This window comes from Desulfofundulus thermocisternus DSM 10259 (assembly GCF_000686645.1).
Lineage (GTDB): Bacteria > Bacillota > Desulfotomaculia > Desulfotomaculales > Desulfovirgulaceae > Desulfofundulus > Desulfofundulus australicus.
The window spans coordinates 1-57,671 of record NZ_JMLG01000008.1; the positions used below are offsets into that span (position 1 = coordinate 1).

53 protein-coding genes and 3 riboswitches (1 of these 56 running past the window's edge) are annotated in these 57,671 nt (G+C 53.5%); of the genes, 32 read left to right on the forward strand and 21 right to left on the reverse strand.

Going from position 1 to position 57,671, the window contains the following annotated elements:
* The 4 genes from BR83_RS0108085 to BR83_RS0108100 form a co-directional block, all read left to right on the forward strand.
* Window positions 1-380 (forward strand): electron transfer flavoprotein subunit alpha/FixB family protein (locus BR83_RS0108085; protein ID WP_027356667.1); only part of this gene is annotated, 380 nt, incomplete at its 5' end.
* 15 nt (window positions 381-395) lie between these two features.
* A complete protein-coding gene (locus tag BR83_RS0108090) occupies window positions 396-1,688 on the forward strand; it encodes an acetyl-CoA C-acetyltransferase (protein WP_027356668.1) in 1,293 nt (430 codons plus the stop codon).
* 64 nt (window positions 1,689-1,752) lie between these two features.
* The gene (locus BR83_RS0108095) at window positions 1,753-2,610 is read left to right on the forward strand and encodes a 3-hydroxybutyryl-CoA dehydrogenase (RefSeq protein ID WP_027356669.1); all 858 of its coding nucleotides are present in this window, start codon (window positions 1,753-1,755) and stop codon (window positions 2,608-2,610) included.
* 42 nt (window positions 2,611-2,652) lie between these two features.
* Complete coding sequence (locus BR83_RS0108100; protein ID WP_027356670.1) at window positions 2,653-3,435, forward strand: enoyl-CoA hydratase-related protein; 783 nt, start codon at window positions 2,653-2,655, stop codon at window positions 3,433-3,435.
* Between the two features lie 456 nt (window positions 3,436-3,891).
* On the opposite strand, the gene BR83_RS16395 is transcribed toward BR83_RS0108100, so the two are convergent.
* Complete coding sequence (locus BR83_RS16395) at window positions 3,892-4,695, reverse strand: LexA family protein (protein WP_162164754.1); 804 nt, start codon at window positions 4,693-4,695, stop codon at window positions 3,892-3,894.
* 184 nt (window positions 4,696-4,879) lie between these two features.
* Here BR83_RS16395 and BR83_RS0108115 point away from each other — a divergent pair, with 184 nt between their 5' ends.
* The 4 genes from BR83_RS0108115 (at window position 4,880) to BR83_RS15370 (ending at window position 7,011) form a co-directional block, all read left to right on the forward strand.
* Window positions 4,880-5,116 carry a helix-turn-helix domain-containing protein gene (locus tag BR83_RS0108115; RefSeq protein ID WP_157832986.1) on the forward strand — a complete coding sequence of 79 codons (237 nt, stop codon included), beginning with the start codon at window positions 4,880-4,882 and terminating at the stop codon, window positions 5,114-5,116.
* Window positions 5,117-5,194: 78 nt separating this feature from the next.
* Complete coding sequence (locus BR83_RS0108120; protein WP_027356674.1) at window positions 5,195-5,380, forward strand: aspartyl-phosphate phosphatase Spo0E family protein; 186 nt, start codon at window positions 5,195-5,197, stop codon at window positions 5,378-5,380.
* 219 nt (window positions 5,381-5,599) lie between these two features.
* Window positions 5,600-6,232 (forward strand): CBS and ACT domain-containing protein, encoded by a 633-nt coding sequence (locus BR83_RS0108125; RefSeq protein WP_027356675.1) that lies wholly within the window; start codon window positions 5,600-5,602, stop codon window positions 6,230-6,232.
* A 140-nt stretch (window positions 6,233-6,372) separates the two neighbouring features.
* Entirely contained in the window at window positions 6,373-7,011 is a 639-nt protein-coding gene (locus BR83_RS15370; RefSeq protein ID WP_034634773.1) for a TrkA C-terminal domain-containing protein, read from the forward strand.
* Window positions 7,012-7,082: 71 nt separating this feature from the next.
* On the opposite strand, the gene BR83_RS0108135 is transcribed toward BR83_RS15370, so the two are convergent.
* A complete protein-coding gene (locus BR83_RS0108135) occupies window positions 7,083-9,029 on the reverse strand; it encodes an acetate--CoA ligase (RefSeq protein WP_027356676.1) in 1,947 nt (648 codons plus the stop codon).
* Window positions 9,030-9,257: 228 nt separating this feature from the next.
* Window positions 9,258-9,411, forward strand: a riboswitch (FMN riboswitch).
* Between the two features lie 124 nt (window positions 9,412-9,535).
* On the opposite strand from BR83_RS0108135, the gene ribD reads away from it, so the two are divergent.
* From ribD to BR83_RS0108160, 5 genes are all read left to right on the forward strand, one after another.
* Window positions 9,536-10,627 (forward strand): bifunctional diaminohydroxyphosphoribosylaminopyrimidine deaminase/5-amino-6-(5-phosphoribosylamino)uracil reductase RibD, encoded by a 1,092-nt coding sequence (gene ribD / locus BR83_RS0108140; protein WP_034634793.1) that lies wholly within the window; start codon window positions 9,536-9,538, stop codon window positions 10,625-10,627.
* Window positions 10,627-11,292, forward strand: coding sequence for a riboflavin synthase (locus BR83_RS0108145; RefSeq protein WP_027356678.1), 666 nt, complete (start codon window positions 10,627-10,629; stop codon window positions 11,290-11,292). The genes ribD and BR83_RS0108145 overlap by 1 nt, the downstream gene beginning before the upstream one ends.
* Window positions 11,293-11,309: 17 nt before the next feature.
* Complete coding sequence (locus BR83_RS0108150) at window positions 11,310-12,527, forward strand: bifunctional 3,4-dihydroxy-2-butanone-4-phosphate synthase/GTP cyclohydrolase II (RefSeq protein WP_027356679.1); 1,218 nt, start codon at window positions 11,310-11,312, stop codon at window positions 12,525-12,527.
* Between the two features lie 77 nt (window positions 12,528-12,604).
* Window positions 12,605-13,072, forward strand: coding sequence for a 6,7-dimethyl-8-ribityllumazine synthase (ribH, locus tag BR83_RS0108155; protein WP_027356680.1), 468 nt, complete (start codon window positions 12,605-12,607; stop codon window positions 13,070-13,072).
* A gap of 18 nt (window positions 13,073-13,090) precedes the next feature.
* On the forward strand, window positions 13,091-14,134 hold the full coding sequence (locus BR83_RS0108160; RefSeq protein WP_027356681.1) for a nicotinate phosphoribosyltransferase: 1,044 nt from the start codon (window positions 13,091-13,093) through the stop codon (window positions 14,132-14,134).
* A 50-nt stretch (window positions 14,135-14,184) separates the two neighbouring features.
* Here BR83_RS0108160 and rpmB read toward each other — a convergent pair whose 3' ends face one another.
* Window positions 14,185-14,376 carry a 50S ribosomal protein L28 gene (gene rpmB / locus BR83_RS0108165; RefSeq protein WP_027356682.1) on the reverse strand — a complete coding sequence of 64 codons (192 nt, stop codon included), beginning with the start codon at window positions 14,374-14,376 and terminating at the stop codon, window positions 14,185-14,187.
* Between the two features lie 186 nt (window positions 14,377-14,562).
* Between rpmB and recG the strand changes: the two genes are divergently transcribed.
* Together recG and BR83_RS0108175 are read left to right on the forward strand one after the other, a co-directional pair.
* The gene (gene recG, locus BR83_RS0108170) at window positions 14,563-16,635 is read left to right on the forward strand and encodes an ATP-dependent DNA helicase RecG (protein ID WP_027356683.1); all 2,073 of its coding nucleotides are present in this window, start codon (window positions 14,563-14,565) and stop codon (window positions 16,633-16,635) included.
* A 207-nt stretch (window positions 16,636-16,842) separates the two neighbouring features.
* Complete coding sequence (locus BR83_RS0108175) at window positions 16,843-17,100, forward strand: alpha/beta-type small acid-soluble spore protein (RefSeq protein ID WP_027356684.1); 258 nt, start codon at window positions 16,843-16,845, stop codon at window positions 17,098-17,100.
* Window positions 17,101-17,216: 116 nt separating this feature from the next.
* On the opposite strand, the gene gpr is transcribed toward BR83_RS0108175, so the two are convergent.
* A complete protein-coding gene (gene gpr / locus BR83_RS0108180) occupies window positions 17,217-18,191 on the reverse strand; it encodes a GPR endopeptidase (RefSeq protein ID WP_027356685.1) in 975 nt (324 codons plus the stop codon).
* A gap of 151 nt (window positions 18,192-18,342) precedes the next feature.
* Here gpr and rsmD point away from each other — a divergent pair, with 151 nt between their 5' ends.
* From rsmD to BR83_RS15375, 3 genes are read left to right on the forward strand one after another with little or no spacing between them, the layout of a single operon-like run.
* On the forward strand, window positions 18,343-18,909 hold the full coding sequence (gene rsmD, locus BR83_RS0108185) for a 16S rRNA (guanine(966)-N(2))-methyltransferase RsmD (RefSeq protein ID WP_027356686.1): 567 nt from the start codon (window positions 18,343-18,345) through the stop codon (window positions 18,907-18,909).
* A gap of 3 nt (window positions 18,910-18,912) precedes the next feature.
* Complete coding sequence (coaD, locus tag BR83_RS0108190) at window positions 18,913-19,416, forward strand: pantetheine-phosphate adenylyltransferase (protein ID WP_027356687.1); 504 nt, start codon at window positions 18,913-18,915, stop codon at window positions 19,414-19,416.
* 2 nt (window positions 19,417-19,418) lie between these two features.
* Complete coding sequence (locus BR83_RS15375) at window positions 19,419-19,901, forward strand: ATPase (protein WP_034634777.1); 483 nt, start codon at window positions 19,419-19,421, stop codon at window positions 19,899-19,901.
* Here BR83_RS15375 and BR83_RS0108200 read toward each other — a convergent pair.
* The 7 genes from BR83_RS0108200 to ylbJ form a co-directional block, all read right to left on the reverse strand.
* Window positions 19,898-20,950, reverse strand: a complete 1,053-nt coding sequence (locus BR83_RS0108200) for a phosphotransacetylase family protein (RefSeq protein WP_027356688.1) — start codon at window positions 20,948-20,950, stop codon at window positions 19,898-19,900. The genes BR83_RS15375 and BR83_RS0108200 overlap by 4 nt on opposite strands.
* Before the next feature lie 10 nt (window positions 20,951-20,960).
* The gene (gene acs, locus BR83_RS0108205; RefSeq protein ID WP_027356689.1) at window positions 20,961-23,063 is read right to left on the reverse strand and encodes an acetate--CoA ligase alpha subunit; all 2,103 of its coding nucleotides are present in this window, start codon (window positions 23,061-23,063) and stop codon (window positions 20,961-20,963) included.
* A gap of 87 nt (window positions 23,064-23,150) precedes the next feature.
* Complete coding sequence (gene otsB / locus BR83_RS0108215) at window positions 23,151-23,948, reverse strand: trehalose-phosphatase (RefSeq protein WP_051618036.1); 798 nt, start codon at window positions 23,946-23,948, stop codon at window positions 23,151-23,153.
* A 19-nt stretch (window positions 23,949-23,967) separates the two neighbouring features.
* On the reverse strand, window positions 23,968-25,431 hold the full coding sequence (locus BR83_RS15380; RefSeq protein WP_034634779.1) for an alpha,alpha-trehalose-phosphate synthase (UDP-forming): 1,464 nt from the start codon (window positions 25,429-25,431) through the stop codon (window positions 23,968-23,970).
* Window positions 25,432-25,445: 14 nt separating this feature from the next.
* The gene (locus BR83_RS0108225) at window positions 25,446-27,623 is read right to left on the reverse strand and encodes an amylo-alpha-1,6-glucosidase (RefSeq protein WP_027356691.1); all 2,178 of its coding nucleotides are present in this window, start codon (window positions 27,621-27,623) and stop codon (window positions 25,446-25,448) included.
* Window positions 27,624-27,634: 11 nt separating this feature from the next.
* Window positions 27,635-28,840: a glycosyltransferase family 4 protein gene (locus tag BR83_RS0108230; RefSeq protein ID WP_027356692.1), complete on the reverse strand. Its 1,206-nt coding sequence runs from the start codon at window positions 28,838-28,840 to the stop codon at window positions 27,635-27,637.
* 161 nt (window positions 28,841-29,001) lie between these two features.
* Window positions 29,002-30,237 (reverse strand): sporulation integral membrane protein YlbJ, encoded by a 1,236-nt coding sequence (gene ylbJ / locus BR83_RS0108235; RefSeq protein ID WP_027356693.1) that lies wholly within the window; start codon window positions 30,235-30,237, stop codon window positions 29,002-29,004.
* 216 nt (window positions 30,238-30,453) lie between these two features.
* On the opposite strand from ylbJ, the gene BR83_RS0108240 reads away from it, so the two are divergent.
* Window positions 30,454-30,831 (forward strand): ATP-binding protein, encoded by a 378-nt coding sequence (locus tag BR83_RS0108240; RefSeq protein ID WP_027356694.1) that lies wholly within the window; start codon window positions 30,454-30,456, stop codon window positions 30,829-30,831.
* 148 nt (window positions 30,832-30,979) lie between these two features.
* Here the strand turns inward: BR83_RS0108240 and BR83_RS0108245 are convergent, their stop codons facing one another.
* Window positions 30,980-31,174, reverse strand: coding sequence for a hypothetical protein (locus BR83_RS0108245; RefSeq protein WP_027356695.1), 195 nt, complete (start codon window positions 31,172-31,174; stop codon window positions 30,980-30,982).
* An 83-nt stretch (window positions 31,175-31,257) separates the two neighbouring features.
* Here BR83_RS0108245 and BR83_RS0108250 point away from each other — a divergent pair, with 83 nt between their 5' ends.
* Together BR83_RS0108250 and BR83_RS0108255 are read left to right on the forward strand one after the other, a co-directional pair.
* On the forward strand, window positions 31,258-31,995 hold the full coding sequence (locus BR83_RS0108250) for a metallophosphoesterase (protein WP_027356696.1): 738 nt from the start codon (window positions 31,258-31,260) through the stop codon (window positions 31,993-31,995).
* A 155-nt stretch (window positions 31,996-32,150) separates the two neighbouring features.
* The gene (locus BR83_RS0108255) at window positions 32,151-32,474 is read left to right on the forward strand and encodes a hypothetical protein (RefSeq protein ID WP_027356697.1); all 324 of its coding nucleotides are present in this window, start codon (window positions 32,151-32,153) and stop codon (window positions 32,472-32,474) included.
* 97 nt (window positions 32,475-32,571) lie between these two features.
* On the opposite strand, the gene BR83_RS0108260 is transcribed toward BR83_RS0108255, so the two are convergent.
* A complete protein-coding gene (locus tag BR83_RS0108260; protein WP_027356698.1) occupies window positions 32,572-33,759 on the reverse strand; it encodes a pyridoxal phosphate-dependent aminotransferase in 1,188 nt (395 codons plus the stop codon).
* 391 nt (window positions 33,760-34,150) lie between these two features.
* Here BR83_RS0108260 and BR83_RS0108265 point away from each other — a divergent pair, with 391 nt between their 5' ends.
* Window positions 34,151-34,789, forward strand: coding sequence for an HAD family hydrolase (locus tag BR83_RS0108265; RefSeq protein WP_027356699.1), 639 nt, complete (start codon window positions 34,151-34,153; stop codon window positions 34,787-34,789).
* Window positions 34,790-34,869: 80 nt separating this feature from the next.
* Here BR83_RS0108265 and BR83_RS16695 read toward each other — a convergent pair whose 3' ends face one another.
* From BR83_RS16695 to BR83_RS15395, 4 genes are all read right to left on the reverse strand, one after another.
* Window positions 34,870-35,124: a glutaredoxin family protein gene (locus BR83_RS16695; RefSeq protein ID WP_073167480.1), complete on the reverse strand. Its 255-nt coding sequence runs from the start codon at window positions 35,122-35,124 to the stop codon at window positions 34,870-34,872.
* Between the two features lie 30 nt (window positions 35,125-35,154).
* Window positions 35,155-35,628 (reverse strand): RrF2 family transcriptional regulator, encoded by a 474-nt coding sequence (locus BR83_RS15385; RefSeq protein WP_084327111.1) that lies wholly within the window; start codon window positions 35,626-35,628, stop codon window positions 35,155-35,157.
* Between the two features lie 802 nt (window positions 35,629-36,430).
* Window positions 36,431-37,063 carry a manganese catalase family protein gene (locus BR83_RS15390; RefSeq protein ID WP_051618037.1) on the reverse strand — a complete coding sequence of 211 codons (633 nt, stop codon included), beginning with the start codon at window positions 37,061-37,063 and terminating at the stop codon, window positions 36,431-36,433.
* Window positions 37,063-37,317 (reverse strand): hypothetical protein, encoded by a 255-nt coding sequence (locus BR83_RS15395; protein WP_051618040.1) that lies wholly within the window; start codon window positions 37,315-37,317, stop codon window positions 37,063-37,065. The genes BR83_RS15390 and BR83_RS15395 overlap by 1 nt, the downstream gene beginning before the upstream one ends.
* Before the next feature lie 101 nt (window positions 37,318-37,418).
* On the opposite strand from BR83_RS15395, the gene adhE reads away from it, so the two are divergent.
* Window positions 37,419-40,127, forward strand: coding sequence for a bifunctional acetaldehyde-CoA/alcohol dehydrogenase (gene adhE, locus BR83_RS15400; protein WP_034634781.1), 2,709 nt, complete (start codon window positions 37,419-37,421; stop codon window positions 40,125-40,127).
* A gap of 13 nt (window positions 40,128-40,140) precedes the next feature.
* Here adhE and BR83_RS0108290 read toward each other — a convergent pair whose 3' ends face one another.
* Entirely contained in the window at window positions 40,141-40,980 is an 840-nt protein-coding gene (locus BR83_RS0108290) for an SDH family Clp fold serine proteinase (protein ID WP_027356700.1), read from the reverse strand.
* A 219-nt stretch (window positions 40,981-41,199) separates the two neighbouring features.
* Between BR83_RS0108290 and lspA the strand changes: the two genes are divergently transcribed.
* Together lspA and BR83_RS0108300 are read left to right on the forward strand one after the other, a co-directional pair.
* The gene (gene lspA, locus BR83_RS0108295) at window positions 41,200-41,655 is read left to right on the forward strand and encodes a signal peptidase II (RefSeq protein ID WP_027356701.1); all 456 of its coding nucleotides are present in this window, start codon (window positions 41,200-41,202) and stop codon (window positions 41,653-41,655) included.
* Window positions 41,642-42,562 carry an RluA family pseudouridine synthase gene (locus tag BR83_RS0108300; RefSeq protein WP_027356702.1) on the forward strand — a complete coding sequence of 307 codons (921 nt, stop codon included), beginning with the start codon at window positions 41,642-41,644 and terminating at the stop codon, window positions 42,560-42,562. The genes lspA and BR83_RS0108300 overlap by 14 nt, the downstream gene beginning before the upstream one ends.
* Here the strand turns inward: BR83_RS0108300 and BR83_RS0108305 are convergent.
* The 3 genes from BR83_RS0108305 to BR83_RS0108315 all read right to left on the reverse strand — a co-directional run bounded on the left by BR83_RS0108305 (window position 42,559) and on the right by BR83_RS0108315 (window position 45,399).
* Entirely contained in the window at window positions 42,559-43,014 is a 456-nt protein-coding gene (locus BR83_RS0108305) for a DUF441 domain-containing protein (protein ID WP_027356703.1), read from the reverse strand. The genes BR83_RS0108300 and BR83_RS0108305 overlap by 4 nt on opposite strands.
* 125 nt (window positions 43,015-43,139) lie before the next feature.
* Window positions 43,140-43,937, reverse strand: a complete 798-nt coding sequence (comA, locus tag BR83_RS0108310; protein ID WP_027356704.1) for a phosphosulfolactate synthase — start codon at window positions 43,935-43,937, stop codon at window positions 43,140-43,142.
* A gap of 160 nt (window positions 43,938-44,097) precedes the next feature.
* On the reverse strand, window positions 44,098-45,399 hold the full coding sequence (locus BR83_RS0108315) for an MFS transporter (protein ID WP_027356705.1): 1,302 nt from the start codon (window positions 45,397-45,399) through the stop codon (window positions 44,098-44,100).
* 112 nt (window positions 45,400-45,511) lie between these two features.
* On the opposite strand from BR83_RS0108315, the gene BR83_RS0108320 reads away from it, so the two are divergent.
* The 7 genes from BR83_RS0108320 to BR83_RS15415 all read left to right on the forward strand — a co-directional run.
* Entirely contained in the window at window positions 45,512-45,787 is a 276-nt protein-coding gene (locus BR83_RS0108320) for a YqhV family protein (protein WP_027356706.1), read from the forward strand.
* Window positions 45,788-45,964: 177 nt separating this feature from the next.
* Window positions 45,965-46,218, forward strand: a riboswitch (cobalamin riboswitch).
* A 137-nt stretch (window positions 46,219-46,355) separates the two neighbouring features.
* Window positions 46,356-46,630: riboswitch (cobalamin riboswitch) on the forward strand.
* 216 nt (window positions 46,631-46,846) lie between these two features.
* A complete protein-coding gene (locus tag BR83_RS0108335; protein ID WP_027356707.1) occupies window positions 46,847-47,596 on the forward strand; it encodes a DUF2162 domain-containing protein in 750 nt (249 codons plus the stop codon).
* Window positions 47,596-48,285 carry a MotA/TolQ/ExbB proton channel family protein gene (locus BR83_RS15410; RefSeq protein ID WP_051618041.1) on the forward strand — a complete coding sequence of 230 codons (690 nt, stop codon included), beginning with the start codon at window positions 47,596-47,598 and terminating at the stop codon, window positions 48,283-48,285. The genes BR83_RS0108335 and BR83_RS15410 overlap by 1 nt, the downstream gene beginning before the upstream one ends.
* Window positions 48,236-48,583 (forward strand): DUF2149 domain-containing protein, encoded by a 348-nt coding sequence (locus BR83_RS0108345; RefSeq protein ID WP_169736935.1) that lies wholly within the window; start codon window positions 48,236-48,238, stop codon window positions 48,581-48,583. Before BR83_RS15410 ends, BR83_RS0108345 begins: the two co-directional genes overlap by 50 nt.
* 19 nt (window positions 48,584-48,602) lie before the next feature.
* The gene (locus tag BR83_RS0108350) at window positions 48,603-53,324 is read left to right on the forward strand and encodes a cobaltochelatase subunit CobN (RefSeq protein WP_027356709.1); all 4,722 of its coding nucleotides are present in this window, start codon (window positions 48,603-48,605) and stop codon (window positions 53,322-53,324) included.
* Between the two features lie 207 nt (window positions 53,325-53,531).
* Entirely contained in the window at window positions 53,532-55,148 is a 1,617-nt protein-coding gene (locus tag BR83_RS0108355) for an S-layer homology domain-containing protein (RefSeq protein WP_027356710.1), read from the forward strand.
* Between the two features lie 118 nt (window positions 55,149-55,266).
* Window positions 55,267-57,671, forward strand: partial view of an S-layer homology domain-containing protein gene (locus tag BR83_RS15415; RefSeq protein ID WP_034634785.1) — the 5' portion only. It continues 427 nt past the right edge of the window; 2,405 of the gene's 2,832 nt are visible here — the first part of the coding sequence; the start codon lies at window positions 55,267-55,269; its stop codon lies off the right edge, out of view.

A 57,671-nucleotide genomic window follows, 5' to 3' on the forward strand; every position in this document is an offset into this window, starting at 1 on the left:
TCACGGAAGCGGACATCATCGTATCCGGCGGCCGGGGCATGAAAGCGGCGGAGAACTTCCGCATACTGGAAGAACTGGCGGACGTGCTGGGTGCGGCGGTGGGAGCCTCCCGGGCGGCGGTGGATGCCGGTTATGCGCCGCACAGCATGCAGGTGGGCCAGACGGGCAAAACCGTATCCCCGCAGCTGTACATTGCCTGCGGCATTTCGGGAGCCATCCAGCACCTGGCGGGGATGAGCTCCTCGAAGGTGATTGTGGCCATCAACAAGGACCCGGAAGCCAACATCTTCAAGGTGGCCGATTACGGCATTGTGGGCGACCTCTTCGAGGTGGTGCCCCTGCTGACGCAGGAGTTCAAAAAACTCCTCGGCAAGGAGTAAATGAGGAGGGGAACGATGAAGGAAGTAGTAATTGTCAGCGGGGTACGTACGGCCATCGGCGCCTTTGGCGGTTCCTTAAAAGATGTGCCGGTGGTCAAGCTGGGCAGCCTGGTTATTAAAGAGGCCTTAAAAAGAGCCGGATTGAGACCTGTTTCCAGCCAGGAACTTTTAGATTACGGTCCCGATGCCCTGAAGGGTGAGCCGGTGACGGATCTGGAACGCAGTTACTATGATTGGGATGATACTCTGCAGGAAGTTCAGGTTGACGAAGTGATTATGGGGCACGTGCTCCAGGGCGGCAACGGCCAGAATACCGCCCGCCAGGCTGCCATTTATGCCGGTATTCCCAAGGAATCCACCGCCTTTACGGTAAATAAAGTTTGCGGCTCGGGCCTGAAGGCCATTGCCCTGGGCGCCCAGGCCATCATGGCCGGTGAGGCGGAGGTAGTGGTGGCCGGTGGCATGGAGAACATGAGCCAGGCGCCTTACATCCTGCCCCGGGCCCGCTGGGGGTACCGGATGGATGTCGGTGCCAGAGGTGAATGCATTGACCTGATGGTTTACGACGGGCTGTGGGAAATTTTCTACGGCTACCACATGGGTAATACGGCGGAAAACATCGCCGCCAAATACGGTATCACCCGCCGGGAGCAGGATGAACTGGGCCTGCTCAGCCACCAGCGGGCCAGGGCCGCCATCAAGGAAGGGCTCTTCAAGCAAGAAATTGTACCCGTACCCATACCCCAGAAGAAAGGCGAACCGGTGCTTTTTGACACCGACGAGCGGCCCATGGATACCAGTATGGAAAAGATGGCCAAATTGCGCCCGGTCTTCCGGCCCGATGGAACAGTAACCGCGGGCAACGCCTCGGGCATAAACGACGCGGCGGCGGCGGTGGTGCTCATGTCCCGGGAAAAAGCGGAGGAACTGGGCTTAAAGCCGTGGGTGGCCATTAAATCCTTTGCCTCCGGCGGTGTGGACCCGGCCTACATGGGCACCGGGCCGGTTCCGGCCGTCAGAAAAGCCCTGAAAAAGGCCGGACTGACCATCGAGGATATAGACGTGGTGGAACTGAATGAAGCCTTTGCCGCCCAGGCCCTGGCCTGTATGAGGGAACTCGGGCTCAGCCTGGAAAAAACCAACCCGCTGGGCAGCGGTATTTCCCTGGGGCACCCCATAGGCTGCACCGGGGCCAGGCTGGTGGTTACCATTATGCACGAAATGAAGAGGAGAAATCTCGGCACCGGCCTGGTCACCATGTGCATAGGTGGTGGTCAGGGAATGGCCATGGTTCTGGAAAATATTTAAACAAGTACCTGTTTAGATAGTAGACTGGCTGTAAAAAACCTATCATCGGGGAGGTTTAAGGCTTATGGATGTGCAAAAAGTAATGGTTGTCGGAGCCGGCCAGATGGGGTCGGGTATTGCCCAGGTGGCGGCGGCAGTGGCCGGCTGCCAGGTTATCTTGAATGACATTAAGGATGAATTTGTCCGGCGGGGGCTGAGCAATATTGAGAAGAACCTGAGCCGGGATGTGAGCAAGGGAAGGCTGCAGGAAGACCAGAAGGCGGAGATCCTGGCGCGCATAACACCTTCCACCAGCCTGGCCGATGCTAAGGACGTGGACCTGGTTATTGAAGCGGCAATAGAAAATATGGAAGTGAAGTCCAGCATTTTCAAACAGCTGGATGAAATCTGTCCCCCCCATACCATCCTGGCCACCAATACTTCGTCTTTGCCCATAACCCAGATTGCCGCGGCAACAAAGAGGCCGGAGAAGGTTATCGGCATGCACTTTATGAACCCGGTACCGGTAATGAAGCTGGTGGAAGTTATCCGCGGGCTGGCTACCTCCGATGAAACCTTTAATGTGGTCAAGACCATGAGTGAGCGCATGGGCAAGGTGCCCGTGGAAGTCAACGATGCTCCGGGTTTTGTATCCAACCGGGTGCTCCTGCCCATGATCAACGAAGCTATTTACTGTGTTTACGAAGGCATAGCCACTCCCGAAGCGGTGGACCAGGTCATGAAGCTGGGTATGAACCACCCCATGGGACCCCTGGCCCTGGCAGACCTTATTGGTCTGGATACCTGCCTGTACATCATGGAAGTGCTGCACAGGGAGCTGGGCGACAGCAAGTACCGTCCCTGCCCGCTGCTGAAAAAATACGTGGCTGCCGGCTGGCTGGGCCGCAAGACCGGCCGGGGATTCTACGTATATAACCAGTAACTTCCCGGCCCGGGAGTCAAACCTACGAAGGGAGGCAGGAGAATGTCCTGGAACAATATCCTGGTGGACAAAGATGGCCCGCTGGCCATACTTACCATCAACCGGCCGCAGGTATTGAACGCGCTAAATGCCGAAACGCTTAAGGAAATCGAGGGTGCTGTGGACGAACTGGCAGAAGATGAGGCCATCCGGGTAATTATTATCACCGGGGCGGGAGAAAAGGCTTTTGTAGCCGGGGCCGATATCGCTTTCATGAGCAAGCTCACCCCCCTGGAGGCCAGGAATTTTGCCCGGTTGGGGCAGAGGGTGCTGAGCAAAATTGAGAACCTGCCCAAGCCGGTAATTGCTGCCATTAACGGGTACGCCCTGGGGGGTGGCTGCGAGCTGGCCATGGCCTGTGATATCCGGGTGGCCTCGGAGAAGGCCAAATTCGGGCAACCGGAGGTCAACCTGGGCCTGATTGCCGGTTTCGGCGGAACCCAGCGTTTAACCAGGCTGGTCAATCCCGGCCTGGCCAAGGAGATTTTGTTTACGGCGGATATGCTTGACGCCGAAACCGCCCGGCGTATCGGCCTGGTGAACCATGTGGTTCCGGCGGAAGAACTGCTTAACTTCTGCCGGGGAATGGCCGAGCGTATTGCTGCCCGGGGGCCGGTAGCCGTGCGGCTAACCAAGGAAGCCGTGAATGAAGGGCTGGAAATGGATCTGGAGAAGGCCCTGGCCCACGAGGCCGATCTGTTCGGGCTGGTATTTGCCACGGCTGACCGGGAGGAAGGTATTGCGGCCTTTTTAAACAAGCGCAAGCCGCAATTTCAGGGACGTTAAGGTTGGGTAAATAAGCATCCCGGATAATTGTTTTAAATTAAATGGGAAAAGTGAAAATGCAGGCTGGAAAGTAACAGCCTGTATTTTTTTACATATTCACCCCTGTTTTAGAGGTGTAGTATTCTATTCCGGGAATATAGTATAATTTAAAATAATCAGGTGCGGGCAGCAATGGTGGAGGGAGGCTGGAGTTCATGGACATAACCTGGCTTTTCCTTGTACTCTGTCCCTACATGCTTTTATATTTTTACCTGTGGGACTTTACTACCTGGAATCATAGAAAAATAGTTATCTTCTGGGTACTCGGGTTGGTAATTCTGGTTGGTGCATATTCCTTAATTAATTATTTGAATCCTGTTCATCCTGCATTTCCCGGACTTTTTTAATTAGTTTCTTAAAAGCAATTTTGTTAAGTAAAATATCAGTTTCAGCCAGGATAATGAAGGTATTAATGCTTTATTTGTCATTACTGTCTCCGGTGATATTTCCCTGCTCGTTTTCCATTAGTTTGCCAAAGGATTCAAGCAATCGTTTAGCTTTTTCGGGGCTAATGCCGTATTTTACGGCAACTTCCCTCACCTGCAACCAGTCGTCATTCTGGCTCGCATAAGCTCCCTCTGCCAGGGCCGGCGGCTTTTTCTGAATTAACACCACCAGGCCATGAACCCTTTTTTCCCCGGGGCGGAGATAAATATCTTCATACCGGGGGTTGGCCGCCTTTAATTTCCACCGGCCGTCTTCGGAAAGAACATACCTTATTCCCAGCTCATCGTTATTTAACTGCACGACAGCTAGTTGACCGGATTCTGCAGCGTCGGCCTTTTTACAAATAGCGATATCTCCCGGTATAATTCCGGCTCCCCTCATGCTATCATCTTTTACTATAAAGGCAAAATCAGCTTCCAGTTCCCTGTCAATATTAATGTAGCCGGCGATATCCTTTTCATTAAATGCTGCCCGTATGGTTTCAAAAAGGGGTACCTGCTTGATGGGCAGGAAGTCGGCCAGTGGTTTTTGAATGAGCGTTCTGATGGCTTCCATTGAGCTTATATTTTCTCCAAGAAAAAAAGAAAGGGGCTTGCCTAAAATCACTGAGATACGTTTAAGATCATCTATGGAAATCCGCCTTTTCCCTTTCTCATAAAGATTGATGGCCGTTTTGGTAAAGCCCAGTTTTTCACCCAGCTGTTCCTGGGTGAGTCCCCGGTCTTCACGGGCCTTTTTTATTCTCCTGCCTATTTCCTCGTAATAATTTTTCATAATGCCACCCGGGTTTTCAAAGTTTACAACCTGTTGCATATTATTCCCTGGAATTTCGGAAAAACCTCTTGACAGCATGTTGTCATTGTGATAACTTTAGAAAAAATAGCGTGAACCGGCATTTTCTATAAGGAATTTTCCCCTGGTGTTAACGAAATGATAACATTATATACGGGGTGATAACGTGGTTGGGCGTAGAAGCAAGATGGGCGAAGTTGAAGCCAGGTTTGGCCAGCCGGTGGCAAGTCTAATTAAGCATTATTATTATGAAAAGGGGTATACCCTGGACCAGCTGGCCCGCCTGTTCGGTGTGGGCAGGGCAACGGTTTCGGTCTGGATGTTGAAGCTGGGCCTTCCTACAAGGGATTGGAAATTACCCGACCCCGGCAAAATAAAGCACGATACGTATCACAATAAATAAAAATGGTTGCCGGGCAGGTATTTAACAGAATCAGGTAATTAGTTGCGGCTCTTTATTTAAATTTGAGGGGGGAAGGGCTTGGATTTAAATCTTGATTTAAATCTTAAGAATCAGATTGAATACCTGCGGCGGAGATTAAATGGGATGAGCAGGGAGGACAGGGAGGAGATTCTTCTTTTGAGCCAGCACCTGGATAGATTGATTGTACAATACCAGCGATTAGTATTTTCTCTAAAGAAAGGAAATAAATATTCAGAATATTAGATTCGCGGCATAAATCAAGTCAGAAATTGTCCCCCGTTACCTGTGCCACTGCCGATTGACGGCGGCGGCAGCCGGGAAAGTCTGGAATTTGGGGTCAGATGGGCTAGAAAAGTAAGAATGTGTACCAGCTTTTGTTATTTTTATCGTTGCTTTCCCCCGGGGTAGTGCTATAATTATTCTATAATAACTTATGGAAAGGTTACAGACGGGGGGTTTTATATGTTTGTACGGGACTATATGAGCACCTCTCCTATCTGCATTAATTCGGGCACTCCCATCCTGGAAGCGCTGAATATTATGAGGAAGAACAGGATCAGGCACCTGCCAGTGGTGGACAAGGGTCAGCTTGTTGGTCTGGTTACCGAACGAGATTTGCTTACCGTTTCTCCCTCCCCCGCGACCACCCTGAGTGTTTTTGAGATGAATTACCTGTTATCTAAAATGGTAGTTAAGGAGGTTATGAAAACCAGCCCCATTACTATAGGGCCCGATTGTTCTATTGAAGAAGCGTCTTTGATTATGCGGGAACATAAAATTGGAAGCCTGCCCGTAGTGGAGGAGGACAGGCTGGTGGGTATCATTACCCAGACTGATATTCTGGACGCTCTAATCCGGATCTTTGGCCTGCGCAAGGCAGGAACCCGCCTGGTGCTGGAAGCCAGCGATCGCATTGGTGCCCTGGCCGATATTCTGGCCATTGTAAGGGAGCACCAGATCAATGTTATTGGTGTGGCCTGCCGGGAAAAAGAAGAACAGCGGGTTCAGATCATGCTTCGCCTGAGTACTGTAGAACCCCAATCTCTGATTAATGATTTACAGAAGCAAGGTTATGAGGTAAAATCTGTTAGCTAGTTGTTCGGGGAGAAATTCTGGTTTTGGAGAAGTCCGGCTCCCTGGGGGAGCCGGATTAATTTTGATTAATTTTTTGCTACCGTTGCATTATAATTTTAGTTGGGCATTACTATATTCAAACGGTAAAGGAGAAGATCCTTATGGAATCCGCTGGCTCTCATGTCTTATCCCGTTATGCCACCATAGCCATTGATATTGCCACCCGTATTGCCAGGGGTGAATATCGTGAGGGGCAAAAAATTTTCGGCCGTTCCACGCTGGCTGGCAAGTACAACGTTTCTCCGGAAACCATCCGCCGTGCTTTAACCCTCCTGCAGGATACGGGAATTGTGCAGGTTTCCCCGGGAGTGGGGGTGGTGGTAAAGTCTCAAAAGGCGGCCGAGGCTTTCCTGGCGGAGTGCGGGCAGCGTCAGATCCTGAGGGATATGCAGGAACGGCTGCACCGCCTCTTACGGGAAAGGGATCGGATTAACAACGAGATTGAAAAGTTGATGAATGAGCTGCTGGATTATACATTCAAGATGGCAGGTAACCTGCAGCGGATAGAAGAAATCCGGGTGCTGCCCACATCGCCCCTGGTAGGTAAATCCCTGGCCGAGGCGAAGTTCCGGGCCCAAACAGGGTCCACCGTGCTGGCCATTTATCGTGGAGGTGAGGAGATCCTCTCACCCCAGGCCGATACGGTAATAAAGGCTGATGATATATTGATTGTTCTGGCCCCGCCGGAGTTAAAAGACCAGGTTTACCACCTTGTTAACGGTACGGCGGTAAAACAATAAAATAGACCCCTTCCGCAAGCGGTAAGGGGTCTTGAATTTTAAGAACTGATTAATTTACTATGTTTAAACACTTAAACCTGCTGCATTTTCTTAATGGCTTCACGGATTTCGTCAACGGATGCTTCTTCTTCAATGGTTGAGAGGTCGCCCAGTTCTTTCCCCGTCCAGAGGGACCTCATAACCCGGCGCATAATTTTACCACTGCGGGTCTTGGGTAAAGAGTTTACAAACTGGATATCCCTGATGATGACAATGGGTCCCATGGTTTTACGCACATGGGCTATTAATTCTTTCTTAATTTCTTCGCCGGGCTGGTAGCCCTGCTTTAAGACCACGAAGGCGCAGGCCACTTCTCCTTTGAGTTCATCGGGTACTCCCGAGACACCTGCTTCTACCACTGCCGGGTGGGAAATAAGGGCGTTTTCAATTTCAATGGTACCAATCCTGTGGGCGGCGATTTTGATTACCTCATCGGAGCGACCGGCAAACCAGATGTACCCATCCTCGTCCATAGAAGCGGCGTCCCCGCAATAATACCGGCCCTGGGTAAAGGGCAGTCGCTCCCAGTATTCCTTCTGGTAACCCTCTTCATTGTTCCAGAGGGTGGAGGTCAGTCCCGGGAAGGGTCTTAAGATGGTAACAATCCCTTTTTCACCGGGAGCGGCGGGCTTTCCATCCTTATCATCAACAATTTCCGCAATGATGCCGGGTACGGGGATACCTGCCGAGCCCGGTTTTATAGGAATCATACCCAGCCCGTACGGGTTGGCGAAGATGGGGCCGGAAGTCTCGGTCTGCCACATATGGTCCATAACGGGGATTTTATTTTCAAAAACCTGTTCCTGCAGCCAGCTCCAGGCAGCGGGGTTCAGGACTTCTCCCGCGCAGAATACCCGGCTGACCGTGGAAAGATCGTGTTTTTTGGCGTGTTCAATACCCAGCTTCATCAGGCCCCGTACCCCGGTGGGGGATGTCCACACGGCCGTAACTTTATTCCGTTCGATGATATCCCACCACATATCCGGGCGCGGGTAGTCGGGAGTTCCTTCGTAAAGAACGCTGGTAGCGCCCACCAGGAGAGGACCGTAGACGTTATAACTGTGCCCCACAATCCATCCGATGTCCGAGGTGCAGAACCAGACGTCTTCTTCCTGCAAAGCGTAAATCCACTTGGCCATGGAGTAAATATAAACCTGATAACCGCCATGTTTCTGCACGGTAACCTTGGGTTTGGCGGTGGTGCCGGATGTGGGAAGCAGGAAGAGGGGTTCGTTTGCTTCCATCAATTCTACTTCTGCACTCTGGCCTTCACCGAGAGCCAGAAACTCATCCCAGAAAATGTCGCGCCCGGCCTTCATCGGTGGTGATTGTGCCTTATTTTTCTGTAAAACCACTACTTTTTGGATCAGGTCTTCGGGACACATGGCCAGGGCTTCGTCAATTATGCCCTTAAGGGGAACTGGTTTGCCCCGCCGCAGGCCCTCGTCCTGGGTAAGGAGATACCTGGCACCGGTGATCTGCAGGCGATCGGCCACTGCCCCGGCAGAAAATCCAGCAAAGATAACCACGTGGATGGCTCCAATACGGGCACAGGCCAGCATGGCGGTAACCGATTCGATGCCGGTGGGCATGTAGATGGCTACCCGGTCGCCTTTTTTCACCCCCAGGCCTCTTAACGCTGCAGCATACTGTTTTACCAGGGAAAGAAGCTGGCCGTAGGTTATTACCCTTACTTCGCCGGTTTCCCCTGACTCGGCAATAAATGCAGCCCGGCCTGCCTTCCCTCTTTTGACCTTATAGTCCACGCAGTTGTAACAAATATTGGTCAGCCCACCGGAGAACCACTGAAAGGTGGGGTAATTCCAGGTGAACACCTTGTCCCACTTTTTGAACCAGTAAATATCATGAGCTGCTTTATTGGCAGCTTCTGCCCAGAAACCTTCCGGATCACTGGCTGCCCAGTCGATAAAAGCTTTTACCTGCGGGGGAACCATTCCGGTACCCATTTTTCCCGCCATTCGCATTACCTCCCCTTAGCGATACGAACTTTGTTTATTCTTAGTATAAATTGATAATAAGGTAAAGATTAAGAATATTCCGGCGTGATGTATTTTTTTGAGTGTGAGTGGATTTATAGCCAGAGCGAATGGATCGAGCCGCGTCGTTTATCCGTTTATCCGGCCAATATTGACACCGGCAGCAAACAGGCCTATAATAGCCTTAGAGTTCTAAAAATTAAAGAGTTAAAAAGCCTTCGGGGATGGGTGAAATTCCCTACCGGCGGTATGGAGGGCGGATGACCTTCCGAGCCCGCGAGCCCTGCACCATCACGCATGTTGCAGGGTTGATCTGGTGAAAGGCCAGAGCCGACAGTAAAAGTCTGGATGGGAGAAGGCATAGTGATTCTGCTTTTCCAGAGAAAAGCAGGAAAGTCTCTTTTTATGCCTGTTAGCCCTGAAGGTTATCACCGGATCAGGGCTTTTCTATTTTCTTTTACAGGGTGAGGACATTGGACGTACATTACATGCGAATGGCCCTGGACCTGGCCAAAAAGGCAATGGGCAGAACCAGCCCCAACCCCATGGTGGGAGCTGTGCTGGTAAAAGATGGTCAGGTGGTTGGCCGGGGTTATCATGCCCGGGCCGGGACTCCCCATGCTGAAATTCACGCCTTAAGGGAAGCCGGTGAGCGGGCGGAAGGGGCAACCCTGTATGTTACTCTGGAACCTTGCTGCCACCAGGGACGCACGGGTCCCTGTACCGAGGCCATTCTGGCTGCCGGTGTTAAGCGGGTGGTAACCGCCATGGTCGACCCCAACCCCCTTGTGGCCGGCCGGGGGGTGGAAAGGCTGCGCCAGGCCGGGGTCGAGGTAACGGTAGGTGTGCTGGAAGAGGAGGCCCGCAGGTTGAATGAGGTTTTTGTGAAGTACATTACCACCCGCAGTCCCTTTGTGGTTTTAAAAGCGGCCATGAGCCTGGACGGTAAAATAGCTACCCGCACCGGGGAATCCCGCTGGATCACCGGTTCGCAGGCCCGGCTGGCCGTTCATTATTTAAGGGATCGTTATGATGCGATCCTGGTGGGTATTAATACCGTACTCAAGGACAACCCTTCTTTAACCACTCGTCTTCCGGATCGGGAAGGCAGGGATCCGGTGCGGGTCATTGTGGACAGCCTGGCCCGTACTCCTCCCGGTGCCCGGGTGATCACCCAGGAATCCCCGGCGCCAACCATTGTGGCCGTTACGGAAAAGGCGCCCGAAGAAAACCGGCGTCGCCTGGAAGATGCCGGGGCCCGGGTGCTGGTGGTGCCCGGCCCGGGACCCGGGGTGGACCTGGTCGCCTTAATGAAGGAGCTGGCCCGCCGGGAAATAACCAGCGTGCTGGTGGAAGGTGGCAGCCGGATTCACGCGTCTTTTCTGGAATCGCGCCTGGTGGATAAGGTAATCTGGTTCATTGCCCCCCTGATTATTGGTGGGAGCAGTGCACCCGGCCCTGTTGGCGGGGAAGGTCCGGCCCGGCTGTCCGAAGCAGTGCGTTTAAGAGAGGTCCTTATTACCCGCTACGGGGAGGATTTCTGCGTGGAGGGATATGTGAACGACGGGGGTGCAGTTTGATGTTCACCGGGCTGGTTGAGGAAATTGGGGTTTTGCGCCATATAAGCCGGGGAAAGGATTCCGCCCGGTTGACGGTGGAGGCGGCCAGGATACCGGGCAATCTGGAGCTGGGAGATAGTGTGGCCGTAAATGGTGTTTGCCTGACAGTGGTATCCTTCACCCGTTCATCATTTACGGTAGACGTTATGGCCGAAACCCTGGCCCGGACCAATTTGGGACACCTGCAGCCGGGAGATCGGGTCAACCTGGAAAGGGCTTTGCGCCTGGGTGACCGGCTGGGTGGCCACCTGGTGACCGGGCATATTGATGGTGTGGGTCAAGTTTTACGCCGCCAGGAACATGATATAGCTATCCTGCTAACTATTGGTGCTGCACCGGAAGTGTTGAGATATATAGTAAAAAAAGGTTCGGTGGCTGTCGATGGCACCAGTTTAACGGTGGTGGATGTGGATGAGGAGAGCTTTTTAGTTTCCCTGATCCCCCATACCGCCCGGCATACCATTCTGGGTGCTAAAAAAAGGGGAGATCTGGTGAACCTGGAAACGGACATTATCGGGAAGTATGTAGAAAGATTTTTAAATCTGCCCGCTCCGGGGCAGATCCGGGGCAGGTCCTCCGGGATTACCCTGGATTTTCTGGCTGAACATGGATTTATAACCAGATAGACAGGAGTGAAGGAGCAATGGAATTTCGTTTTAACTCTGTAGAAGAGGCCATCGAGGATATCCGCCAGGGCAAAATGGTGGTCGTTGTGGACGACGAGGACCGGGAAAATGAAGGCGATGTCATCATGGCGGCGGAAAAAGTTACTCCCGAGGCAATTAATTTTATGGCCACCCATGCCCGGGGACTGATCTGTATGCCCATAACCAATGAGCGGGCGGATGAACTGGATTTGCCGCTTATGGTTACCCACAGTACTGACAAACATGGTACCGCTTTTACCGTATCTGTGGACCACAAGGATACCAGTACAGGTATTTCCGCTTATGAGCGGGCACAGACCATCAGGGCTATTCTGGATCCGGCCACCCGGCCCGAAGATTTGCGCCGCCCGGGACACATCTTCCCCCTGCGTGCCCGGGAGGGCGGGGTGCTGCGCCGGGCCGGCCATACCGAAGCAGCAGTAGATCTGGCCCGGCTGGCTGGATTGTACCCGGCAGGGGTAATTTGTGAGATTATGAAGGAAGACGGTACCATGGCCCGGGTGCCTGAATTAATGGCTTTCTGCCGGCAGCACGGCTTGAAGATCATTACCATTGCCGATTTAATCAGGTACCGGCGGCGTACAGAAAAACTGGTCCGCCGCGTGGATTCTGCCCGCCTGCCTACCAAATATGGTGAGTTTACTGCCGTAGCTTATGAAAGCCTGCTGGATGGTAAAGGTCATCTGGCCCTGGTTAAGGGGGATTTAAGTCAGGTGGAAGCCCCCCTGGTACGGGTTCATTCCGAGTGCCTGACCGGAGACGTCCTGGGTTCCACCCGCTGTGATTGTGGAGATCAGCTCGTCCGGGCCATGCAAATGATTGCCAGGGAAGGAGTAGGTGTGTTACTCTATATGCGGCAGGAAGGCCGCGGTATAGGTCTTTTAAACAAGATCCGGGCTTATAAGCTGCAGGATCAGGGTAAGGATACGGTGGAAGCCAACGAAGCTCTGGGATTCCCTCCCGACCTGCGGGATTATGGTATCGGGGCTCAAATTCTGGTTGATCTCGGGCTCAAGAAAATTCGTTTGTTGACCAATAACCCGCGGAAGATTGCCGGCCTGGAGGGCTATGGCCTGGAAGTGGTGGCCAGGATACCCATTGAGATATCTCCCAATAAATATAACCGCTTCTACCTGGCAACAAAAAGAAAAAAACTGGGTCACCTGCTCAGTATAGCCGATGAGGTGAGCTAAAATACTTATTCCTGTGCGGCCTTAATTAATGGTGAAGACGGGAAGACAGGTACCTTTATATGGAAAGGGGTAGCATAATGCCTAAAGTATACGAGGGACACTTGATTGGCCAGGGCCTGCGTTTCGGCCTGGTGGTGGGACGTTTCAACGAGTTTATCACCAACAAGCTTTTAACGGGGGCTCTCGATGCCCTGCACCGGCACGGTGTGGCGGATCAGGATATAGAGATTGCCTGGGTGCCGGGGGCCTTTGAAATTCCCCTGGTGGCCAGGCGCCTGGTGGCTGCACAGCGTTTTGACGCCATAATCTGCCTGGGGGCGGTGATCCGCGGGGCCACACCCCATTTCGACTATGTGGCTGCCGAGGTGGCCAAGGGAGTGGCCAAAGTGGGGCTGGATTCCGGTGTGCCGGTGATATTCGGTATAATTACTGCCGATACCCTCGAACAGGCTATAGAACGTGCGGGAACCAAGGCTGGTAACAAAGGTTGGGATGCTGCGGTGGGGGCTATTGAAATGGCCAACCTCATGCGCAGCCTTGGCTAATGAGAAGGAGGCATACCGGTGGAGTCACCACGCACAATACAAAATTTAAAAGAAGTGGCTGATTTTCGGGTTACACCCGGTGAAAGGCTTTTTTCCGCCAGCAACCAGGAAATTATGGCCGGCTGGACAACCGATATTTACTTTATCAAAACCAGGGAAATTCTACGGGCCATGGGCCTTGACGGAACGGAAGTAACAGCTGAGATTTTTGCCGGTAGGGAAGGTGTGCTGGCCGGGGTACCGGAGGTGAAAACTCTCCTGGCCGGGACGGGGGTGGAGGTCTGGTCCCTACCCGAGGGAGAGTGGTTTGGGGAAAAAGAAGTGGTTATGCGCATCCACGGTCCCTACGACCGCTTCGGCATTTACGAAACGGCTATCCTGGGCATACTGGCCAGCTCCAGCGGCTGGGCTACGGCAGCCAGGAAATGCCGGGAAGCTGCGGGTAACAAACGGGTGGTTTGCTTTGGTGCCCGGCATGTCCACCCGGCGGTGGCCCCGGTTATGGAGAGGGCGGCAATCGTGGGGGGTGCCGACGGGGCCAGCTGTATTTTGGGAGCCAAACTGGCCGGTCAGGAACCTGTGGGAACGCTGCCCCATGCCGTCATGCTCATCGTAGGGGATACCGTGGAGGTAGCCCTGGCTTACCAGCGGACCATGCCTGAAGGGACGCCGGTAATTGTGCTGGTGGATACCTTTAAAGATGAGGCGGAAGAGGCTCTGCGGGTCGCCCGGGTCCTGGGGAAAGACCTGGCAGCCATAAGGCTGGATACTCCCGGCGAGCGGGGGGGAGTTACTCCCGCGCTGGTCAGGGAGGTGCGTGCCCGCCTGAATCAGGCGGGATACAACCACGTGGAGATCCTGGTGAGCGGCGGCCTGACTCCCGAGCGCATCCAGTTACTAAGCCAGGCAGGGGCTGATTCTTTCGGGGTGGGGAGCTATATATCCGGTGCTGCACCGATAGATATGACCATGGATTTGAAAGAGGTTAACGGCAAACCCGTTGCCAAGCGGGGGCGCATACCCGGTATTACCCCCAGTCCCCGCCTGCAAAGGATTCTATAGACCGGAATCCGGGCCTATAAAATAAAAAACGGCTTGTAAAAGCCGCTTTGTTAAATTGCCCTCTGCACCTTACCGCTGCGCAGGCAACGGGTGCAGACCAGTATTCTCCTGGGGGTACCGTTAACCAGCGCCCTTACCCGCTGTAAATTTGGCTGCCAGGTCCTTTTGGTCCGGATGTGGGAGTGGCTAACCTGCATACCCACCACCACGCCTTTACCGCAGATAGCACATTTTCTGGCCAAGAATGCCACCTCCTTTTTCTAGACCACTCTTAAATTCTAGCAAAAATGCCCTTGCTGTGCAAGGTAAAACATCCGGTGTGATCCGGATTTTCTCGCAGGTTCAGTAAGTGCTGATGAGACCGCAAATTTGATCCTAAATAAGCTGCGGCAGGTGTATAAGGGGGTAAGTATAATTTAAAGCAATTCATGGTTGAAACCGGTTATGAGCGCTATCCCGTTCAATATTTAAAGATGGTTGGCCCGCGCCGCTTTGCCCTGCTGAAGAAACTGGGAATTAAAACTGTAAGGGATTTACTTTATCATTTTCCCCGGGAATACCGGGAACGTACAGTAAAGCCATCCAGTGCCTGTGCCCACGGGGAACAGGCTACCCTGCAGGGCAGGGTGCTCAGGGTCAGCGAACTTAACCCCAGGCCCGGCCTCTGGGTTACCAGGGTCCAGATCCAGGAGCCGGGGGGGTATTTTATTGCTGTATGGTTCAACCAGCGTTACATAAAAAAACTGCTGGCTCCCGGGAGCCGTATCCAGGTTACGGGGAAGATCGAGCGCCGTTTTGGCGAAGTCCAGCTGCTGGTAACCGATTATGAGTTGCTGGATGGCGAAACCCACGCACCTCAAAGCGGCTTGATTCCTGTTTACCCGCTTACAGAACAGTTGAGCCAGCGGCTTATGCGTTCTTTAGTCAGCCTTGCCCTGGACGAATGGCTGCCTCACATCCATGATTTTCTCCCGCCGGAAATACGGCAAAAGTTTTCCCTGCCCGATCTTGCCAGTGCCCTGCGGCAGATCCATTTTCCCGCAGTCGAAAAGGAAGCTATCAGGGCAAGAAAACGTTTTATTTTTGAAGAGCTGTTTTTGCTCCAGCTTCTCCTGGCCCTGAGGCGCAGGCAGAATACCAGAAGGATGAAGCCGCACCGTTACCATGATCGCAGGAACCTGGTGGAGAGTTTCCTTTCCAGCCTGCCCTTTACCCTGACGGACGCCCAGCAGCAGGCGTGGGAAGAAATCAAAGCCGACATGGATGCTCCCTGGCCCATGAACCGGCTGTTGCAGGGAGATGTGGGGGCGGGAAAGACAGTGGTCAGTACTCTGGCCCTGCTCCGGGCGGTGGGAAGCGGGCTGCAGGGAGCGTTAATGGTGCCCACAGAAATCCTGGCCGAGCAGCATTACCTTACTCTCTCCAGAGATCTGGCTCCTTTAGGAATTGAAGTCGGTCTGCTTTCCGGGAGTATGAAAAAGAAAGAAAGAGAAAAAATTCTAAGCGGTCTGGCCAGTGGGGAAATACCCCTGGTCGTGGGTACCCAGGCCCTGATTCAGGAGAAAGTACAGTTTAAAGCTCTGGCGCTGGTGGTTATTGATGAACAGCACCGTTTTGGGGTGCGGCAGCGGGCCAAACTGCAATATAAAGGGCACTGCCCCGATGTGCTGGTCATGACGGCTACACCCATACCCCGTACGCTGGCACTAACCCTTTATGGAGATCTGGAGGTAAGCACCATTTCCCAGCTTCCCCCCGGGCGGCAGCCTGTTCAAACCTATGTTCTTCCTTCTTCTTATCTCCCACGGGTTTACGGCCTGGTGCAAAGGGAAGTGGAAAAGGGGGGACAGGCTTATGTGGTTTGTCCCCTGGTGGAAGAATCCGAGAAGATTGATGTGCGGGCTGCCGTGGAGCTGGTGGAGGAACTCTCCCGGGGTCCCCTGGCCGGGTGCAGGATAGGTTTGCTCCACGGACGGTTGAAACCGGGGGAAAAGGAAGAGGTTATGGAGGCCTTTCGCACAGGTCAGATCCAGGTGCTGGTGACCACCACTGTGGTAGAGGTCGGGGTGGACGTACCCACCGCCACAGTAATGGTAATCCTGGATGCCGATCGTTTTGGGCTGGCCCAGCTGCACCAGTTGCGGGGGAGGGTGGGGCGGGGAAAAGCCCGTTCTTACTGTATCCTTATTTCTGACAGCAATACTGAAGAGGCCCGTTTCAGGTTACAGGCCATGACCTCCACCACCGATGGTTTTGCCCTGGCCGAAAAGGATCTGCAGTTAAGGGGGCCGGGGGAATTTGCCGGTACCAGGCAGTCGGGGCTGCCCGAATTTAAGGTGGCCGACCTGATCCGGGACTGGCGTGCCCTGCAGCTTGCCCGGGAGGAAGCAGTGGCCCTGATAAAAAAAGATCCCGAACTAAAGGCGCCGGAACATCGCCTCCTGGCCCGGGAAATGCGTATAAGATTTGGAGAAAAAGCCGGATATCTGGATATTGGTTAAAAAGTTTGAGCCTGTTAAAGGCTTTTTTCTTTGCAAATTTATGCTTTATTTAAGGAAGGTCAAACCAAGACAGATCAAGGCAACATCCTTTCTTAAAAACCTTGTGTTTTAGGGGTTAAAGTGAAGTGGTGGGGTAAAATGTTCTAGACATAATCAGTTGCGTTAAGGTCATAATAAGAGTAGCTCAAAGGTAAGGAGGTGACATAAATGGCGTTAGGGCAAAAGCGGAACAAATTGATTCTTCCCCAGGCCGCCGCGGCTATGGAGCAGTTTAAGTGGGAAACTGCTGCTGAACTGGGAATTCAGGTTCCCCAGAGCGGTTACATGGGCGACCTGCCTTCCCGGGTAAACGGTGCCATTGGCGGTAACATGGTCCGGAAGATGATTGCCGCTTATGAGCAAAGCCTGGCCAGCGGTACCCAGCCTCCGACTCCTCAGGTAACCAACGCTCGCACCACTCCTTAACGGAGGTTAAGGTATGAGCTCTCTGTCTAATATTGTTCCCTATCGAGGGGCCCAACTTCAAGGATGAGCAAGTATCCGGCTCCCTGTTGGTTGGGCCCCCGGCAGGGACAATTTTCTTAATGAAGGTAATAGCTGTAGTCATCCTCCGTCAAGCCTGGATGCAGGGCCAGGGAAATTGCTCCTGCTATAACCTTGGCCGTGGTGGCAATTAAAGAATCTATTTCTTTGGGAGTTACGGTAAGGTTGCCGCCAAAAGGTTCCAGGATTTTTTCAATGGCGCGCCGGGCCAGGGCGGGATTAAAATTCACATTTGCGGGCACGGCCTGTAGCTGTTCCAAATAAGCATTAATGGTATCCTGGCTGATGATGGCAGCATGTACTACAGTTGGTACCCCGATGGCAATTACCGGCACACCCATGCTCTCCCTGTTAATTCCGGCCCGTTGATTACCAATGCCGGAGCCCGGGCTTATACCCGTATCGGCTATCTGGATGGTTGTGCAGATGCGGGATACGTTGCGGGCGGCCAGGGAATCTATGGCAATAATTAATTCCGGATGAATTTTATCCACTACACCCTTAATTATTTCAGCCGTTTCTATACCCGTTAACCCCAGGACTCCCGGTGCCAGGGCACTGACGGAGCGCATCCCGCCCTTTAATTCCTGGGGGGCATAGTTATATAAATGCCTGGTTACAAGGCTCTTTTCGATAACTTTGGGCCCCAGAGAATCAGGGGTAGCCCGCCAGTTTCCCAGGCCGACCAGCAGGATATTGCCGTGTTCAGGAATATGGTTCACGAATTTTTCTAACTGCCGGGCCAGGATCTGGCTTATTTCATGATGAGCGGTGGGATTGTTTTCCCTCAATGCAGGAGCCTCGATGGTGATATACGTCCCCACAGGTTTACCCATGATGGCTTCGGCAGTCTTTTCCACTATATGTACAATGGTTACTTCCCCGTGGTCAAATCTTTCCCGGTCCACCCTGACACCGGGGATTTCCTGCCCCGTTTCCCCCCGGACTATCTCCCGCGCTTCTAATGCCAGATCGAGATTTACGCCGTAGGAGCGAAAAAGTTCAATAAGCAATATTGCCGCCTCCTGCATTGATTCTTCTTACTTTCAAAGATATATTTTCCGGTTGGAGAAGGATTATACGCTACATATTTTGCCTGATCGATTTTTTTGGTATAATATGCTATAATATTTGCGTTGATGAGACGGAGGAAGAAGTATAAGTTTGAGGGTCATTGCTGGAATTGCCAGGAAAAGAAATTTGAAAGTCCCCCGGGGATGGAGCGGGCGGCCCACTGCCGACAGGGTTAAGGAATCCCTCTTTAACATTCTGGGCTCGAGGGTACCCGGCTCTCGTTTCCTGGATCTTTATGCGGGCACGGGTAATGTGGGCATTGAAGCTTTAAGCCGTGGCGCGGCCCGGGCTGTATTTGTGGAGCGGGACAGGAAGGCGGTTAGGGCCATTCGCGATAACCTTATGCAGGTAGGGCTGGCCGGAAAAGCGGAAGTGCTGCCGCAGGATGTTTTGGGAGTTTTAAAGCAACTGGAGGGGCAGCGTTTTGATATAATTTTTATGGACCCACCATATGGACAGGGCCTGGAGATACCCACCCTGGAGGCAATCGATCGTTACGGGTTGCTCGCGGACGGCGGTGTTATAGTAGCCGAAAGCAGCAAGCGGCTGGAAAGCCCGGTTCATGTGGGCGGGCTGGTGCAGTGCCGCCGGCATGTGGTAGGAGATACAGTGCTTTTATTTTATTACCAGCCCGGTTTTGCCGGAGAGGAGGATTAATTTTTGCGCATCGCAGTCTATCCAGGAAGTTTTGATCCTATAACCAACGGGCATCTGGATGTAATTGAGCGGGCAGCATGTTTATTTGACCAGCTGGTTGTAGCAGTATCCCGTAATACCAGTAAAAAGCCGCTTTTTACTGTTAGTGAAAGGTTGGAAATGCTGCGGGAGGTCTTACAGCCCTACTATAATGTGGTTGTTGATTCTTTTGACGGGCTGACTGTTAATTATGCCAAAAATCTTGGTGCGCAGGCAATCATCCGGGGTTTAAGGGCTATCTCGGATTTTGAAAATGAATTTATGATGGCCCTGACCAATAAAAAACTGGTACCCTCAATAGATACTTTATTTCTCATGACCAGGGCTGAATATTCCTTTATCAGTTCCAGTGCGGTAAAGGAAGTGGCCTACTTTGGCGGCTGCGTACGTGATCTGGTACCTCCCGTGGTGGAGCAAAAGTTGAGGGAAAAATTTATGGCCCTCGGGCGACCGGTTAGGGAGGGGTAAAAGTGGAGTTATTGCACATTCTAAATGAGATAGAGGAGATGATTGAAAACAGTCCCCGCATACCCATGACCCGGCGGGTGATGGTGGATGAAGACCGGTTACTGGATTACCTGGACCGTATCCGTACCACCTTGCCCGAAGAATTGCGCCAGGCGCGCTGGCTTCTCCAGGAGCGGGAAAAAGTACTGGCTGATACCCGTAAGGAAGCGGGACGTCTTCTGGAAGACGCCCAGAAACAGCTGGAAAAGCAGGCAGAGGAAAGCGAAGTGGTAAAAAAAGCCCGGGCAATGGCTGATGAAATTGTCCAGCGGGCGGAACAGGTGGCCAGGGAAATCAAGCAGGGTGCGCGGGAATATGCCGATGAGATCCTGGGAGGCCTGGAAGAAGAACTGGATAAAATTATGACCCAGATCCGCAACGGGCGGGCAGAATTAAGGGGAGTCAGGGTTGACAGTAATGTAAATACCCGGTCCGCTCAGGGTTAATCCGCCAGGGCCTGCAAGATGGCTGTAAAGTCACAATATTTTTCCACATTTTCTTTGGCCAGGGTAATCCGCTTGCGGTCCCGCGGGTGAATGTGCCGGCTGACCTCGGCTAACTTTTCAATAGTGGTAAAAGTATCGTAATGTACCAGAATTAATGGTACGTTTTTTTCTGCCGCCCGGGCGATAACTTTAATATCCGGGTATAACCCGCCGGTGAGTATTACCACCGAGGTATTGGTCTCCAGAGCTGCCAGGGCAAGATCAGCCCGGTCCCCACCGGTTATAACGGCTTTATTGGGTGCCCGCCGTAAGTAACCGAGAGCGCTTTCAATGGTCATGGCCCCAATAATTACGTCCTCTACCAGGCGGTTCATATTTTCTTCACCGGCCAGTATTTCCCCACCCAGAGTTTCGTAAAATTCCATTACGGTTGGCGAAGATAATTCCGGGCACTGGGGGATAATGCCGAGGGTGCGGTACCCCTGTTCGTTGAGGATGGCCTTGTATATTCCCTCTGTCTTGGCCAGCAAGGGGCGGGGAACGTTGTTAAAAATGTTTCCCAGCACCTGGATACCCTGTTGTGCCAGGTACCTGTTAAAGAAAATGGCCATGTCAAGGCTGAAGTCGTTTTCAATGCGGATGGTGAACAGGACCGTTGCTTCCAGCTTCCTGGCCAGGGTAGCAGCGTCCAGGCCCCAGCAGCCCATAATGTGAGGGAAAGCAGCTCCCCCGATAAGCACCACGTCAGCCCCGGCACTTACCTGCCGGTAGCAAAAAAGGACCCGTTCCAGCACGTCACCCTGCCGGCACCCCGACAGGTAGGACGGCCCCGCTGTAAAAGGAACGATCATCTCCAGGGGGTGTTTTAAATCCAGCACTTCCTGCATCAAGCGGGCATCTTCATCGTGCTGTTCCCTGAAACCAGTGGTATGACCCACCGGCTTGAAGTAAGCAACCCTGTATCCCTGCTCAACTAATTTTAGGGCCAGCCCCACTGCCAGGGCTGTCTTTCCGCTACCGGCAGTGCCCATAATGTAAAGGTTTTTCACCGCTTTCACCTCACGAAATGGTTATTTTTATATCCAGGGCCCGGGCCCCGTCGGTGTAAGCAAATACAGGATTAATATCCATTTCTGCAATTTCGGGAAAGTCGAGAACCAGCCTGGCCGTGCGGGCAATCATTTCAATAATTGCTTCTAAATCCCTGGGTTTTTCACCCCGGTATCCTCTCAGCAGCGTATAGGCCCTGGTTTCGGTCAACATTTTTTGAATTTCTTCCCTGGTCAGGCCATAAGCCAGGCGAAAAGAAACGTCCTTTAAAAGGTTGACGTAAATTCCACCCAGCCCGAAAGCAATTAAAGGACCGAACTGCACGTCCCGGGTCATGCCAATGATCAGTTCCGTTCCCTGCGGCATCATTTTCTGGACCTCTATTCCGTGAATTACCGCCCTGGGCAGGAAACGCTGTACGTTTTCGGTTATATCTATAAAGGCTCTTTGGGCCTCCCGGGGGGTTTTTATACCCACTTTTACTCCCCCGATGTCCGACTTGTGTAAAATTTGCGGGGAGGCTACCTTCATAACCACCGGGAAACCTATTTCCTGTGCCCTGGCTGCTGCTTCATCGGGGCTGGTAGCCAGAATAATCGGGGCGGTTTTGATCCCGTAATATGCGGCTACCTGGCTGGCTTCGCTGCCCAGGAGAGTTAGCCTGCCTTCCTGGCGTACCTTTTGAAACATTTCCCTGACCGGTTCGCGTTGTATGCCCTCCGGTGCAAGTTCCTCTACTTTTGCCGGCAGTTCCCTGGCCCGGGCGTAGCGTACCATTCCGCTCAGGGCTTTAACGGCCGGTTCGGGAAAGGTAAAACAGGGTATTCCTGCTTCTGCCAGGAGCCTGGCCCCCCCTGCCAGGATTTTACCGCCCATATAGGCGGCAAGTACCGGTTTTTCCGGATGGGAACGGTGAGTCTCAATGATGGCCCGGGCGGTTTGCTCTGGTTCTGTAACTGCGGTGGGGCATACCAGGACCACCGCACCATCCACGTTTTGATCGCCGAGAACCTTTTCCAGGGCAAACCGGTAACGGTCGGCCCCGGCATCGCCCAGGACATCCACCGGGTTATAAATGGCCGCTTCCGGGGGCAGGTTTGACCTTAGCTCCCGGGCGGTTTCTTTTGTTAAACGGGCCATGGCCAGATCGCTCATTTCAATGTTATCCGTGGTTACAATGCCGGGCCCCCCGGCGTTGGTGATCACTGCTATCCGGTTCCCCCCGGGGGCAGGCTGGTGGGCGAAAGCAACGGCCAGGTCAAAAAGTTCGGCCATGCTCCGGGCGCGGATAATGCCGCACTGCCGGAAGGCTGTTTCATAGGCCAGGTCGCTGCCGGCGAGGGCTCCGGTGTGGGAAGAGGCAGCCCGGGCTCCCGCCTGGCTGGCCCCGCTCTTCAGGATTATCACCGGCTTTTTGCGAACGGCTGCCCTGGCTGCCTGTAAAAATTGCTGGCCCCGGGCTACGTCCTCGATATAACACAGGATGACCCTGGTATGGGGATCATCGGCTGCGTCCGCTATGAAATCCGCTTCATTTAGATCGGCCTTGTTGCCCAGGCTGACTATGCGGGAGAAGCCCAGCCCGATGGTCTGACTCCAGTCGAGAATGGCCACCAGCATGGCCCCGCTCTGGGAAATGAAAGCGATATTGCCCCGTTGCGGAAAAACAGCTGAAAAAGAAGCGTTTATAGGGACGTGTGTATCGATCATGCCCACGCAATTGGGTCCCAAGAGACCCATACCGTATTTCCGGCAAATGCCGGTAAGTTCCCTTTCCAGTAACAATCCTTCCCTGCCCACTTCCTTAAATCCCGCCGAAATTACCACCAGGTTTTTAACCCCGGCCTGGCCGCATTCCCGGGCCACGTTGATAACCCGGGCGGCCGGGACAGCGATTACCACCAGGTCCACCTTTTCCCCGACAGCACTTAAACTGGGGTAGCAGCGAAGTCCCTCTACCTCTTCTGCTTTAGGATTAATGGGGTATATCCTGCCCGGGTAACCACAGTCGATCATATTCCTGACCAGCACGTTACCAATTTTACCCTTCTTGTTGGATGCACCGACGATAGCTACCGTCCGGGGATGAAAAAAAGCATGCAGGTCCGCCAAATTATCTCACCCACTTTGAACCTGGTGTCGGTTAAAATTATCATGTCCGGTGAGCAGGGAAAGCATACCACTGGCGGCCTGCATTTTTTATCGGACTTTTAATTTGGTTTTTGCAAGCAAAAGGGATAGCATTTTACCCACATGCCGGGGTGAAGGCAGGCGGGCGCTGGCTGCGCTGGGGCGGGGCCGGGGGCTGACCAGGATGGTGCACCCGTTTTTCAGTGCTTTGAAGGCATCCTCATCGGTGATATCATCTCCAATATAAACCGGGAGTGCCCCCGCGTGTTTCCGGCACAGGTATCTTACTGCCAGTCCTTTATTGACTCCCCGGGGGCGTACCTCCAGCACTTTCTTGCCCGGCATAAGTTCCAGCCGGTTGGCATCCGGAAGGGAGGAAATTTTTTTTATGAAGTTATCTATCACCTGCCGGGCCAGGAAGGGATCAGCCTGGCGGTAGTGCAGGGCCAGCGAAATACCCTTGTTTTCCACCAGGAAACCCCTGCGGCTGGCAATGCATTCCCGGGCTATTCCGTCCAGCTCTGAAATAATTTCTTTTGCCCGCTGATCTTTGAACAGGCGGTGTACTTTGCCGTCGGCTTCCTGTATTTCCGCACCGTGAGCACCAACCAGGTGCAGCCCGGCCAGGGGAATTAATTCCTGCAGTTCGGAAAGCCTGCGGCCGCTGATAATTGCCACCACCCGTCCGGGTAAAAGGGAGAGTTCTCCCAGGACGGATATCAGCTCCGGTTCGGGGCGGGCCTGATCCGGGGTAGGGGCAATGGGTACCAGCGTGCCGTCATAATCCAGCATGAGCAGCAGCCGGGGTGCCCCGGCCATCTTCTCAGCCAGTGTTTCCGGTGTGACCAGGGGTAAATTTACACCCACCGGGATCTGCCTCCCGGTATTACAGGTTGGCCGCGCTGGTGCTTGCCGGGGAAAGGCCCGAAACCAGGCTCTTGACCAGTTTCAGGTTGCTCTGCCACCACCAGCGCACGTCCCGGTTCTTGATTGTGCGGCGTAAAGATTCCAGGCGATTTTTTTGTTCCTGCAGGGGCATCTCCAGCGCCATTTTAATTTTGGCTGCCAGGTGGGCGGGTTCAAAGGGATTGGCCAGGAGCGCTCCGTGAAGTTCTTCTGCTGCTCCGGCAAAGGGACTTAATACGAGCACCCCTTTACCATCGATGCGCGAGATGGCAAATTCCTTGGCCACCAGGTTAAGGCCATCCCTTAAAGCTGTCACCAGCAGGACGTCGGCAGCCAGGTAATGAGCCACTAATTCCGCCTGGTCCAGGGATTGGTAGCGGTAGCGCACCGGTACGGCTCCGTATGTCCTGTCGTAACGTCCGTTGATTTCTCCTACCAGCCTTTCCACTTCCTGTTTTAAAACACCGTATTCACCAATGCCGTTGCGGCTGGGTACGGCAATCTGTAAGAGGGTAACCCTTCCACAATATTCAGGATATTTTTCTAAAAAATAAGCCATAGCCCGTATCCGCTCGGGTATTCCCTTGGTATAATCCATGCGGTCTATACCCAGCAGTATTTTTTCCGCGCCGAGGGAACGGCGTATTTCTTCCGCCCTGGCCCTTACCGCGGGATCGGCGGCCAGCTGTTCGAAACGGTGGCAGTTAATACCTACCGGTATGGCCTGAACCAGGATGCGGCGGTTATGCAGGCGGATCAAACCCTGCTCCGGATAAATTCTGGCCGGGTAATAGCAGGCGACGGTGTCGAGGAAATTCTGGACGTACCGGGCCGTATGGAAAGCAATAAGATCACTTCCCAGGAGGCCATAAATAATCTGGCGCCCCCAGGGGAGAATCTGGAATATGTCGGGTGGGGGGAAGGGGATGTGCCAGAAAAAGGCTATGGTGGCACTTCCGGACATGTTCCGCAAAAGCTGTGGTACCAGGGCCAGGTGAAAGTCGTGTACCCAGTAAATTTCCTTTCTGGTTTCCATTGTAATGCGGGCAAACTTTTGATTTACCCGGCGGTATGCATCCCAGTAGGCCTTTTCAAAGGAACAGCGTTCAGGCATCTGATGGCAAAGGGGCCAGAGGCAGGCGTTGCAGAATCCATGATAATAGTTATCATGTTCTTCGGTAGAGAGAAAAACTTCCTGGAGATGGTAGCGTGGTTCCCCCGGTGGGATGCTCAACTTTGCGCCCCGGTCCTTACCCGAATTGTCGATGCGCCCGCACCAGGAGATCCAGGTTCCGCCCTGGGCGTGCAAAACCGGTTCTACTGCCGAGGCCAGCCCTCCTACCGTGCGCCTGGTAACCAGGCGATCATAACTCTCCTGGATGGTATAGGCTCCGCGGTTGGAAACCACAGCCAGCTGGGCAGAACTTCTGCCGTAGCTGTACACAACTGCCACCTCCTTTAATTCTCAATAATCACCCGGGTATTCCCCGTGGCCCGCAGGACCCCGCAGTAGGCTTTCCCCTGCTTGCGGGTAAATTCCAGATCAACCGTTCCGGAACCTGCAGACAGGTTGCAGATTTGAATCTCCTGAACCCAGGGGGGTAGCTGGGGTGCGCTTACATGAACCTCATTGCCCCAGCAGGAAATGCCCAGCAGGGTACGTATGAGCAGGGGCATGGTTCCCACGGCCCAGGCCTGGGGATCGCAGGCGGTGGGGTAATGTACGGGACCGCCGTCCCTGCGCCTGGTAAAACCGCAAAAAACCTCCGGCAGGCGGTGATAGGGGAAGGACATGGCTGCTTCAAAAAGGCCGGTAACAACCTTTTCCAGTAAATCAAACTGCCGGTAACAACGTAACCCGTAAGCAATAATGGCGTTATCATGGGGCCAGACAGAACCGTTATGATAACTCATGGGGTTATAGGGCCCCATAACTTTACTCATGGTGCGAATGCCCCATCCCGAGTACATGTCGTTATTTAACAACCGCCGGGCTACCGCCAGGGCCATTTCTTCGGGGAGAATACCGGTGAACAGGCAGTGACCCGGGTTGGAAACAATGGTTTTAATTTGATTTTTGTCCCCGTCAAGGGCATAGGCCAGGTATTGTTCATCTTCCATCCAGAAAGCTTCTATGAACTTGCGCTGGAGGGCCCGGGCCTCTTCTTCCAGTTCCCGGGACCATCCGTCCTTCCCGAGTATGCGGCCCATTTCTGCAGCCCGCTTTAAGGCCAGGTAGTAGTAGGCTTGTACTTCTACCAGGGCAATAGGTCCGCTGGGGAGATTGCCCCGGGGGTCAATAACCCCGTCCCAGGAGTCCTTCCACCCCTGGTTGGTCAGTCCCCGGGGAGAACGTACGGCATATTCTATGAACCCGTCGCCGTCCATATCCCCGTATTTACGGCACCAGTTTACAGCGGCAAAAAGATTTTCCGCGAGATCGGTTAGCAGTTGCCTGTTTCCAGTCCAGTGGTAGGTTTCGGAAAGGAGGATGATGAACCAGGGAGTGGCATCCACACTGCCATAATAGGGTGTATGGGGAATTTCCCCGCAGGCGGCCAGCTCACCCCGGCGGAGTTCATGGAGTATTTTCCCGGGCTCTTCATCCCGCCAGGGATTATCCTCCTTCCCCTGCAGGCTGGCCAGGAAGTACAGGCTTTTTACCGCAATGTCCGGGTTGACAATGAGCGCCTGCCAGGAGGTAATCAGGGCGTCACGTCCAAAGGGAGCGGCATACCATGGTATGCCGGCCTGAACAATAGTTCCCAGATCGGGATAATCTGTGCACAGGGCATACAGGTCGGTGACATTACGGCGAAGCATGTTGCTTAAAAAGATATTGTCGCTTTTAAACTGGGTACACTGCTGCTTCCATTTCTCATAAAGGGTATATGTTTTACGCACCGCCCGGCTGAATCCGGCGGTGATAGCTCCCTTCCTGCCGATGGCGGCGCCGGGCTTATTACCAATAAATGGCTTCACCTGCATGTAAAGGTAAACCTTGCGCCCCGGGGGCAGGGTAAGGGAAAAGCGTGCTGTGGCCAGGTTTTTTTCTTTATCTACATCCACATGGTCAGGGAAAGGAGAAAAGGAAACCCTGGTGTAACGGCACAGGTTGTCTCTTCCCCGGTACCCAAAAAGGATGCCTTCCTGCGTGGGTTGCGGGGTGAAAATTTCCCCCTCCTCCTTGCGTTCAAATCCCCGGATCACAAAAATATCCCGAAAATCGGCTCCCAGGGTAAACTGGAGGGTAATCATAACGGGCATGGGGTTAAAATTGATGAGCCTTAACCTCTGGAAAAGGGCGTTATCCAGAACCCGCAGGGCACGGATATGAATGGTACTTGCCGGGATTATGTGGTTATCCCGTTCCAGCACCGGGTTGGTCAGTTCAAACTGGGCAAAATGGCTATCTTTAATGGAGGAGGAAAGGAAAAGCAGGTTTCCTTCCGTCAACCCCAGTTCCAGGCAGCTGAGAAAGCGGGTGTCCCGGTAATAAAGACCAAACCCGCCGTTATGTTCCCGGGACACCTCCCCCTCGGGTCCACAGATGAAGAAAAGTTCACCTTCTTTTAGTACTTCCTGGGAAAAATTGGTCCGGGTGGCTAACCCCGGTATATGGGTTATGTCAAGCACCGCCTTACCTCCTAGACGATTTGTACCTGCCTGCGCAGGTAAGAGGCCAGTACCTTGCCATATACCTGGAGTGTACGGGCTGTCATAGTCTCACGGGTAAAATCTTTTTCCACCATTTGCCGCCCTGTGGCACCCATTTTCCGGGCCCGGTCAGGATTGGCCAGCAGGTAGCAGCACTTTTGGGCCAGCGATTCGTGATCGTGCATGGGAACCACGAAACCGTTCACGCCGTCCTGAATTACCTCGGGCATACCGCCGGCCCGGCTGACCACGATGGGGCGACCTGTGGCCAGGGATTCCAGCATGGCCAGGCCAAAGGGTTCTTCAAAGCAGGAAGGGTAAACACAAATTTCTGCGGCCTGGTACATCAACGGTATTTCATCCCAGGGGAAAAAGCGGATGAATATATCTTTTTCCAAACCCGTTTCGGTTATCAGGTTCCTGATTCTGGATATATGTTCGGGTTGCTTGCTGCCCCAGTCAACGGTTTTTTCCGTACCGGCCAGCACCAGCATGGTATCCGGGAATTGTTCTTTAATGAGCTGGAAAGCCTTGATGCTGATATGGCATCCCTTGTCGTAGCTCATGCGGGCCGGATGGAAAATGACTCTTTTCCCTGCAATTTCCGGGTAAGTTTCCCGTACTTTTTGCAGGTCTTCTTCACCGGGAGGCCTGAACCTCTCCAGATCTATGCCATGATACACAACGGTAATCCTGTCCTCAGGAAAACCGGCCTTAACCAGTTCTTGCTTAATGTAGTGGCTTACGGCAATTACTGCATCCCATTCGCTGGCGTAACGGCACATTTCTTCCCAGAGGGAATCGGACCAGACGTTGTGGGCCGTCAGGATCAGGGGGATTCCCCAGCACCTCTTGGCCTCAAGGAGAGCTTCTAGATGAACCGGACTAAAGTAGTGCATATTATGGGCATGGATAATGTCAGGGTGAACTTGCTGGATAAATTTAACAATTAACCGGCGAATATCGTTTTTTTTGTTCACCAGTTCTTTTTCATCCAGGCTGTTCAGGTCCATTAACCTGTGACGGTAAATTTTGAGCCCGCGCCAGGTATATTCCATATCTCCTTCGCGGGTAGCTCCGGTGAGCAGGCTAACCTGGCACCCGTAGCGGTTGAGCTCCGGGCACAGCATGGCCAGATGGCTTTCCACACCACCAATAATGGGCGGGAAAGCCCAGTGCAACATAGCAATTCTCACTCTGACACCTCCTTTGAAAAAATAATAATCCCGGCAGGTTTTCTTCTACCGGGATTATTATTCCGCTGCCTACTTAAACCCGGTAGGGAAACCCCCTTTATCCAGAATTTACATATACACCTTATAAATATTATAAGCAATTACCAGAAAAAATGTCAAGATTATCTAGGTCTGAGGATCAGGATGCGCAACCGGGTGAGCAGGATTATGATCAGCGCCAGGAATATCATCAAGCCCAGGATAACGAACAGGATGAGAAGCGAGAGAAAGCTGATGCTCCAGGCGGAAATGGGACGAGCTGCAAAAAGCGGTGCGAAAACAGGCTGGATGAGGTACTGGTTTAGAGCCGTAGCCGGTCCAAATAGCAGGCAGGTATAAAAGGCGGCCAGGATGGCATGGGCTATACGTACCAGAATGAAAGGTCTCATGCGGATATCGGTTCCGGCGATCATGCTGGCTGCCTGGGCCTGGATGGACAGGCCGCTCCAGGCCAGAATCATGGCTACAGCAACCAGCCGGTGGAGTAAAGGGGCAGCCGCTTCCGATGCCAGCCTGGTGCCCGTGGTCATTTCAAAAAGCCCGCTGGCCAGGGCGGGGAGCACGGCCGGTGAAAGGCCCATGGGTACCAGTACCAGTCCCAGGGCCCTGGCTATCAGGTTAATAATGCCGGCCTGGGTGAGCAGATTGATTATAACGGCAAAAAGTATGATGAAACCTCCAATGGTTAAAAGGTTATTGATGGAATTTTTTACGGCATCTCCAATAATCTGACCCGGTGGCCGCTTATCCTGCCCCTGATGGGCAAGCAATTCATCCAGGGCCCGTTTTAAAATCCAGGTGTTCTTTTCACCTGCGGGGCGGGGGAGTATCTCCGGGTCATGGCGGCCGTAAAAACGTAGTAACAATCCGAGGGTAAGGTTGGCCATATAGTGGGCCCCGGCAATAAGGGGTCCAAGGGCAGCGTTGTGAAACATTCCTACGGCCACAGCCACCAGCATGAAGAGGGGGCTGGAATTGTTTGTAAAAGACATTAACCTCTCTGCTTCAATCCTGGTACAGAGTTTTTGGGCCCGCAACCGGGCGGTAACCATGGCTCCAATGGGGTAGCCGCTGGTATAGCCGATGGCCAGGACAAAAGAACCCGTACCGGGGACGTTAAAGAGGGGGCGCATAACTGGTTCCAGGAGAACACCCATGAAGTGAACGACCCCGAAGTTCATGAGCAATTCGGAGACGATGAAAAAGGGGAGGAGGGAAGGGAATACTATATTCCACCAGGTACCAAGTCCGAAAATGGCCCCTTCAAAAACAGTCTGGGGCCGGGTAATCATGCCCAGAACAAACAACAGGGCACAGGCCGTCCAAAAAATACGTATTATTTCCTGCCGTTTCTGCATTACTTCACCTGCTTGATAATTGGTTTATCAGGCTGCCCGGGGCAGCGAATCTGGCGACCGTTTTATATATATGGGGCATGGCGGGTGATTAGACCACCCTGCCCATGTGAGAATAGTCACAGCTGCCCCGGGAGAAAACGCACAGTATTTCGCGGTAAGAATGAGTTATTTTATTGGCAGGAAATAAATTATAAAGTAAAAGAGGAGGTTCCTTTTATGCCCAAACGTCAAATCGTGCGTATAGATGAAGAGAAATGCACAGGTTGTGGCCTGTGCGTTACTCCCTGTGCCGAAGGAGCAATTCAAATTATAAATGGTAAGGCCAAAGTTGTGCGGGAAGAATTATGTGATGGCGCGGGATTTTGTATTGGCGTCTGCCCGGTGGGTGCCCTTTCCATTGAGGAGCGGGAGGCCCCGGCTTTTTCCGAGGAGGCCGTTCATGAGCATTTAAAGAATAAGGAGAAGACATACCTTACCCAGACCTGCTTCCGCTGCGGGAACAGCGAAGAACATGTTCCCTTGCTCCCCTGCCGTTACCGGGGGGAGAGTCTCTGGGTATGCACTCGCTGCCTGCCGCCGTTAATTCATGGTTAGTTTTCTGCCTGCCTGGAAATCGCCCCTGATAATTCCGGGTGGGTTTTCAGGGGCGCCCGCGCCCCGGCGGGCCTGTTTTTTCCAGAAAGTTTACTTTCCCTTCAAAGGGAGCAGGAGTTCATGCTGATGTGTCGAAGAAAAATCTAGGTCAGCGGGAATACCGGCAGTAACATTTGATGCATTTTCCCCTGGAACCCTTGAAAAGATCGCGGAAGAGCTGATCCAGTTCTGCGTGTTTTAAACGGATTAAGCCCTCGGGATTGGCAAGGACATTATTAACGAAGAGCCGGATGTAAACGTGTTCCCTGGTTTCGATGACCACCACAAGTTTATACTCATTCACAGGTTACACCCCTTTTGTTTAAAGTCCCCCCTCTAGTAAACCAGCCCGGGAGCAGGTACACGGGGTGGGAGAGTGAAGGTTGAATGAAAATATATGCTATCAGCGATTTGCATCTATCCTTTTCCAGGATACCGGATCCGGCTAACTGGGGGGATAGCCCGGAGTACAAGCCCATGTCCGAAGTGGATGAGTCCTGGACCAACCATGCGTCCCGCATTTACGAAAACTGGACCCGGATCGTTACCGATGATGATGTGGTGCTGGTGGGTGGAGATATTTCCTGGGCCATGCGTTTGGAGGAAGCCCGGCCGGACCTGCATTTTCTCGGGCTACTGCCGGGGCTCATTATAGCCGTCCAGGGCAACCACGATTACTGGTGGCAGAGCATCTCCCGGGTAAGGGCAATGGCTCCTCCCAATTTGCGCTTGATTCAAAATGATCACGTCCGGCTGGGAGATCTGGTTATCTGCGGGACACGGGGCTGGCTGTGTCCCAATGGTGCTTTTTTTAAGGAAGAGGATATGAAAATTTACAAGCGCGAGCTGATCCGCCTGCGGAATTCACTGGACAGCGTTCAGGGAACCGCGGAGGAAATCATTGTTATGATGCATTACATGCCAACCAACGAAAAACACGAATATAGCGGGTTTATTGAAATCTTCCAGGAATACGGCGTAAAACACGTGGTTTACGGGCACCTGCACGCACGGGCCTGCCGCTACCGACTGCCCGACCAGGCCTGGGGTATCAACTTTTACCTCAGCAGTGCCGACTACCTGTCCTTCACTCCACGCCTGATCATGAACTGGCCTCCCCGCTGATTTGTTCCTGGATTTTGGCCGGGTAAAATCCATCTTCAATCAGGGCAGGAGTTTGGTCCTTTATATCTAAATATAAACTGAAAAGAATAGTTTTTAAAGACTAAGGTAAGGGGAATCAGGCTTGTGTTGGGGGAAAATTAAGGGAGGGGTTATATTTGGCTAAATTTATTTGTGATACCTGCGGTAAAGAGGTGCAGGTTGTTGACGGGGTGGTTTCCTGGACCAGGGAAGAGAAGGAGTTGAGCAATTTCAAGCTCACTCATAAAGAGAGCCTGGGTACGGGTTGCCAGCCGGATAACAACCGCTACCGGGAACTGTATACTCTGACCCTGGCCAGCGGTTTTATGGAATTTGTGCAGTACCTCCTGGAGCGGTGGGCCGATGGGCTGGTTTTAAAAGATCCGGAGACCCTGCGCAGTGTCATGCGTCAGCTGAACTTGCACATGCATGAAAAATTGTTAATGCTGGTAGAGGAATAGCGGGTGAGTAAATTGACTATCCGGCTCTGCTGAAGGAGCAGAGCTTTTGATTTTTGGGGGCTGCCACTGTAAAAGGTGGCAGCCGCCCTTAAATTTTTTAGGAAAGGCCAAGCTCCCGGGCCAGTTGCGTCCAGGCCGGGAAAGAATTGAGGATGATTTGTTTGTTTATACAGTACGAGACGCGGAAGTAGCCGGGCAGGCCAAAGCCACTCCCCGGTACCACCAGGATATTGTATTTTTGAGCAACCCTGGTGAACTCCACGTCATCGGGTAGTGGTGAACGGGGGAAAAGGTAAAAAGCCCCCTGGGGTTTTACCACCTCGAAGCCCAGGGACACCAGGTGGTTATATAACAGATCACGCTTTTCCTGGTAGGCAGCAACATCCACCTTTTCCCGCTGCAGCCCGGTTACCAGCCGTTGCATCAGGGCGGGTGCATTAACAAAACCCAGAATGCGGTTGGAGAAAACCAGGCCCTCCAGCAACAGGTCGCCTTCATTGATATCTGGATGGACGGCTACATAACCAATGCGCTCACCGGGAAGGGCCAGGTCCTTGCTGTGGGAAGTTACCACGATACTGTTACGGGTAAACTGGAACACGCTGGGTACCTTCAGGCCGTCATAAACGATTTTGGCGTAGGGCTCGTCGGAAATTAAGTAGATGGTGGTGCCCAGTTCTTCGCCCTTTTTATCCAGAAGCCTTCCCAATTCCGCCAGGCAGCCGGCCCCGTAGACCACTCCTGTAGGGTTGTTGGGTGAGTTGATAATCACTGCTTTTGTCCTGGGGGTAATGGCCTTTTCCAGGGCTGCCAGGTCCGGCTGGAAATCCGGCCCGGTAGTTACTTCTTTAATTATTCCGCCGTGGTTATCCACGTAAAAACGGTATTCAACGAAGTAGGGAGCCAGTACAATGACCTCGTCCCCCTGGTCCAGCAGGGTTTTCAATACTACGTTCAACCCTCCCCCGGCACCTACCGTCATGATCACATGCCGGGCACGGAAAGGTAACCCCGTTTCTTCAGCCAGGACTTCAGCTACTGCCCGGCGGGTTTCCTCATAGCCGGCATTGCTCATGTAACGGTGCATACCCGGGATGGGGTTTGCAGCCAGCCTGCGTAGCTCCTCTTTAAAGGATGCCGGTGGCTCCACGTCGGGATTACCCAGAGTAAAGTCATAAACCTTATCAGCGCCGTAAATGGCGCGTAACCGCTCCCCTTCTTCAAACATTTTGCGGATCCAGGAAGCCTGGGAAAGAAAACCAGCAATTTTTCGACTGATGGTCACTTTTAACCCTCCTTTTGAGTTTTGAATTCTCCACAGAATAAAAAATACCTGCTTCATGAGCAGGTAACAGGCTGTACGACAAAGTGCTCCGGGATGTGCCCTGGTTTAAAGTCGTCGCTCCCGGTCGTTTCGCTGGCCGGGCCAAAAGACCCCGGCTCCGGTCTTCGGCGGGTACTGGCCACATTCATACATCCTGTGTTCAGGTGGCCTCCGCGGACATCCGGTCCGCGGCACGTGGCCTGGCCCGGCAGCGCTCACTCCAGGTCGCTCCTCCTATAAAACCAGGGCACATGGAGAGTTTGTTAAAACTTTGCTACCTGCTTTGTGTGCAGGTGCCTGCCTGTAAGCGGAAAGTTGTGCTATACTGTTTGGAGGAAAGGCGGGATGAATCATGTGCGTGGAGGTTGTTTTATTTGATCTTGACGGCACCCTGGCCGACTCCCTTCCTTTAATAATGCATACCTACCGGCGGGTGTTTGGTGAAATGGGCATTCCCTGGGATGACGGTAATGTTCTTGGCTGGATTGGCCGCCCAATTGTGGATATTGCCCGGTATTTTGCCGGGGAAGAGAGGGCCGAAGATTTTATCAAGCGCTACCAGCACTACTATCATCTTGATCATGACCGCTATACGCGGCTTTTCCCGGGTACGCTGGAAATGCTCCGCAACCTGCGTACCATGGGCCTGAAGCTGGGCATTGTTACTTCTAAAGGGAAGACGGGTGCCTGGCGAACAGTTAACTTCACCGGCCTGGATCAATATATTGACGTCATGGTCACCGCCCATGACGTGGACAGGCACAAACCCCTGCCCGATCCAATTCTTAAGGCCATGGAAATTCTCCGGACCCGGCCCGACCGGACGGTTTATGTAGGGGACAGTTATTTCGATATTCAGGCCGGGCGTTCTGCCGGGGTTAAAACCCTGGGGGTCACCTGGGGGGTGGCTTCCCGGGCAGAACTGGAACGTTACCGGCCGGATGGGCTGCTGGATTCCTGGGCGGATTTACATTTATTCCTGGAGAAATAATGATTTTACCATGCCGGAGGGCTTTACACGAAAAAAAGGGCCCACCAGGGACCCTGTTTTTCCCAGCTGCTATGTTTTAACTAGGTCAGGCGTAAAGGTTCTTCCCGGAGGAGATGATCCCATTTTTCCGGCAGGTAACCCACTACGATGTGACCATCAACATCGATGGTGGGGCACTCTGTGCGCCCGGTTTTATAACGGAGTTCACCCCTTGCCCCGGGATCTTGAATGTTTTTCTCTTCATAGTTAATCCCCTTGTTTTCAAGGAACTGCCTGGCCTTTTGACAGTTCTCACAGTTGGGCGATACATAGAGGGTAACGTGGTAATCCCCCAGGTTGTATCACCTCTCTTTCCGGGTTTTAACTTAGTTTGCCCCACCGCAAGAAAATCTCTTCCCGGCAGGTTTCGTCATCTCTGGAACGGGTTCCGGTGAACCGCCGGCCAGGCAGGCGAAATTATAACTTTTAAACTGTTCAATCAGGGTTTCCTGGATGGAGGCCAGGGCGCGGTGTACGGAACAATGGGGCGGTCCCTTTTTGCTGCAAAAACCAGGATCTATAAGGCAGCGGTTTATCTGTACCGGCCCCTCCACAGCCAGCATTACGTCCAGCAGCGTAATTTCTGCCGGGGGGCGGGCCAGGGCATAACCACCGCCCACACCGCGGTAGGAATAAATAATCCCGGCCTTGGTAAGCAGGCGCAGGATCTTTAACAGAAAACGCATGGGTATACCTTCATGCCTGGCAATGACCTGGGCTTCTACCACTTCGCCAGGAGGGAGCTGGGCCAGGTAAAGGACTGCCCGGAAAGCGTAATCTGTAGCTTGATTGAGTCTCATTGTCTTCCCCCGGTTTTAAAAGTATACCTTGTAAGTTTACTTTTAAAGATATTCTAAGTCTTCTTGAGCATACCTGTCAAGACTGCCATAGGAGGGGTGAAAACCATTCCAGGGGTGGGTCAATCTTACCCACTCCAGCCTCTAGACAAGGTATTTCCGGGGTGTGCCCTGGTTTTAGTCGTCGCTCCCGGTCGTATCGCTGGCCGGGGCAAAAGGCCCCGGCTCCGGTCTTCGGCGGGTACCGGCCACATTCACACATCCTGTGTTCAGGTGGCCTCCGCGGACGTCCTGTCCGCGGCACGGGCCTGGCCCGGCGGCGCTCACTCCAGGTCGCTCCTCCTTTAAAACCAGGGCACATAAGAAGTTTGTCAACAGGCTGAGGGGCTGAAGTATCCCCAGTTTTTTAAAGCCCTGTTTTGGCTCGGTAGCGAGCGACTTGAGTTGAGCGGCCAGCCAAACTTAGCGAGGCGAAAAGCGAAGGCAGGCCCGAGGGCATGGATGCCGAAAATGGAGGTTAGAGGTCGGAAGTTGGAAGTCGGAAATAGGAAGGAATTCGCGCAGCGAATTCCAACAGCAGTTCCAACCTCTGACATCTGACTTCCAACTTCCAAGTTGGCCGGGAAGCCTGCCGGAGCTTTGAGCCGAGCAATAGTTTGGCCCGCAAGGCTCACTGGAGCGAGCGAGAGCCAAAACAGGGGGAGTTGGAAAGTGGGGATAACTCAGGCTGAGGGGTGGGTATAATCTTACCCACCCCTTTAGCCTGCCGGGTTTCTGTAAAACTTGAGCCTGAATCTGAGAACGTTCAGGTATACTGGCCATATTGTGCCGGTTGTGAGAGGTCGTAATATTGCCTGGAGTAACCGGTGTCAACAAAGTCCTTTAAAACACCCTGGCCCTGTACCTCATCCAGTGCCTGGCGGAACAGGCTGGCGTGTGCTTCTTCCCTGCTGATCAGGAATTTGATGAAATCCTGAACTGCCGGGTCTTTAGCCTGGCGGTAGAGCCTTTCATATACGGCCTTGGCCCGGAACTCGGCTGCAATGTTGGACTGCAGGTCGGCGGCTATATCGCCCACTGCGTCCACATAAGTGCTGGAGAAAGGTGAGCCCAGGGAATTAATCCACAGAGGTCCGCCTCCACCGAGGAGCTGGAAGGAAAATTCTTCAGGTGAAGCAGTGCTGACCTGCTCCCCTGCCAGGAGACCTATTATATGTCCTACCATTTCCAAATGGTTTAACTCTTCCGTACCAATGTCCAGGAGAAGATCCCTTATTTTGGGATTTTTGCATTTCAGTCCCTGAATGATATACTGCATCCCGGCGGCCAGCTCTCCGTTCTGCCCGGCCAGCTGCTCCACCAGCATGCTGGCAAACTTCGGGTCGGGGCCGCTTACCCTTACAGGATATAGAAATTCATCTTTCCGGTGATAAAACATTAATTATCATCCTCCATGTAATTGTTTGAATGGTTTTTCCGGGGCTCGCCGGTGGCGTGAACGGCCACACGACGTTCCCGGCCGCAGGCCGGGCAGGTAAAAAGATGCATGCAAACCGGTGCCTCGAAGGCCAGGTTGAAATACGGGCTGTAAGGCCCGTAATAGTCGCTCACCGGGCCGGCATCTTCCATGAGGCTGCCACAGGGGCAAAAATGGCGGCCGGTGTAAGTACCGTTGCAAAGCGGGCAGGCCATTTGAAGGTTATTCCTCCTTCGTTCTCAATAATTATTTTTGCCCTGGCGGGGAAGCATATTCCCTTTTTTACTGGAAATAATGAGAGGGGAGGTGCTGTAAAGTGGCCGAACAGAGAAATTTTCCCGAAATTGATGCCCTGGTGGAAAAGGCCAACCGGGCGGCCAGGGAATTCGCCCGCCTCGATCAGGAGGCAGTGGACCGGATTGTCCTCAACATGGCCCTGGCCGGGCTGGACAAGCATATGGAACTGGCCCGCATGGCCGTGGAAGAAACGGGCCGGGGCGTTTTTGAAGATAAAGCGACCAAAAACATTTTTGCTACCGAGGCGGTTTATCATAGCATAAAATATGCCAAAACAGTGGGCGTTATTGAAGATAATGAGGAAGAGGGTTACCTGGAGGTGGCCGAACCCGTAGGGGTGGTGGCTGCCGTGGTGCCGGTAACCAATCCCACTTCCACCACCATGTTCAAGTCCCTGATCTGTGCCAAAACCAGGAACCCGGTAATCTTCAGTTTCCACCCCGATGCCCAGCGCTGCAGCGCAGCCGCAGCCAGGATTATGCTGGAAGCAGCGGTGGCTGCCGGGGCCCCTGCCAACTGTATTTCGTGGCTGGAAAATCCCAACTATGATACCACCGGTTATTTAATGCGGCACCCCGGCGTGGCCCTGATTGTGGCTACCGGTGGGGCCGGGCTGGTGCGGGCCGCTTACAGTACCGGGAAGCCCGCTCTCGGGGTGGGGCCGGGAAACGTCCCCTGTTACATTGAAAAAACCGCCAACTTGAGAAGGGCAGTAACCGACCTGATCCTGAGCAAGACTTTTGACAATGGTTTAATCTGCGCTTCTGAGCAAAGTGTGATTATTGACCGGGAAGTGGCCGATCAGGTTATCGCCCTGATGAAAGAAAATGGCTGCTATTTTTTAAATGAGGAGGAAACCTGCCTGCTGGAAGAACTGGCCGTGGAACGGGGGAGCTGTACCCTGAATCCCAGGGTGGCCGGGCAATCGGCCCGGAAAATTGCGGAAATGGCCGGTTTCACCGTGCCGCCGGAGACCAAGGTGCTGGTGGTTCCCCTGGCCGGGGTGGGACCGGAATATCCCCTGTCTATGGAAAAATTAAGCCCCATTCTTTCCTTATATATTGTGGATGGTACGGCTGAAGGAATTGAATTATGTGAAAAAGTGGTTGAATTTGGCGGTTTGGGCCATACGGCGGTTATTCATTCTGAAGATCAAAAAGTCATCGATGAATTTTCCCGTCGTATACGTACCGGGCGAATTATTGTTAATTCACCTGCCACCCACGGAGCCATCGGGGATATCTACAATGTGAACGTTCCTTCCTTTACCCTCGGCTGCGGTTCCATGGGCAGCAACTCCACCACTTCCAACGTCAGTGTGGAAAACCTGATCAATATAAAAAGAGTGGCCAAGCGCCGGGCCAAACTGCAATGGTTCCGGGTTCCTGAACGAATTTATTTTGAACCGGGATCCGTACAATATTTACGTAAACTTCCCGGTGTCAACAGGGCCTTTATCGTCACTGACCCCGAGGTTAAACGCCTGGGTTTTGTGGACAAGGTGTTATATCATTTGAACCATCGCAATAACCAGGTGGTTACCGAGGTGTTTTATGAAGTGGAACCGGATCCCTCGGTGGAAACGGTGCGCCGGGGATGTGCGCTGATGAACCGGTTTCGTCCGGATACCATTATTGCCGTGGGGGGCGGTTCGGCCATTGATGCCGCCAAGACCATGTGGCTCTTTTATGAGCATCCGGAAGTGGAGTTTGAGTTTCTCAAACTCAAATTTATGGACATTCGCAAGCGCACATACAAATACCCCAAGCTGGGGCGAAAAGCACAGCTGGTGGCCATACCCACCACCAGCGGTACCGGTTCAGAGGTAACAGCTTTTGCTGTCATTACCAATAAGGGCGAGCAGGTAAAATACCCCCTGGCCGATTATGAACTTACACCCGACGTGGCCATAATAGATCCCGATTTTGCCCGGACCATGCCCGATAGGGTAACGGCCGATACAGGTATGGACGTGCTGACCCATGCCCTGGAGGCCTATGTTTCGGTAATGGCTTCGGATTATACAGATGCCATGGCGGCAAAGGCCGTGGAACTGGTCTTTCGTTACCTGCCCCGTTCTTACCGGAATGCCCGTGACCATAAGGCCCGGGAAAAAATGCATAATGCATCCTGTATTGCCGGCATGGCTTTTACCAATGCCTTTCTCGGAGTCAACCACGCGCTGGCCCACCAGCTGGGGGCAACCTTTCATATTTCCCACGGCCGTGCCAATGCTGTTCTTTTACCTTACGTTGTGGCTTACAATGCCAGCCGGCCGACCAAGTTTGTTTCCTTTCCCCAGTATGAGTATTTTCACGCCCCGGAAAAATACTGGCAGCTGGCCCGCTTGCTGGACCTGCCCGCAGCTACGGTAGAAGAGGGGGTGAAGAGCCTCATCGGTGCCATCTTTCGCCTCTTAAAAGAGCTGGATATTCCCTGTACCGTGGCCGATCTGGGTATTGAGCGGGAAATATACGAAAGTAAAATCCCCGAAATGGCCGAACGCGCTTTTGCCGACCAGACCACCACTACCAATCCCCGTTTTCCCCTGGTGGCTGAACTGGCCGATCTTTACCGCCTGGCCTATGGCCCGCCGCTGTCCAGGGATGTGGGCGAGGGCGTCCTGGACTTTTCTTACCTGGAGGGATACGGGGGGAGAATGGTCTTCCCGCCATATTCCCGGGACCGGGATGTCATGGTATACAGGGCGGAAAATCCACTGCAGTAAAGGACACCCGCAGTTAGCGGTTACCCGGTCCGGGTTCCCGGGTATAGGGTATGGGGATGTACTGGACCGAGGGGCGGCGCTGGGCAGGCTGCGGGTACAGGTCCATCAGAGCATAGATTTCGGGCGGCAGCTCGGCACAAACGGGGAAACCCAGTTCCTGTAAACGCTCGCAGGTGAGGGGGTAATCGTGGGTCCACTGGCCGCTGGTAAGCAGGCGGCTGATCTGGCGCGCTTTTTCCCGGGGCATTTTTTCCACCAGCAGCTGGTAGATAAACTCTTCTACCTGGTTCATGGCCTTGGAAGCAATGTCGGCCAGCATCAGGGTGCGATCATCCACCCGTTCCCGTCCTTTAATATGCACAGCTTCCAGAATAGATGCCGCCGGGAGTTCACCCAGTTGGGGATCCACAGGACCTAAAACGGCGTTTTCGTCCATTACGATCTCGTCTGCGGCCAGGGCAATCATGGTCCCCCCGCTCATGGCATAGTGGGGGACGAAAACAGTAACTTTGGCCCGGTGCTTTTGTAGAGCCCGGGCAATTTGTTCTGCGGCCAGGACCAGTCCGCCCGGTGTATGCAGGATCAGGTCGATGGGCATGTCGTCGGGCGTCAGGCGAATGGCCCGCAGGATGGCTTCCGAGTCTTCTACGTTAATATAGCGGGAAATGGGTATGCCCAGTAAACTCAGTGATTCCTGGCGGTGGATTAAGGTTATCACCCGGCTTTTTCTCTTTTTCTCCAGGCTACGGATTAAGCGCAGGCGCAGTGATTCCAGCCGGTACTGGCGGGAAGCCGGCAGGAGGGCTAAAATAATAAAAAAAATCCACAACAGGTCGTTGAAAGAAAAATCCATCTCCATTCACCCCATTTTTATTTTGGACTAAAAGGTTTTTTTCTATAGTTTTTGGGGAAGGGAATTTAATAACTTTTTATCTTTACTTGTTAATAACCGGTTAAACCGGACTTCTTTCCTGGTGAACCCGGTTTTGCTCCCCCGCCCATTTTCATGGTATTATATGCTGGAGTATACAGGGGAAGTGCTAATAATGCATGTGCCAAAGGGGGAGAAGCTTTGTTTTTCTGGTTGACCGCCCTGATTGTTCTCGTAGTGGATCAGTTCTCCAAAGGGCTGGTGCAGTACCTGATGTATGAGGGGCAATCTGTGCCGATTATTCCGCATGTATTCCATTTAACGTATGTTCGTAATCCCGGGGCGGCGTTCGGCCTTTTCGCCCACCGTACAACCTTTTTTATCGTGGCCACCCTGCTTGTGGTGGCCGGAGCGGTAGCAGGCGCGCTGCGCCTTCCCCCGGGACATCGACTGCTTCGCCTGTCCCTGGGGCTGCTTGTGGGCGGTGCCCTGGGCAACCTGATAGATCGGCTCCGGTTCGGCCTGGTGGTGGATTTTCTGGATTTCCGGATATGGCCGGTTTTCAACCTGGCCGATACGGCTATAGTAACCGGCGCTTTTTTATTGCTGTATACGGTCTGGAGGGAGGAACGGGAAAGGAAAGGTGGAGAAAATTAGTTATTATCGGGTGGAAGAGGGTAACGCCGGGGAACGCCTGGATGTTTTTCTGGCTAAAGAAAATCCGGAACTATCCCGTTCCCATATTCAAAAGTTGATCACCGGGCAGCAGGTAACGGTAAATGGCGACCCCGTGCGTTCCAGCTACCGGGTGAAGCCTGGAGACGAGGTCGTATTAAGAGTACCCCCGCCCAGGGAACTGGAAGTGGTTCCGGAAAACATTCCCCTGGATATATACTATGAAGATGCGGATGTGGTGGTGGTGAACAAGCCCAGGGGTATGGTGGTGCATCCGGCGGAGGGGAATTACAGCGGGACTCTTGTCAATGCCCTGTTGTTTCACTGCCGGGACTTATCCGGGGTAAACGGTATAATGCGGCCCGGTATCGTGCATCGGCTGGATAAGGATACGTCCGGTCTGATTATGGTGGCCAAGAACGACCTGGCTCACCTGGAACTGGCCCGGCAGTTGAAGGAACGAAGGGTTACCAGACGGTATATCGCCCTGGCCCATGGTAATTTTGCGGAAGATCGGGGGACGGTGGATGCGCCCATTGGCCGTCACCCCCGGGACAGGCAGCGCATGGCTGTGGTCAACCAGGGTGGGCGCCATGCGGTAACCCATTACCGGGTTCTGGAGCGCTTTGGTCCGTATACGCTGCTGGAGCTGAGGCTGGAAACCGGTCGCACGCACCAGATCCGCGTGCATATGGCCTATCTGGGGCATCCCCTGGTGGGTGATTTAAAATACGGGCCGTCACGGCCTCATTTTGACCTGCAGGGTCAATTTTTGCACGCGGCCACACTGGGTTTTCAACATCCCCGGAAAGGAGAATATATGGAATTTACCGCCCCGTTACCGGGAGAACTGCAGGATATCCTGGCCCGCTTGAAGGAAAAAAGCTAGTTTTTTAACCAGGAGGCCAGCTCCATAAATAATGCGGTAATGCCTGCTGCCATGAGGGGCCCCACCGGGACCCCGCCCAGGAACACTATGCCTATGATTGAACCGGTTACCAGGCCGAAGATTATTTCCGGCTGCAATTGCAGCAGTCTCAGCCCCTCGCCGTTGAGATGGGTGGCCAGGGCTCCCCCAAATAAGGCCAGCAAGCCGGGCAGGGAGGTAAGGTTATAGAGCATTTCCCGCTCCGTAATCCTGCCTGTGGCTACAGGTACCAGGATGGAGAGCAGGAGAAATAGCAGGCCCAGTTCCAGGCCGCGTTTTTCCAGGAAGGGAAAAATAAAATTTAATTTGGCCAGTTTAATAATAAGCAGTAAACAGGCTGCCGTGGCAATGAGGTTGGAACGGGCGATAACACCAATCAGGAATAAAGCAACCAGCAGGGTAAATCCGGGCATGGTGTATTCCCTCGCTATGTATTTTCTTTATCTCTTTTCTTTTTAGATTATGTAGTGCCGGGAGGTAATATTACCATTAAAAGGAAACCGCCGGACAGGCGGTTATTATCTAAATAATTAAAATATTACAAAACTGATTTCAGGGTATCAGCCCTGAGGCCAACCCGCAGGGCTTCCAGGGCCAGGACTTCATGCGGGGGGATGTTTCCGAGGTTAACATTGGGGCCGAAGCGGAGGATCAGTTCTTCCTGCTGGTTCTTGAGGGGCGCTTCCCAGATTAAAATCCGGGGGTCACCAATGCCGTCGAGCAGTTCCTCCAGCTCTTCATGAATGAATTCCCCCTGGCTGTTGTAAAGGCCTGCGTTGGTACCGGACTCCCGGCCTTCCAGAATAACCCGGTAAGCCCCCAGCTCGAGATCCCTCCGGATCTGCTCCACTAAATACTGGACGGGGTAGTGCTTACCATTTTTCTTGCCCACTTCAGTTAATACCTTCAAACCGAGATCAGCGGCCCGGGAAATGACTTTCTCCCTGACTTCGGATGGCAGGCTGATCGTTCCGTCAGAGACTTCCACCGCTGTAAAGCCTATACTCCTGGCCAGGTAGAGATACTCCTCGATCTTGTCTTGCAATATGGCTACTTCGAAGAATGTTCCCCCGGGATAAATGTCTATACCGAAAGACCTGACGAGATGAACTTTTTCTTCTAACACCTCCGGAGCATACAAAGCGGGAGTCCCAAATCCCAGCTTGAAAAAGTCAATATACTGGCCGCATACATTTAGAATATCTTTTGTTTCCATCAGTCCCAGACCCTTGTCAATGATCATGGTCAAGCCTTGCTGCCGTGGTTTTTCCAATCTTCTACCAAGGGGAAAGTTTAGAAATGCCTGCCATGACCGGGTGCCCTCCTGTTCACTCATGCTCTCAAGCTCCTTTCGGGATAACAGGTTGCACCTGTGTTATACAGGTGCCCTTTCGGACACCTCCTTTCCAGGTCTCCCGAAAAGCTAGCCATTCATAGAAATATTACCACGGATAGCGAAAGGTTACCCGGGACCGAATGGAAATAGAACCCAGTTATTATTCCTGTTTTTCCGGGTATTTCCAGGGCTTGCGTGCAGCCATGCCGGGGACCGGTTGAAGTTTATAGGGGACAGGCCGGATTTTTTCTTCTGCGGCAGGTTCTTTCATATCCCTTACCCTGATCAAAAATACAGCCAGCAGGGCGGCAACTCCGGCCAGGGTGGCCGTGCTCCAGAACATGAGGGGCAGGCCGTAATTCATTAAAAGGCCAAAAAGGGGGGGACCCAGGGCTACACCCAGAAATCGCACTCCACCGTAAAGGGAAGTAACCAGGCCACGCCTTTGCGCAGCTGTAGAGCTGGTGATAATGGTATTGAGGCAGGGGAGGGCCAGCCCGGTCCCGATGCCGGCCAGGGAAATTGCGATGAAAAAAAGGTAAGTGGTACGGTAAAAGCCCATCATGGTCAGGGCACCGCTGATCAGGGCCAGACCTGTTACCACCAGCCATTTCATTAAGGCCAGGCGCTTTTTGATAAGCCGGCCGGTGAGATAAGATGTTGAGCTCATAAACAGCACCGGGACGGCCAGGGCCATGCCCTTGCGTACACCATTCAGCCGGAATACTGTTTCCAGGTGTTCGGAGAGGAAAAATAGTACGCCGAAAAGGGTCAGCAGTGCCACTGCCCCGCCCAGGAAAGAGGTGAGCAGCATGGCCGATTTTTTCTCAAAGACCCTGGCAATGGATTTCAGGTATTCCCGTACGCTTTGTGCCTGCCGGTTTTGTTCCGGTTCACTGACCAGGAAATATACGCCCAGAACCACCGGTATTATTACCAGGGGAAAAAAAAGAAACGTAGCATACCAGGTAATCAGGCCAAGCAGGGCACCCAGTACGGGGCTCACCACTTTACCCAGGCCGTTGGCTGCTTCGATGATACCCAGGGCCGTGGCCCGCTGTTTACCCGTGTAAAGATCTCCGGTAAGGGCCATGGCAATGGGAGCGGTTCCCGCCGCTCCCATGCCCTGCAAAATACGACCGGCGAGAATGGCCTGGTAAACCATGCTTTTCAGGAAAATTGCTGCCAGCCCGGCCAGTATACCGCCCAGTCCGTAAAGGATGAGTGCCGGTACAATTACTTTTTTGCGGCCAAAACGGTCCGAGAGGAAACCGGCCAGCGGGATGATAATCCCGGCAGGAACAGAAAAGAGGGTGATCAGCAGGCTGACTTTAAATTGGGTGAGGTGCAACGCCTCCTTGATGGCAGGCAGCACCGGGATGATCATGGAATTGCCCAGAACCATAATAAAGGGCACCCCGCTCAAGGCAGCCAGCACCAGGGTGCTTTTTTGCTGTTTCATTGAGTTTCCCCGTCCTTTCGCCAAAAGTTTTCCCTGCCTTTAACCCCGCCTATGCATTTATGAATGCTGCAGGGCATAAGAAATTTTAGTAAAAACCGGCAGGAGGGATTTTATGTTCATATTCCTGGACCGCATCGTCTTGAGCATGGCCCTTTTAAGATTGCTTTCCTCATCCATTGAATTCAGCGCTGCCATGCTAATGCTGTACTTTAACCGGGTGGAAACAGCCTTAAAAATAAATAGCCTGCTGGCCCTGGTAGGACCCACAATTCTGCTTACAACCACCAGCCTGGGTCTTGCCGGCCTGGCCGGTAAAGTTTCTCTTTCTTCCATGGCTATAATCCTGCTGGGAGTTGCTCTGATTTTTATTGGTATTAACCGGATGTAGCTGGAAATACTCCCGGGCCAGGGCCGTGAAATTTGGGCAGGAGCCCATGAACATTCAACGCCACCGGCAACGGGTAAAAAACCGGTACGGGGGGAATCAGATTATATATGGACAACTTGTCAGAAATATGTTATTATTTCAGGCAAGTGGAATAAATAACTGCTGTTTTGGAGAATAAGTATTCGGCCGTATCCGGGTTTTCCTGCCAGCCGGCAGGGGTAAAAGGGAACCAGGTGAGAATCCTGGACGGTGGGGCCACTGTATTTGGGTAGCAGCTTTCCACTGGGCCACTGGTTCAGCATGCAGCGAGGAGAGAGCCGGTTCCTGCTGGAAGGAATCGGAGGTAAAAGCAAGCTGGGTGCCGGGCTGGGAAGGCGGAAAGCGGGCGATGACCCATGAGTCAGGAGACCTGCCCGGGTGCGCGGTACGGGGAGCCTCCCAGGAAACAGGGGCGTGTGCCGGTATCAACTGCCGTTTTTATCGGTAGATTGCCAGCCTTTATTTATCAACCCCGGTTTTCCCTGGTGGGCCGGGGTTAAGTTATTTGTTTCTGAATGTACACTTTAAACAACTGCATAGTGGAACAGGTGCTTTCACCTTGAGGGGTGAAAGTGAAAAGGGAAGCCGGTGCAAATCCGGCGCGGTCCCGCCACTGTGAGGGGGAGGGACTCCACATAAGGTCACTGTCCAGCACCCGGCCGGGTGCTTTACGGCCCGGGAAAGGGTCTGGTTGCCGGTGGATGAAATGACCGGGAGACCCGCTACGGGCTGGGTGCCGGATGGGAAGGCGTGGAGTACCCATTGATCCCGAGCCAGGAGACCTGCCTGTTCCCCAGAACCAGACCTGCCTACGCGGATAGGGGGTGGTTTGACATGTCCTGGCTGCTGGAGCCGGGAAATGGATCCTCCATCTGATGTAGATGGGGGATTTTTTATCGGTAGAGAAACGTTTAAACAAATGCCGGTATATGGTACCGTGGTGAATCCAGCAACAGGTTATTAAATCTATCCAGTACCTTGAGCAGTAAGGAATCTGTCGGAAGGCGGCGGTGAATAGTTATGCTTACAATTTTAGGCGGCCTGCTGACAGCCACCATCATTCTCAGCGTTAAAACAGGTCTGATCCTGGGCACTTCCTGGCTGGGCCGGAGGGGATTGTTACTGGTGTCTTTTCTGTTTGGTACTGTCCTTTACGGGCTGATCCTGGTTTTTAATGTCTATCGGCAGGCGCTGGTAGCCTTTCTGGACCGGTATACCTTTGCCGGCGCCCTGCTGGCAGCTGCTTTCTTCATTTACCTTGGCTTGCAGGAGGCAGGGGAGCAAAGGGCAGGGCGGGGTGTTTATCCTTCCTGTACCCCGGGTGGTTACCTCTTCCCTTTCCGTGGCCTGTCTCGCCTTAAGTACGCCCTGGGCTTTTTACCCTGCCCTTTATGCCTGGCAGCTCTGGCCTTATCCGTTATTCTGGCCGGTTCTATGCTGGGCACCGGGCTTTTACGCCTGGGATTATATGTGGCGGTACTGTTTTGTGTGCTTGTTTTATCCAGCAGCATTCTTGTACGCAGGGTAATTATCTTGCGCAATCTCAATCCTGAAGCTTTTTTTAACCCCCTCTTGCTTTTTACCGGGCTGGCAACCCTGATTTCCGCCCTTTTTATACCCAACTTTGTCCAGGCCATGGCCATGCCCATGGCGGCCATAAAAATTGAATCACCCCGCTGGCTGGCGGCGGTGTTAGCGGGGTTGGTGGTCTTAAGCCTGGCGGGTTATTTTCGCTATCAGATCAATTTTTTAAAGGAACGTGATGATTGATGACCATTCCTGGTTCCGAATATTTAACCAAAATTTTGCATGCCGCATCCCAGAGCCTGCTAATTCCCGATATTGTGGGTCTGCTCTTCTTTCTCGTTTTTGCCTTCATGGAACTGGGTAGTTTTGTGGCTGAAATGAGGAGAAGAAAAGTTATTCAGCCAGTCAACCTGCTGGAAGTAATTCATGACGTGGGAGGGGTTTCCCTCTGGCAGATGCGCAACCTGCAGCAGGTGCTTGATAGCAGTGCTTTAAATCCGCGCCAAAAAAAGCTGGTATCGGATCTTTTGGCAAAACCCGGACTGTCCCCTGAGGTCAGGAGGCTGGTGGCTCAGGACATACTGGACCGTGAAGAATTCCGGTTTAAACAAACACTGGACAAAACGGATTTACTGGCCAAACTCAGCCCGGTTTTCGGGTTGATGGGCACTCTTATCCCCCTTGGTCCCGGGCTGGCTGCTCTGGGGCAGGGTGATGTGCGGGGATTGTCCGAAGCAGTGATCATTGCTTTTGATACCACGGTAGTGGGTGTGGCTGCCGGAGCGGTGGGTGCTCTTATTTCCAGGGTGCGGCGCCGCTGGTACGAGCAGGATTTACGGTATCTGGAGTTGCTGCTGGAACTGGTGGTGGGGGGTGAGGGCCGTGCTGTTCAGGAGACAGAGGCGGGAGCGGTTGTCCGCAGAAGAAGTTGATCCCCTGGGCGGTCTGGCCAATCTGATTGATGTGATGCTGGTTTTTTGCTGCGGTTTGATGGTAGCCCTGGTTCTTTCCTGGAACCTGCAGAACATTATCTTTGCTAAAGTAAAGCCCGAGGAAAAACAGCGACTCATGCAAAGCATTCAGCGGGTGATTAATGTGGAACGGGGTAAAGAATTAAAGGAAATACCCGGGATAGAACAGGGGGGCGGTTCCGGTTACCAGGAGATGGGTACGGTTTACCAGGACCCGAAGACCGGGAAGTTGATCATGATTGAAAAGAACAGCCAATAAGTGAGGTGGCAGTGGATCAATGCCCACAGGTAAAGCAAAATGGCAAAAACACCCGACCTTGCTATCCCTGAGCCTGATAGTCCTGATTATTGTTTTCTTAATAAGTGCTTCCGGGGCTGCAGCAAATGAAAATGCACGTACTAAGGTGGTCATGCTTTTGGGCAGTGAGGGGTTTCTGGTACCCCTGGTGGATGCTTACGGCCAGCTGCAGAACTATCCTGTTGAGCTGAAGTTATTTAGCTCCAACGACCTGAAGAGCGAAGAAAAAATCCAGCAGCTGATGCAATCGTTGCAGGATGCAGATGTATTCTTGATGGAAATGATTGGAGCTACAACCATTCAAACAGTTGGGCCTTTATTGCAGGACCTGCCTGAAAAGTGCGAGGTACTTTCCACCCGTAGCGGTTCTTTTCCTGATTACCCCCGTATTGATGAAAGTCAAAATACTTTCCTGGCTAAATATTTTGTAAATGGCGGCGTGGAAAATATGAGGCGGCTGGTATTGTATCTGGCCTCTACATACGGGCAGGTCAAAACCGGGGAACAGTTAGATCCGGTTAAAATGCCCGTCCGGTTCATCTACCATCCTGAGGCTGAAGGACTGACTCTTAATGTGGATGGGCTTTACCAGACGGTGTGCAATGCAATATACGCGGCGGGTGATGGTACAGCCCGGGGCCTGGCGTTAAATGAAGTTCACCGGGCAGTTTATGACAGCGTTTACGCTTCCGTCTATCAGCCGGATAACAATACGAACTGGACACTGGCCCGGCTGGCGGTAAACCAGGTCGTGTGCGACCGGGACGGGGATGCTCCCGCACTGGATACCCGGGATCTTTACCAGACTGTAGCCGGGGCCGTATACCTGGCGGAGCAGGGAGAAACGGGATTACAGGCCCTTTATGATACCGTGCGCCAGTCTGTTTACCAGGCGGTATATCAGGGCGACGGTCAGGGGGCCGGATTGGCCGTAGATACTGTTTATAATGCCCTTTATGACCGGGTTACAGCCGCTTATCTGGGGGATGCTCGGGCTACAGTCTACCGGGCGGTATATGATGCCCTTTGGGGGCCGGAGCTTTCCGGGTTTGACCTGGACCGGGTATACCAGAGCGTGCAAGATGCCGTATACCTGCCTACCGGCGGTGGAGGCGGTACGGGACTGCCGCCGGGTACTTTCGGTACTTCAGGTGGTTATCTCGCCTGGTACAAGGCCAGCGGACATTTAAAAGAAGGCGCTCCGTGGGTCGGCATTATTAGCTACGATAGCTTCTTTAAAAATGGTGATATCGACATGTATCTGGCTGTCCAGAGGGAACTGGAAGCCAGGGGAGTCAATGCGCTTTTGGTTTTCAGTGACAGCAGCAGCCGCAAAACGGCCTTTCAGGACTTCTTTATGCCCGGCGGCAAAAGACAGGTGGACTTTCTCATTGCCGGGATTGGATTTAACTTCATTTACGGCCAGCCGGAAGCCGGTATCGAGTTGTTTAAGCAGTTAAATGTACCGGTTATGGCACCGGTTTACAGCAGCGATTTAGAGGATTGGCAGAGCAACCCGGCAGGTATCAGCAGCGAGGTGGCCTGGCAAATTGCCTATCCTGAACTGGACGGACGCATTGAGCCGGTATTCATGGGCGGCAGTACGCTGGTAAGGGTGGATGAAAGTACGGGGGCTCGCATAGTCAAAAAAGTACCCCTTCCCGACCGCATTGACCGCCTGGTAGGCCGGGCACTGGCCTGGGTTAACCTGCGGCAGAAAAGCAATGCAGACAAAAAAATAGCCCTTGTTTACTATAACCACCATGCTGGTAAGGATGATATCGGTGCCGCCTATTTAAACAGTATTGCCAGCGCAGCGGTTATTTTGCAGGCATTGCGGGACAATGGTTACCGGGTGGAAGGCGACCTCAGCCCCCAGGCAATAGAAGAAATAATTCGTAAGCAAGGAAGAAATGTCGGCAGCTGGGCGCCGGGAGAACTGGCCGAACTGGTGCAGGCGGGAGCCTTAGTCCTTCCCGTGGAAAAATACCTGGAATGGTACACTACCCTGCCCGGGGAACTGCGGGCGCAGGTGGAAAAGGAATGGGGTCCACCTCCGGGTAACATCATGGTTTACGAAGGCAACCTGGTTATTCCCGGTGCCACGCTGGGTAACATTTTCCTTGGCCCGCAGCCCGTACGGGGGTGGGGGGATGATCCCGACAAGATTGCCCATTCCCCAGCTTTGCCTCCCCCCCACCAGTATATAGCCTTTTACCTCTGGTTGCAGAAGGAGTTCTGTGCCGATGCGGTAATTCACCTGGGTACCCACGGCACGCTGGAATGGCTGCCCGGCCGGAGTGTGGGGCTGGGAGAAAATGACTGGCCAGATGTTTTGATCGGGAACATGCCGGATATCTACCCTTACATCGTGAACAATCCCGGTGAAGGAACTCAGGCCAAGCGCCGGGGTTATGCAGTAACCATCGACCACCTGATACCGCCCATGATCCAGCCCGGGCTCTACGGTGAGCTGGCCGAATTGCAGCAGCTGGTGGTGGAATATCAGAATGCCTTAAGCGGGGGCAATACAGCCAGGGCGGCCAGCCTGCAGGAACAAATTATTGAAAAGGTTAAGGCAAATAGCCTGGATCAGGATCTGGGCATTGATCTTCAGGCGACTGAATTTTCCCGGGTGGCTTCCCTTCTTCACGAATACCTGGAGGAGCTGGCAACGGAGCTCATGCCCTACGGCCTGCATACCTTCGGTCTGCCACCCCAGGGAGAAATGCTGGATTTGATGGTTGATTCCATTGTGGCCTACGATAATGCGGCCAGAGAGGGCAGCCGGGAGGAAATCAGAGAGCGCCTGCTCTTGACCAGCAACGAGATAACTAATTTGCTCCGGGCTCTTTCAGGTGAATTCATCGAACCCGGTCTGGGCCGGGACCCGGTGCGGGTACCCGATGCCCTGCCCACGGGCAGGAACCTGGTTTCCTTTGACCCGCGCATGGTGCCCGATGCGGCAGCCTGGAAAACGGGCAAAGAGGCGGCCGATCAGCTGGTGGCAAGATTCTACGCGGAAAACGGGCGTTATCCAGAAACGGTGGGGGTGGTGCTGTGGGCCATCGAAACCATGCGCACCCAGGGAGAAACTGTGGCCCTGATCCTGCGGTTAATCGGTACTGAGCCGGTATGGGATAAAAGCGGCCGGGTGAGTACGGTGAAAGTCACCCCCCTGGAGGAACTGGGAAGGCCGCGGATCAACGTGCTGGTGACCATCTCCGGATTATTCCGGGATACCTTTTCCCATGTGGTGGGTGTGCTGGATGAGGCCTTCAGGAAGGTGGCTCTTTTGAACGAGGACCCGGAAAGCAACCTGGTGCGCAGGACTTACCTGGCACTGCGGGACAAGCTGCAGGAGCAGGGCTTGCCGGAGCAGGATGCGGATGCTCTGGCGCTGGCCAGGATCTTTGGCGACGCTCCGGGAACCTACGGCACCGGCGTCGCTGAGCTGGCCCAGGCTACCAGTGCCTGGGAGGACCAGAAGGACCTGGTGGATACTTACATGAACCGCATGTCCTACATTTACGGCAAGACTGCTTATGGTGTGCCGGCGCGGGATGTTTTCCGGGAAATCCTGAAAAGCGTGGATGTGGTTACCCAGGTGCGGGATTCCCTGTGGGGCGTGCTGGACAACGATGACGTGGCCCAGTATCTGGGCGGGCTGAAACTGGCGGCGGAAGCGGCCTCGGGCGAGAAAGTGCAGTCGTATATCGTCAACACCCGTACCGGCAGTGCCCGGGTGCAGACTTTCAGTGAGTTTGTGGGTACGGAATTGCGGAGCAGGTTGTTGAACCCCAAATGGATCGAGGGGATGCTTAAGGAAGGTTACGCCGGGGCCCGGGAGATTGGCGACCACGTTGCCAACATGTTCCTCGTGGATGCCACTCTGGAGGGTATTGGTGATTGGGCCTGGCAGCAGGTAGCCGAGACCTTTATCTTTGACGAGAAAATAAGGAGCCAGCTGGATCCCTTTGTAGTGCAGTCCATCATCGGCTGGAACCTGGAGGCAGCACGACGGCAGATGTGGCAGGCCGATCAGGAGACGTTGACCAGACTGGCCGACATTTACATGCAAACAGCCGCCCAGTATGGCGTGGTCTGCTGTCACCATACTTGCGCCAACATAAAGTTAAATGAATGGGTGGCCAGTTATTCTACCCTGGACAGCAGTGTGCTGAACAGGTTCAAAGAGGTCTTCAGCAAAGCTACAAAAAGGGATCTGAACCTTAAAACCGAGGTTTCGGCACCCAGTTCCAGGCACCAGAGCTCCAGCCGGGCGGCGGAGCAGGTTCAGACACAGGAACCTCCTGTGCAGCAGCCTGTTACTCAACCGGAACCCGTACAGCAGTCTGTAGAGCAAAAACCAGAAACCTCACAGGTTCCACCGGCTGCATCAACAGGTGCGGGCGAAGGGGAAAGGGCGCCGGAGGGATCGCCGCCCAGACAGGAGCAGCAGGTGACTCAAAATACCGGTGCAGCCGGAGCCGGTCCCCAGCAGGTGGCCAGCCGGGATGCTTCCCCGCAAAAGGCTGCTGAACAACCCCAGAAACCCGGGGGCAGGGCCTATGAGCTGGAAGTAGAGAAAAAAGCGCAGGTTTCAGCAACTGCCCGCAAGGCCGTTTCCTTCGTAGCCATCCTGGGCGCTTTAGGGCTGCTGGCCCTCTTTATCAAAGGTTATTTTACCGGAAGGGCATAACTGCTCTCCGGTCCCGCACCTTACCGTGCTGCCCTGCACGGTAAGGTGCGGCCGGTACCTGTGTTGCAGTTTGGCTCGTTTTCCCTTTCGTTAACCCATTCTCCTTTCAGGAGTAAATATATATCCGGCCTTAAGTCAGGCCGGGCTACTTTTTAAAATTAGCCGGTTGGTTTAAATAAATTAGAAAAACAGGGGAGGGAGTTCTTAGTGAAAACCCATCACTTTGCCGGGCGGTTAACAGCCCTGGTTGCAACGATCTGTTTATTCCTCGGCCTGCTGGTGCCGCTTGGGGTACCGGGCCGGGTGGAAGCGGCAGTTTCACCCCTGGCGGATAAGGCAGTGCAATTCCTGCATCATGACTATTTAAAAAACGGGTTGATTAACTCGGAGGTGGGTGTGGGCTCGTATGCCTTTTATGTGCTAAGCCAGGCCGGTGTTGATGCCGGTGCCTGGGTACGCCAGGGAGTAAGTTTCCGGGAGGCAGTGCTGAAGGCGGTCAGAGATGATCTGGATAAAGCAGGTGAAGTGCGGGCAAAGCAGCTTGCCCAGGACCTGGTGGCCATGCAGGCGCTGGGAGAAAAGGATCTGGCCGGCCGGTTGCTGCAGGTCTTGAAGAACAGGCAGACAGACAAAGGATTTGAAGACATCGGGCCGTTAAGCATCTACAGCAACATGCCTGCCTTCGATCTTCTTTGTAGAGCCGGGTTGGCGGACCAGATAAACACCGGCCTGGCCAGGAATTATGTCCTGGAAAAACAGTACGTCGGGGAACAAAATGCCCGGTACGGCAGCTGGGGGTCACTGGATGGTAATGCATATTACGCCGATTTCATGGCCACGGCCCAGGCGGTGAGGGTGCTGCACTACCTGGACCCGGAAAAGAAAGATCCCCAGGTGCAGGAGGCCATAAAAAACGGCCTGGCCTGGATACAAAAGCAGCAGAAGGCAGACGGCAGCTTTGTGGCCGGTATGGACGATCCGGTAATTGATACTGCAGAAGTAATTGTAACTTTAAAAACCCTGGGTATGGACCCGGCGGCCTGGAAAAGCGGCACAGGAAAGAGCGCTGTTGATTATCTGATGAGTAAGGCACTGAACGCCGATGGAAGCTTTGGCACGTCGGGGAATGCCATGGATGCCACCTGGGTGCTGTGGGCCTGTCTGGCGCTGGAAGGGAAGGCGAAGAACCAGGCAACACAGCCACAACCCGGCCCGCAGGAGGAATCCGGCCGGCAAACGCAACCCGGTATGGTGGCCAGTTTTACGGATTTGAAAGGCCACTGGGCGGAAGGGGCCATCAACAGGCTGGTTCAAATGCAGGTTGCGTCGGGTTATCCAGACGGCACCTTTAAACCCGAAGAGCAGGTAACCCGCTATGAAATAGCCTCCATGATAGTGCGCCTGCTAAAGCCGGCGGCGGTTTCCCGGCAAGACCTGCTTATGCTCGACCGGGAGTTTAAAGATAGCCGGTATATTCCGCAATGGGCCCATGAGGCCGTGGCCGTGGCCTTGAGGGAGGGGGTCATTTCCGGCTACCCGCAACCGGACGGCACCCTTATCTTTAAAGGGGAGGAACCGGTAAGCCGGACCGAACTGGCCGCCGTTATGGCCCGGATTATTGAAAAGAAATGCGGGGAGGTGGCGCCGAAAGAGCTGGATTTCGCCGATGCGGATCAAATTCCGGCCTGGGCGAAAGAGGCCGTGGGGGTGGCTTACGCCAAGGGGGTTGCCGGCGGTTATCCCGACCGGACCTTCCGGGCCGAAAAAAAGGTCACCAGGGCCGAGGCGGCCGCCATGCTTTTGCGCCTGGCTGATGTGCTGTAAGAGGGTATCGAAAAGGCCCTGAAAGGCAAAAGAAGGCGTTTGTTCCTGCGGAGGACAAGCTGCCATGTTGGAATTTTACAAGGCTCGGCGTGAGAAACATCGTAAGGGGGTCAGGACGTTGTATAATCATAAAAGGACGATTAAAAAGCTGAGTTTGTTACTGATTTTAGTCATGGCCGTAACCCTGCTGACACCGGCGGTAAATGCCGGGGCCAGTGGGACGCCGGCCTCAGCGGCCAATAATGCCGTGCAGTTTCTGTACAATGAATACATCCAGAAGGGAATCAATAATTCGGAGTATGGGGTCGGCTCCTATGCTCTTTATGTCTTAAAACAGGCCGGTGTTGATGTCAGTTCCTGGGTGTATAATGGTGAAAATCTAAATGATGCGGTTATAAACGCTGTTTATAACGATATTTCACAGCCAGATAATGTTCCGGCCAAGATCCTGGCCCAGGACCTTCTGGCCGTGCAGGCGCTGGGGAGAGAGGACCTGACCAACCGGCTTGTGGATATTTTGAAAAACCGGCAGACGGAAAACGGCTTTGACAATAACCCTTTCAGTGATATGCCGGCCTTTGACCTGCTGGGCCGGGCGGGTAAGCTGAGCGTTGTAAACGCTGCTTATACCAGGGATTACATTTTAAGCAATCAACTTACCCAGTCTACTGTGCCCGCAGAGGTATACGGTGCCTGGGGCGGGAGCTGGACGGATGACAAGGGCAACACAAACTATTTTGCCGACTTCATGGCCACGGCCCAGGCGGTGAGGGCACTTTACTACCTGGACCCGGGAGGAGAGGATGCTGATATTCAGGCCGCCATCAGCAAGGGCCTGGCCTGGATGCAGGATCGGCAAAAGGCCGACGGCAGCTTTCAAGACGATTATGGTTTTGACGACCCGGTCCTCGACACTGCGGAAGTGGTATTGACCTTAAAAGAGTTGGAAAGGGATCCGGCTGAGTGGAAGACCAGTGAGGGGAAAACTGCCGTTGACTACCTGATGAGCAGCGCGGTCATCAACGAAGACGGTTCTCTGGGTAGTTGTGGAAACGCCTGGGATGCTAACTGGGTGCTCAGTGCCTGTAATTCACTGGGCATACAGCCTACCGTCTGGCGTTTTTACCTTGACCCTTCAACCAACACTTTGAATATAGGCGCCCAGCAACAATTCCGGGCCGTCTGGCAGGACGCCTGCGGCCAGTCGTCTGACGTAACTCAATGGGCCATCTGGTCCGTGGCCGACAGCAGCATTGCCAGCGTTGATGACAGTGTTTATGGTCTGGTCAAAGCGATAAAGGCCGGCCAGACGGTGGTGAAGGCCGTATACAACGGGCTTACGGCTTCGGCCGCCCTGACTGTGCAGGCTGCGGGCGGGGGCAACGCTCCTGTTACGGTGGTGACGGTGGGAATGGCCGTCGTAGGAATGAACAACGAGCTTTTATTTGGCCCTTCTTACGTCACGGTGACCAAAGACAATCAATGGGGCCTCACCGCCCTGGGCGCCCTGGATGCATCGGGCGTTCCCTACCATACCTCCACGTGGTCCTGGGGCGTCCTGGTGGATGAAATTGCCGGGCAGGCCAACAGCGGCATGGCCGGCTGGATGTATACGGTGAACGGGCAGGTTCCCTCCTATGGTCCCGAAAAGTACAACATTAAAGAGGGCGACAGGATTATCTTCTATTACAGCAAGAGCATGGACCAGCAGCCCCTCAAATGGGACGACCTGATGAAGCAGGTTTCTGCCGGGAATATTCAAACGGGCAATCTACCCGCTCCGGTGAGCGATTCCACCTTAAATGCGGCCATCGAGGATGCCGGTTCTGCCGGCCGGGTCGTTCTGCAGGCAGAAGATAATCAAACTGTTCTGGCCCTGACGGTGGATCAGCTGGCTAAAATAACCGGTGTCAATAAACCGCTGGCCGTGACCGTTCAGGGCGTGCAGTTTGTACTCTCGGTGGACAGCCTGAAAGTGCCGGAACTGACGGCTGCCGGTATGGCTCAGTTGCAGGTTAAGGCCCAAAAGTTGAGCAGTACCGAAGCCCATGAACTGGTCAAGCCTGTTGCCGGCGAACTTAAACTGGTGGGCGATGTCTATGAGCTGGACGTGCTGGCGGTGCAGGAAAACGGCACGGCGCAGAAGATCGCACAGCTTCCCGACTGCCGGGTGCTGCTGCCGGTACCCGCTGAAGCCAGGGAAGCGGCGGCGGGCGGCCGGGTGAAGGTATACCGCTATGATGAAAGTGAAAAGACCTGGGACGAAGTGGGCGGAACCTATGACCCGGCGGCAGGTGGCCTGACTTTTAAAGCCGATCATTTCAGCAAGTACGCCTTGATGGAAACCTCCGCCCCGCCCGAATTAAAAACCTTTGCCGACATTGCCGGGCACTGGGCGCAGAAGGAGATCGAATTCATGGCCACAAAAGGGTTCGTAACCGGTGTCGGCGAAAACAAATTTGCACCGGAAGCTACCGTCACCCGGGCCGAGTTTGCCGCCATCCTGGCCCGTATGGCCGGCCT

Bases quoted from the DNA above. Each gene is read 5' to 3' on its own strand.
- BR83_RS0108100 (WP_027356670.1), top strand. From the start codon at position 2,653: ATGTCCTGGAACAATATCCTGGTGGACAAAGATGGCCCGCTGGCCATA.
- BR83_RS0108240 (WP_027356694.1), top strand. From the start codon at position 30,454: ATGCCCAAACGTCAAATCGTGCGTATAGATGAAGAGAAATGCACAGGT.
- BR83_RS16395 (WP_162164754.1), bottom strand. From the start codon at position 4,695: ATGAAAAATTATTACGAGGAAATAGGCAGGAGAATAAAAAAGGCCCGT.
- ribH (WP_027356680.1), top strand. From the start codon at position 12,605: ATGCCTAAAGTATACGAGGGACACTTGATTGGCCAGGGCCTGCGTTTC.
- BR83_RS15370 (WP_034634773.1), top strand. From the start codon at position 6,373: ATGGAATCCGCTGGCTCTCATGTCTTATCCCGTTATGCCACCATAGCC.
- BR83_RS0108290 (WP_027356700.1), bottom strand. From the start codon at position 40,980: ATGGATTTTTCTTTCAACGACCTGTTGTGGATTTTTTTTATTATTTTA.
- BR83_RS0108150 (WP_027356679.1), top strand. From the start codon at position 11,310: ATGGAATTTCGTTTTAACTCTGTAGAAGAGGCCATCGAGGATATCCGC.
- BR83_RS0108320 (WP_027356706.1), top strand. From the start codon at position 45,512: ATGTTCATATTCCTGGACCGCATCGTCTTGAGCATGGCCCTTTTAAGA.
- ribD (WP_034634793.1), top strand. From the start codon at position 9,536: ATGCGAATGGCCCTGGACCTGGCCAAAAAGGCAATGGGCAGAACCAGC.
- BR83_RS0108315 (WP_027356705.1), bottom strand. From the start codon at position 45,399: ATGAAACAGCAAAAAAGCACCCTGGTGCTGGCTGCCTTGAGCGGGGTG.
- BR83_RS15385 (WP_084327111.1), bottom strand. From the start codon at position 35,628: ATGAGACTCAATCAAGCTACAGATTACGCTTTCCGGGCAGTCCTTTAC.
- BR83_RS0108250 (WP_027356696.1), top strand. From the start codon at position 31,258: ATGAAAATATATGCTATCAGCGATTTGCATCTATCCTTTTCCAGGATA.
- BR83_RS0108175 (WP_027356684.1), top strand. From the start codon at position 16,843: ATGGCGTTAGGGCAAAAGCGGAACAAATTGATTCTTCCCCAGGCCGCC.
- BR83_RS15390 (WP_051618037.1), bottom strand. From the start codon at position 37,063: ATGTTTTATCACCGGAAAGATGAATTTCTATATCCTGTAAGGGTAAGC.
- BR83_RS0108125 (WP_027356675.1), top strand. From the start codon at position 5,600: ATGTTTGTACGGGACTATATGAGCACCTCTCCTATCTGCATTAATTCG.
- BR83_RS0108265 (WP_027356699.1), top strand. From the start codon at position 34,151: ATGTGCGTGGAGGTTGTTTTATTTGATCTTGACGGCACCCTGGCCGAC.
- BR83_RS0108335 (WP_027356707.1), top strand. From the start codon at position 46,847: ATGCTTACAATTTTAGGCGGCCTGCTGACAGCCACCATCATTCTCAGC.
- BR83_RS0108145 (WP_027356678.1), top strand. From the start codon at position 10,627: ATGTTCACCGGGCTGGTTGAGGAAATTGGGGTTTTGCGCCATATAAGC.
- ylbJ (WP_027356693.1), bottom strand. From the start codon at position 30,237: ATGCAGAAACGGCAGGAAATAATACGTATTTTTTGGACGGCCTGTGCC.
- BR83_RS0108090 (WP_027356668.1), top strand. From the start codon at position 396: ATGAAGGAAGTAGTAATTGTCAGCGGGGTACGTACGGCCATCGGCGCC.
- recG (WP_027356683.1), top strand. From the start codon at position 14,563: ATGGTTGAAACCGGTTATGAGCGCTATCCCGTTCAATATTTAAAGATG.
- BR83_RS15395 (WP_051618040.1), bottom strand. From the start codon at position 37,317: ATGGCCTGCCCGCTTTGCAACGGTACTTACACCGGCCGCCATTTTTGC.
- BR83_RS0108095 (WP_027356669.1), top strand. From the start codon at position 1,753: ATGGATGTGCAAAAAGTAATGGTTGTCGGAGCCGGCCAGATGGGGTCG.
- BR83_RS0108135 (WP_027356676.1), bottom strand. From the start codon at position 9,029: ATGGCGGGAAAAATGGGTACCGGAATGGTTCCCCCGCAGGTAAAAGCT.
- comA (WP_027356704.1), bottom strand. From the start codon at position 43,937: ATGAGTGAACAGGAGGGCACCCGGTCATGGCAGGCATTTCTAAACTTT.
- BR83_RS0108305 (WP_027356703.1), bottom strand. From the start codon at position 43,014: ATGCCCGGATTTACCCTGCTGGTTGCTTTATTCCTGATTGGTGTTATC.
- BR83_RS0108350 (WP_027356709.1), top strand. From the start codon at position 48,603: ATGCCCACAGGTAAAGCAAAATGGCAAAAACACCCGACCTTGCTATCC.
- BR83_RS15410 (WP_051618041.1), top strand. From the start codon at position 47,596: ATGACCATTCCTGGTTCCGAATATTTAACCAAAATTTTGCATGCCGCA.